General features: G+C 71.0%; 56 protein-coding genes (2 of these 56 running past the window's edge). 25 read left to right on the forward strand and 31 right to left on the reverse strand.

Features of this window, described 5'->3' with window-relative positions; translation table 11 throughout:
• The 4 genes from thiO to pknB form a co-directional block, all read left to right on the forward strand.
• Nucleotides 1-740, forward strand: partial view of a glycine oxidase ThiO gene (thiO, locus tag OHA25_RS46300; RefSeq protein ID WP_327583219.1) — the 3' portion only. It extends 649 nt beyond the left edge of the window; the window shows 740 of its 1389 coding nt (coding positions 650-1389); the start codon falls outside the window, past its left edge; the stop codon is at nt 738-740.
• Between the two features lie 5 nt (nt 741-745).
• Complete coding sequence (thiS, locus tag OHA25_RS46305; RefSeq protein WP_371825851.1) at nt 746-937, forward strand: sulfur carrier protein ThiS; 192 nt, start codon at nt 746-748, stop codon at nt 935-937.
• On the forward strand, nt 930-1685 hold the full coding sequence (locus OHA25_RS46310; protein ID WP_327583220.1) for a thiazole synthase: 756 nt from the start codon (nt 930-932) through the stop codon (nt 1683-1685). The genes thiS and OHA25_RS46310 overlap by 8 nt, the downstream gene beginning before the upstream one ends.
• Before the next feature lie 243 nt (nt 1686-1928).
• The gene (pknB, locus tag OHA25_RS46315) at nt 1929-3860 is read left to right on the forward strand and encodes a Stk1 family PASTA domain-containing Ser/Thr kinase (protein ID WP_327583221.1); all 1932 of its coding nucleotides are present in this window, start codon (nt 1929-1931) and stop codon (nt 3858-3860) included.
• A 57-nt stretch (nt 3861-3917) separates the two neighbouring features.
• On the opposite strand, the gene alc is transcribed toward pknB, so the two are convergent.
• The 4 genes from alc to OHA25_RS46335 all read right to left on the reverse strand — a co-directional run bounded on the left by alc (nt 3918) and on the right by OHA25_RS46335 (nt 8802).
• On the reverse strand, nt 3918-4874 hold the full coding sequence (gene alc, locus OHA25_RS46320; protein ID WP_327583222.1) for an allantoicase: 957 nt from the start codon (nt 4872-4874) through the stop codon (nt 3918-3920).
• Nucleotides 4875-6245 carry an allantoinase AllB gene (gene allB, locus OHA25_RS46325; protein ID WP_327583223.1) on the reverse strand — a complete coding sequence of 457 codons (1371 nt, stop codon included), beginning with the start codon at nt 6243-6245 and terminating at the stop codon, nt 4875-4877.
• Complete coding sequence (locus OHA25_RS46330; RefSeq protein WP_327583224.1) at nt 6246-7382, reverse strand: glycerate kinase; 1137 nt, start codon at nt 7380-7382, stop codon at nt 6246-6248.
• A 106-nt stretch (nt 7383-7488) separates the two neighbouring features.
• Nucleotides 7489-8802, reverse strand: coding sequence for a nucleobase:cation symporter-2 family protein (locus tag OHA25_RS46335; RefSeq protein ID WP_305919953.1), 1314 nt, complete (start codon nt 8800-8802; stop codon nt 7489-7491).
• 149 nt (nt 8803-8951) lie between these two features.
• Here OHA25_RS46335 and OHA25_RS46340 point away from each other — a divergent pair, with 149 nt between their 5' ends.
• Complete coding sequence (locus OHA25_RS46340) at nt 8952-10115, forward strand: winged helix DNA-binding domain-containing protein (protein WP_327583225.1); 1164 nt, start codon at nt 8952-8954, stop codon at nt 10113-10115.
• On the opposite strand, the gene OHA25_RS46345 is transcribed toward OHA25_RS46340, so the two are convergent.
• From OHA25_RS46345 to uraD, 7 genes are read right to left on the reverse strand one after another with little or no spacing between them, the layout of a single operon-like run.
• Entirely contained in the window at nt 10112-10357 is a 246-nt protein-coding gene (locus tag OHA25_RS46345) for an EF-hand domain-containing protein (RefSeq protein ID WP_305919951.1), read from the reverse strand. The genes OHA25_RS46340 and OHA25_RS46345 overlap by 4 nt on opposite strands.
• Nucleotides 10358-10363: 6 nt before the next feature.
• On the reverse strand, nt 10364-11773 hold the full coding sequence (locus OHA25_RS46350) for an 8-oxoguanine deaminase (protein WP_327583226.1): 1410 nt from the start codon (nt 11771-11773) through the stop codon (nt 10364-10366).
• Nucleotides 11770-12243: a (2Fe-2S)-binding protein gene (locus tag OHA25_RS46355; protein ID WP_327583227.1), complete on the reverse strand. Its 474-nt coding sequence runs from the start codon at nt 12241-12243 to the stop codon at nt 11770-11772. Before OHA25_RS46355 ends, OHA25_RS46350 begins: the two co-directional genes overlap by 4 nt.
• On the reverse strand, nt 12243-13106 hold the full coding sequence (locus tag OHA25_RS46360) for an FAD binding domain-containing protein (RefSeq protein WP_327583228.1): 864 nt from the start codon (nt 13104-13106) through the stop codon (nt 12243-12245). The genes OHA25_RS46355 and OHA25_RS46360 overlap by 1 nt, the downstream gene beginning before the upstream one ends.
• A 6-nt stretch (nt 13107-13112) precedes the next feature.
• A complete protein-coding gene (gene pucL, locus OHA25_RS46365) occupies nt 13113-13973 on the reverse strand; it encodes a factor-independent urate hydroxylase (RefSeq protein ID WP_327583229.1) in 861 nt (286 codons plus the stop codon).
• Nucleotides 13974-14273 (reverse strand): hydroxyisourate hydrolase, encoded by a 300-nt coding sequence (uraH, locus tag OHA25_RS46370; protein WP_327583230.1) that lies wholly within the window; start codon nt 14271-14273, stop codon nt 13974-13976.
• Entirely contained in the window at nt 14270-14779 is a 510-nt protein-coding gene (gene uraD / locus OHA25_RS46375) for a 2-oxo-4-hydroxy-4-carboxy-5-ureidoimidazoline decarboxylase (RefSeq protein WP_327583231.1), read from the reverse strand. Before uraD ends, uraH begins: the two co-directional genes overlap by 4 nt.
• A gap of 153 nt (nt 14780-14932) precedes the next feature.
• On the opposite strand from uraD, the gene OHA25_RS46380 reads away from it, so the two are divergent.
• Complete coding sequence (locus OHA25_RS46380) at nt 14933-15772, forward strand: deoxyribonuclease IV (protein WP_327583232.1); 840 nt, start codon at nt 14933-14935, stop codon at nt 15770-15772.
• 778 nt (nt 15773-16550) lie between these two features.
• Here OHA25_RS46380 and OHA25_RS46385 read toward each other — a convergent pair.
• The 3 genes from OHA25_RS46385 to OHA25_RS46395 form a co-directional block, all read right to left on the reverse strand.
• Complete coding sequence (locus tag OHA25_RS46385) at nt 16551-17291, reverse strand: LytR/AlgR family response regulator transcription factor (RefSeq protein ID WP_305919943.1); 741 nt, start codon at nt 17289-17291, stop codon at nt 16551-16553.
• 65 nt (nt 17292-17356) lie between these two features.
• Nucleotides 17357-18502, reverse strand: coding sequence for a sensor histidine kinase (locus tag OHA25_RS46390; RefSeq protein ID WP_327583233.1), 1146 nt, complete (start codon nt 18500-18502; stop codon nt 17357-17359).
• Nucleotides 18503-18556: 54 nt separating this feature from the next.
• Entirely contained in the window at nt 18557-19153 is a 597-nt protein-coding gene (locus OHA25_RS46395) for a molybdopterin-dependent oxidoreductase (protein WP_327583234.1), read from the reverse strand.
• A gap of 234 nt (nt 19154-19387) precedes the next feature.
• Between OHA25_RS46395 and aroF the strand changes: the two genes are divergently transcribed.
• Nucleotides 19388-20419, forward strand: coding sequence for a 3-deoxy-7-phosphoheptulonate synthase (gene aroF / locus OHA25_RS46400; protein WP_305919940.1), 1032 nt, complete (start codon nt 19388-19390; stop codon nt 20417-20419).
• Nucleotides 20420-20514: 95 nt separating this feature from the next.
• Nucleotides 20515-20802, forward strand: coding sequence for a YiaA/YiaB family inner membrane protein (locus tag OHA25_RS46405; RefSeq protein WP_327583235.1), 288 nt, complete (start codon nt 20515-20517; stop codon nt 20800-20802).
• A gap of 48 nt (nt 20803-20850) precedes the next feature.
• Here the strand turns inward: OHA25_RS46405 and OHA25_RS46410 are convergent, their stop codons facing one another.
• The gene (locus tag OHA25_RS46410) at nt 20851-21699 is read right to left on the reverse strand and encodes a bifunctional helix-turn-helix transcriptional regulator/GNAT family N-acetyltransferase (protein ID WP_327583236.1); all 849 of its coding nucleotides are present in this window, start codon (nt 21697-21699) and stop codon (nt 20851-20853) included.
• A 94-nt stretch (nt 21700-21793) separates the two neighbouring features.
• Here OHA25_RS46410 and OHA25_RS46415 point away from each other — a divergent pair, with 94 nt between their 5' ends.
• Together OHA25_RS46415 and OHA25_RS46420 are read left to right on the forward strand one after the other, a co-directional pair.
• The gene (locus tag OHA25_RS46415) at nt 21794-22708 is read left to right on the forward strand and encodes a lactonase family protein (RefSeq protein WP_327583237.1); all 915 of its coding nucleotides are present in this window, start codon (nt 21794-21796) and stop codon (nt 22706-22708) included.
• A 297-nt stretch (nt 22709-23005) separates the two neighbouring features.
• Nucleotides 23006-24031: a 6-phosphofructokinase gene (locus tag OHA25_RS46420; RefSeq protein WP_327583238.1), complete on the forward strand. Its 1026-nt coding sequence runs from the start codon at nt 23006-23008 to the stop codon at nt 24029-24031.
• Between the two features lie 138 nt (nt 24032-24169).
• Here the strand turns inward: OHA25_RS46420 and OHA25_RS46425 are convergent, their stop codons facing one another.
• Together OHA25_RS46425 and OHA25_RS46430 are read right to left on the reverse strand one after the other, a co-directional pair.
• The gene (locus OHA25_RS46425; RefSeq protein ID WP_327583239.1) at nt 24170-24910 is read right to left on the reverse strand and encodes an MHYT domain-containing protein; all 741 of its coding nucleotides are present in this window, start codon (nt 24908-24910) and stop codon (nt 24170-24172) included.
• 138 nt (nt 24911-25048) lie between these two features.
• Nucleotides 25049-25930, reverse strand: a complete 882-nt coding sequence (locus tag OHA25_RS46430) for an MHYT domain-containing protein (RefSeq protein WP_305919934.1) — start codon at nt 25928-25930, stop codon at nt 25049-25051.
• 112 nt (nt 25931-26042) lie between these two features.
• Between OHA25_RS46430 and macS the strand changes: the two genes are divergently transcribed.
• From macS to thiI, 3 genes are all read left to right on the forward strand, one after another.
• Nucleotides 26043-27173 (forward strand): MacS family sensor histidine kinase, encoded by a 1131-nt coding sequence (gene macS / locus OHA25_RS46435; protein WP_327583240.1) that lies wholly within the window; start codon nt 26043-26045, stop codon nt 27171-27173.
• A gap of 797 nt (nt 27174-27970) precedes the next feature.
• Entirely contained in the window at nt 27971-28624 is a 654-nt protein-coding gene (locus OHA25_RS46440) for a response regulator transcription factor (RefSeq protein ID WP_327583241.1), read from the forward strand.
• A 64-nt stretch (nt 28625-28688) separates the two neighbouring features.
• The gene (gene thiI, locus OHA25_RS46445; protein ID WP_327583242.1) at nt 28689-29885 is read left to right on the forward strand and encodes a tRNA uracil 4-sulfurtransferase ThiI; all 1197 of its coding nucleotides are present in this window, start codon (nt 28689-28691) and stop codon (nt 29883-29885) included.
• On the opposite strand, the gene OHA25_RS46450 is transcribed toward thiI, so the two are convergent.
• Entirely contained in the window at nt 29882-32065 is a 2184-nt protein-coding gene (locus OHA25_RS46450; RefSeq protein ID WP_327583243.1) for an MMPL family transporter, read from the reverse strand. The two genes, thiI and OHA25_RS46450, sit on opposite strands and share 4 nt — an antisense overlap.
• 93 nt (nt 32066-32158) lie before the next feature.
• On the opposite strand from OHA25_RS46450, the gene OHA25_RS46455 reads away from it, so the two are divergent.
• Nucleotides 32159-32752 carry a TetR/AcrR family transcriptional regulator gene (locus tag OHA25_RS46455; RefSeq protein WP_327583244.1) on the forward strand — a complete coding sequence of 198 codons (594 nt, stop codon included), beginning with the start codon at nt 32159-32161 and terminating at the stop codon, nt 32750-32752.
• A gap of 35 nt (nt 32753-32787) precedes the next feature.
• Here OHA25_RS46455 and OHA25_RS46460 read toward each other — a convergent pair whose 3' ends face one another.
• Together OHA25_RS46460 and OHA25_RS46465 are read right to left on the reverse strand one after the other, a co-directional pair.
• Nucleotides 32788-33810, reverse strand: coding sequence for an alkaline phosphatase PhoX (locus tag OHA25_RS46460; RefSeq protein ID WP_327583245.1), 1023 nt, complete (start codon nt 33808-33810; stop codon nt 32788-32790).
• 172 nt (nt 33811-33982) lie between these two features.
• On the reverse strand, nt 33983-34450 hold the full coding sequence (locus tag OHA25_RS46465; protein ID WP_327583246.1) for a Dps family protein: 468 nt from the start codon (nt 34448-34450) through the stop codon (nt 33983-33985).
• A 120-nt stretch (nt 34451-34570) separates the two neighbouring features.
• Between OHA25_RS46465 and OHA25_RS46470 the strand changes: the two genes are divergently transcribed.
• From OHA25_RS46470 to mmuM, 5 genes are all read left to right on the forward strand, one after another.
• Entirely contained in the window at nt 34571-35392 is an 822-nt protein-coding gene (locus OHA25_RS46470; RefSeq protein ID WP_327583247.1) for a helix-turn-helix domain-containing protein, read from the forward strand.
• Nucleotides 35389-37806, forward strand: coding sequence for a VIT domain-containing protein (locus tag OHA25_RS46475; protein WP_327583248.1), 2418 nt, complete (start codon nt 35389-35391; stop codon nt 37804-37806). The genes OHA25_RS46470 and OHA25_RS46475 overlap by 4 nt, the downstream gene beginning before the upstream one ends.
• Before the next feature lie 451 nt (nt 37807-38257).
• Nucleotides 38258-38503, forward strand: a complete 246-nt coding sequence (locus OHA25_RS46480) for a hypothetical protein (protein WP_327583249.1) — start codon at nt 38258-38260, stop codon at nt 38501-38503.
• Nucleotides 38504-38604: 101 nt separating this feature from the next.
• The gene (gene otsB, locus OHA25_RS46485; protein ID WP_327583250.1) at nt 38605-39438 is read left to right on the forward strand and encodes a trehalose-phosphatase; all 834 of its coding nucleotides are present in this window, start codon (nt 38605-38607) and stop codon (nt 39436-39438) included.
• Entirely contained in the window at nt 39435-40301 is an 867-nt protein-coding gene (gene mmuM / locus OHA25_RS46490; RefSeq protein ID WP_327583251.1) for a homocysteine S-methyltransferase, read from the forward strand. The genes otsB and mmuM overlap by 4 nt, the downstream gene beginning before the upstream one ends.
• 97 nt (nt 40302-40398) lie before the next feature.
• Here the strand turns inward: mmuM and OHA25_RS46495 are convergent, their stop codons facing one another.
• Nucleotides 40399-40827: a DoxX family protein gene (locus OHA25_RS46495; protein WP_327583252.1), complete on the reverse strand. Its 429-nt coding sequence runs from the start codon at nt 40825-40827 to the stop codon at nt 40399-40401.
• A gap of 91 nt (nt 40828-40918) precedes the next feature.
• On the opposite strand from OHA25_RS46495, the gene OHA25_RS46500 reads away from it, so the two are divergent.
• A complete protein-coding gene (locus tag OHA25_RS46500) occupies nt 40919-41386 on the forward strand; it encodes a MarR family winged helix-turn-helix transcriptional regulator (RefSeq protein WP_327583253.1) in 468 nt (155 codons plus the stop codon).
• Here the strand turns inward: OHA25_RS46500 and OHA25_RS46505 are convergent.
• Nucleotides 41383-42090: a lysophospholipid acyltransferase family protein gene (locus OHA25_RS46505; RefSeq protein WP_327583254.1), complete on the reverse strand. Its 708-nt coding sequence runs from the start codon at nt 42088-42090 to the stop codon at nt 41383-41385. The genes OHA25_RS46500 and OHA25_RS46505 overlap by 4 nt on opposite strands.
• A gap of 169 nt (nt 42091-42259) precedes the next feature.
• Between OHA25_RS46505 and OHA25_RS46510 the strand changes: the two genes are divergently transcribed.
• Together OHA25_RS46510 and OHA25_RS46515 are read left to right on the forward strand one after the other, a co-directional pair.
• Nucleotides 42260-43018 (forward strand): alpha/beta hydrolase, encoded by a 759-nt coding sequence (locus OHA25_RS46510; RefSeq protein WP_305919917.1) that lies wholly within the window; start codon nt 42260-42262, stop codon nt 43016-43018.
• Between the two features lie 46 nt (nt 43019-43064).
• Nucleotides 43065-43523, forward strand: coding sequence for a hypothetical protein (locus OHA25_RS46515; protein WP_327583255.1), 459 nt, complete (start codon nt 43065-43067; stop codon nt 43521-43523).
• A 21-nt stretch (nt 43524-43544) separates the two neighbouring features.
• Here OHA25_RS46515 and OHA25_RS46520 read toward each other — a convergent pair whose 3' ends face one another.
• From OHA25_RS46520 to OHA25_RS46550, 7 genes are read right to left on the reverse strand one after another with little or no spacing between them, the layout of a single operon-like run.
• A complete protein-coding gene (locus OHA25_RS46520) occupies nt 43545-44657 on the reverse strand; it encodes a hypothetical protein (protein ID WP_327583256.1) in 1113 nt (370 codons plus the stop codon).
• Nucleotides 44658-44695: 38 nt separating this feature from the next.
• The gene (locus OHA25_RS46525; protein ID WP_327583257.1) at nt 44696-45391 is read right to left on the reverse strand and encodes an endonuclease/exonuclease/phosphatase family protein; all 696 of its coding nucleotides are present in this window, start codon (nt 45389-45391) and stop codon (nt 44696-44698) included.
• Nucleotides 45392-45397: 6 nt separating this feature from the next.
• On the reverse strand, nt 45398-46330 hold the full coding sequence (locus OHA25_RS46530) for an ROK family glucokinase (protein WP_327583258.1): 933 nt from the start codon (nt 46328-46330) through the stop codon (nt 45398-45400).
• Between the two features lie 46 nt (nt 46331-46376).
• Complete coding sequence (locus OHA25_RS46535) at nt 46377-46775, reverse strand: DUF5304 family protein (protein WP_327583259.1); 399 nt, start codon at nt 46773-46775, stop codon at nt 46377-46379.
• Nucleotides 46776-46805: 30 nt separating this feature from the next.
• Entirely contained in the window at nt 46806-47957 is a 1152-nt protein-coding gene (locus OHA25_RS46540) for an ArsA family ATPase (RefSeq protein WP_327583260.1), read from the reverse strand.
• Nucleotide 47958: 1 nt separating this feature from the next.
• Complete coding sequence (locus OHA25_RS46545) at nt 47959-48396, reverse strand: SRPBCC family protein (RefSeq protein WP_327583261.1); 438 nt, start codon at nt 48394-48396, stop codon at nt 47959-47961.
• A gap of 60 nt (nt 48397-48456) precedes the next feature.
• Nucleotides 48457-49224, reverse strand: a complete 768-nt coding sequence (locus OHA25_RS46550) for a metallophosphoesterase family protein (protein ID WP_327583262.1) — start codon at nt 49222-49224, stop codon at nt 48457-48459.
• Nucleotides 49225-49352: 128 nt separating this feature from the next.
• Between OHA25_RS46550 and OHA25_RS46555 the strand changes: the two genes are divergently transcribed.
• Nucleotides 49353-51101 (forward strand): AMP-dependent synthetase/ligase, encoded by a 1749-nt coding sequence (locus OHA25_RS46555; protein ID WP_327583263.1) that lies wholly within the window; start codon nt 49353-49355, stop codon nt 51099-51101.
• On the opposite strand, the gene OHA25_RS46560 is transcribed toward OHA25_RS46555, so the two are convergent.
• Together OHA25_RS46560 and OHA25_RS46565 are read right to left on the reverse strand one after the other, a co-directional pair.
• On the reverse strand, nt 51098-52978 hold the full coding sequence (locus OHA25_RS46560; protein WP_327583264.1) for an ABC transporter ATP-binding protein: 1881 nt from the start codon (nt 52976-52978) through the stop codon (nt 51098-51100). The two genes, OHA25_RS46555 and OHA25_RS46560, sit on opposite strands and share 4 nt — an antisense overlap.
• Before the next feature lie 5 nt (nt 52979-52983).
• Nucleotides 52984-53754 (reverse strand): DeoR/GlpR family DNA-binding transcription regulator, encoded by a 771-nt coding sequence (locus tag OHA25_RS46565; protein ID WP_327583265.1) that lies wholly within the window; start codon nt 53752-53754, stop codon nt 52984-52986.
• A gap of 184 nt (nt 53755-53938) precedes the next feature.
• On the opposite strand from OHA25_RS46565, the gene OHA25_RS46570 reads away from it, so the two are divergent.
• Together OHA25_RS46570 and OHA25_RS46575 are read left to right on the forward strand one after the other, a co-directional pair.
• A complete protein-coding gene (locus OHA25_RS46570) occupies nt 53939-55228 on the forward strand; it encodes an ABC transporter substrate-binding protein (RefSeq protein WP_327583266.1) in 1290 nt (429 codons plus the stop codon).
• Nucleotides 55228-56006: the 5' portion of a carbohydrate ABC transporter permease gene (locus tag OHA25_RS46575; RefSeq protein ID WP_327583267.1), read on the forward strand. Its footprint extends 97 nt past the window's final position; the window shows 779 of its 876 coding nt (coding positions 1-779); the start codon lies at nt 55228-55230; its stop codon lies off the right edge, out of view. The genes OHA25_RS46570 and OHA25_RS46575 overlap by 1 nt, the downstream gene beginning before the upstream one ends.

The following is a 56006-nucleotide window of genomic DNA, read 5'->3' on the forward strand; positions in this document are numbered from 1 at the left end:
TGGACCCGCGGCGGGTGACGGCGGCCCTGCTCGTGGCTCTGGACCGGCTGGGCGTGCCGCTGGTGCGGGCACGCGCCGCGGGTCTCCTGCGGGACGCGGACGGCAAGGTCGTCGGGGTACGCCTGGAGCCGTCACGAGAGCCGTCCGAGATCAGGGCGGAGCGAGTCGTCCTGGCGGCCGGGGCCTGGAGTGCCGAGCTGGCGGACGTGCCGGTGCGGCCGGTCAAGGGGCAGATCATGCGGTTGCGTTCCCCGCAGCCGCTGCTCAGCCGGTGCGTACGCGGCACCGTGCACGGCTCCTACGTCTACCTGGTCCCCCGTGGCGATGGCGAGCTGGTGGTCGGCGCCACCCAGGAGGAGCTGGGGTTCGACACCAGGGTGACCGCGGGGGGACTCTACGAGCTGCTGCGGGACGCCAGGGAGCTGGTGCCGGGCGTGAGCGAGCTGGAGGTCGCCGACGTGGTGGCCGGGCTGCGGCCGGGCACGCCGGACAACCTGCCGATCATCGGCCCGAGCGGGACACCGGGGCTCACCCTGGCCACCGGGCATTACCGGGGCGGCGTGCTGCTCGCCCCGCTCACGGCTGCCCTCGTGCTGGCCGACTCGGGCAGCTCAGGCAGCTCGGGCGGCTCGGGAGACGTGGGCGGCTTGGGCGGCTTGGGCGGCTTGGGCGGCTTGGGCGGCGATGAGGGTGAGCTGGCGGCGTTGTGCTCGCCGGGGAGGTTTCGGGAAATCTCATGATTGTGATGATCAACGGGGCCGCGCACGAGGTCGCCGACGGCATGACCGTGGCGCAGGCCGTACGAACGTTGACTACGGCCACCACCGGGGTGGCCGTGGCTGTGAACGACGAGGTGGTCACGCGGAGCGCTTGGGAGACGACGGCGCTCAGCGACCGGGACCGCATGGAGGTTCTGACGGCGGTGCAAGGTGGATGATCTGATCATCGCCGGGGAGAAGTTCTCCTCCCGGCTCATCATGGGGACCGGCGGCGCGCCCTCCCTCGAGGTGCTGGATCAGGCGCTGGCCGCGTCCGGCACCGAGCTGACCACGGTCGCCATGCGGCGCCTCGACCCGGCCGCCCGCGGCTCTGTGCTGGACGTCCTGCGCAAACGGGACATCAAGGTGCTCCCGAACACGGCCGGCTGCTTCACGGCGGGCGAGGCCGTGCTGACGGCGCGGCTGGCCAGAGAGGCGCTCGGCACGAACTGGGTCAAGCTCGAGGTCATCGCCGACGAGCGGACGCTGCTGCCCGACCCGATCGAGACGTTCGACGCCGCCGAGCGGCTGGTGGCGGACGGATTCGTGGTCCTGCCGTACATCGGCGACGACCCGGCGCTGGCGCGGCGGCTGGAGCAGGCCGGCTGCGCGGCCGTGATGCCCCTGGGAGCGCCGATCGGCTCGGGACTGGGCATCCGCAACCCGCACAACATCGAGCTGATCGTGGAGGCCGCCTCGGTGCCGGTAATCCTCGACGCCGGCATCGGCACGGCCAGCGACTCCGCGCTGGCGATGGAGCTGGGCTGTGACGCCGTCCTGCTCGCCACGGCGGTCACCCGGGCGCAGCGGCCCGATCTCATGGCCGCGGCCATGAAGTCGGCGGTGGTGGCGGGGCGGCTGGCGCGGCAGGCGGGCCGCATCCCGCGCCGCCGCTACGCCGAGGCGTCCTCCCCCATGCCCCCCTGACACGCCCAACGCCCAACGCCCAACGCCCAACGCCCAACCCAGGCGACACCGCCCACGCCGGGCTCGGCCGACGGCCCGCTTCCGCCGTCCGTCCCCGCCGGGGCGTGAACGGCGGTGGGGTGGTGGCGCGGGTGAGCCTGTGTCCGGTTCGGGAAGCTTGGGCACGTTCCATCGGGCACGGCTCCGCATCAGTTTCGGGCGGTCGGGCCCTGCGAGTTGCAAAACGCCCGTAAACTCAGCGGGGTGGACACGACGACTGCGGACCCCCTGGTCGGGCGGCTCCTCGATGGGCGTTATCGCATCGAAAGCCGGATCGCCCGGGGCGGTATGGCGACCGTCTACCTCGCGCTGGACGTCCGGCTCGACCGGACGGTGGCGTTGAAGGTCATGCACAGCTCGCTCGCCGAGGACCCTGCGTTCGTCAGGAGGTTCATCGGCGAGGCGAAGTCGGTGGCGAGTCTTTCCCACCCCAACGTGGTGCACGTCTTCGACCAGGGCACCGACAACGACGTCGTCTATCTGTCGATGGAATACGTGCCCGGCCGGACGCTGCGTGACATCCTGCGCGAGCGCGGCCGGCTGCCGGCCCGCGAGGCGCTGGAGATCATGATTCCGGTGCTCGCCGCCCTCGGCGCGGCCCACCAGGCCGGGTTGGTGCACCGTGACGTGAAGCCGGAAAACGTCCTGCTGACCGACGACGGCCGGGTCAAGGTCGTCGACTTCGGCCTGGCCAGGGCCATCGAGGCGACGAACCAGACCCGTACCGGCGTGATGATCGGCACGATCGGTTACATGGCGCCCGAGCAGGTCACGACCGGCGCCGCCGACGTGCGCAGCGACGTCTACGCCGCGGGCATCATGCTGTTCGAGCTGGTGACGGGGCAGCAGCCGTACGACGGCGAGACGCCTATGTCCGTGGCCTACCGGCACGTCCACGACACCGTGCCGGCGCCGTCGTCGGTGGTCCCCGAGGTGCCGCCGCTGCTCGACACGCTCGTGGCGCACGCGACGGCACGCGAGCCGGGGGACCGCCCCGCCGATGCGACGGCCATGCTCGTCGCGGCCGTGGACGCGCACCGGATGTTGCCCAGGACGACCACTCCGCCGCTGTCGCATTCCCAGCCTCATGGGTCGTTCCGCCAGCCCGCGCCGTCCCAGCCGCACGCCAGGACGAGTGTGCACGGCGCCCCGTCGGCGCCGCAGGCGGCGCCCGCGCACACGCTGATCCAGCCGCGGGCCGAGATACCGCAGCGGCGCGGGTTCCGGCCCAACTGGTTCCTGGTGACGCTGGCGGGCGTGATGGTCGTCGCGGTCGCGCTGACCGGGTGGTTCTTCGCCCAGCCCGATTACGTCCCCGTGCCCGATCTGGTGGGCAAGAGCCTGGACGTGGCCGAGAAGACCGCCGCCAGGGACGGCTTCAAGATCAAGACGGTGGACGGCATACACGACGAGAACGTGGCCGAAGGGCTCGTCCTCAGGACCGACCCGGTGGCCAAGACCGAGGTGGAGCAGGGCGCCATGATCACCTTGGTGCCCTCGCTCGGGCCCAAGCGCGTGATCGTGCCCGACGTCGAGGGCATGACCGACAACGAAGCCCGCGCCGCGATCGCCAGTGCCGGGCTGACCGTGGGCTCGGTCACGCGCGTGGCCAACACTGAGGTCGAGCGCGACAAGGTCATCCGCAGTTCTCCGCAGAACGGCGAGAAGGTGAAGGAAGGCGCGAAGATCGCCATCTTCGTGAGCGCCGGGCTGGTCATGCCGGACGTCTCGGGCATGCCGAAGGACGAAGCCGCCGCCTACCTCGGCCAGCAGGGCTTCCAGGTGCAGGTCCAGGAGGTGGACGACGACGCCGAGCCGTGCACGGTGATCGCCCAGACGCCCAAGGCCAAGTCCGAGGTGGATCCTGGCGCGCAGGTCACGGTCACGGTGGCGCGCTGCCAGGACTTCCTCAACTGGTTCGGGCGCGGAGGCGACGACGAGGCACGTGACGATCAGGAGTTCCGCCTGGTGCCCGGCGTGATCGGCAAGGACGTCAAGGACGCGAAGTCGGAGTTGGAGACGCTCGGGTTCAAGGTGCGGGTGCAGCGGCTCGGGAACAGGGGCGTGGTGCAGTTCCAGCGCCCCCTCCCCAACAGCGAGCGCCCGCCCGGCACCACGGTCCTCCTCTGGCACTGACGCCCCCGTCAGCCGGATGCGCGGTGGACGCGACGGCGGCCCCGAGCCGGCGGGGCGTCAGGTCAGGTGACCGTGGAGGCGGACTCGGGCCAGGCCGCCGTCGGGGTAGACATCGACACGTACATGGGTGATCGGGTCCGTGTGGTCGAGTCTGAAGCGGTGGGCGGTGTCGGGCTGGAGGCGGGTCCGGGGCAGGAGGTCCACCTGGCGCGTGGCCGGGCCTTCGCCGTCGAGGCCCGTCAGGGAGGTCCAACCGGGGGCGTTGAAGAGCAGGTTCGTGGTGTCGATCTCGGCGAGCCGGATCAGGCCGCGGCCGGCCAGGCGGATCACCAGCCAGTCGTTGCCCTCGTCCCTGCGCCGCGCGGTCTCCCAGCCCTCCGCCTGGTGGCGGGCCAGCCCGGGGAAGATGACGTTGTTGGGCGCCGAGTAGAACTCGTTGGAGCAGGCGATGACCAGCGCGCCGTTCTGGAGGGCGGCCAGGTCGAGGCTGAGGCCCTCGTACACGGACAGGTCGGGGCGGGGCTCGCCGTGGACGCGGAGGCGGGCGACGCCCCCGTCGGGGAAGATGTTCAGCCGTACGTGGGTGTAACGGGCCTCGTCGGCCACGTCGAAGTGGTGCTCGGCGTCACCCTTGAGGTCGACTCTCGGGACGATCTCCACCCAGTCGGCGGCCGCCAGCTCGGCGGGTGAGGGGTAGCCGTCGACGGCGGCGGCCTCGACGGAGGCGTGCGGCGGGTAGTTGCCCTTGAACCAGGCCGTGTCGATCACCACTCCGCGGATCACGCCGGGGATCCCGAGACGCACCAGCGCCCAGTCGTGGCCGGGTTCGCGGCGGCGCCGGGTCTCCCAGCCGTCGTAGACCTGGCCCTTGTTACCGAACGTCTCCGCCTGGAAGCCGGGCCGGCCCGGCCTGACCAGGCTCTCCTTCTCGGCGAACGACTCGTCGCTGGCGGCCACGACCGAGCCGCCCAGCGTGCGCAGGGCGAGGTCCGGCAGGGTGGTGAAGCGGGGCATCTACTTTTCTCCCAAGATCAGGTGCTGCTCGGCCGGCTCTCCCACCATCATGCGCTCCCCGGCCGGCAGGAACCGTCCGTGCGGCTCGCCGTCCACCGGACGACCTCGCAGCCAGGTGGTCAGGACGGCGCCCTTCAGTACGCGGCCGTGGTAAGGCGTGACCGCGTTCTTGTGGTGGAGGCGGGCGGCGTCCACGGGGTTGTCGGCGGCGGGGTCGAAGGCGACCAGGTCGGCATCGTTGCCCGGTTTAATGCCACCCTTTCCAGAAATATCGGCCAGTGCTGCCGGGTTGGCGGACATCCAGCGCACCACATCCCCCAGGCCGTGCCCCCGGCGGGACGCCTCCGTCCATACGGCGGGCAACCCGAGCTGCAGTGAGGCGATCCCGCCCCAGGCCGCGGCGAAGTCGGGGACCTTCAGATCGGCGGGCGACGGCGAGTGGTCGGACACGACGCAACTCAGCACGCCCCTCGCCAGCCCCTCCCACAGCCGGTCCCGGTTGGCCTCGGAGCGGATGGGCGGGCAGCACTTGTACGCCGTGGCCCCCTCCGGCACCTGCTCGGCCGTCAGCGTCAGGTAGTGGGGGCACGTCTCGGCCGTCACCGCCACGCCGTCGGCCTGGGCGGCCTCCAGCACGTCGAGGCAGTCGGCGCTGGAGACGTGGAGGATGTGGACGCGGGCGCCGGTCTCCCTGGCCAGCTCGACGACTCGCTGGACGGCGCTCCGCTCCGACGTTCCCGGCCGCGATTCCAGGAATTCCGGATATGTGGGGCCTGCGGGATCCCGTAGCAGGGCCGGGTCCTCGGCGTGCACCACCATCAGCCCGCCGGAGCCCGCAAAGCCGGCGATCTCCTCCAGCGCCCGTCGCAGGTCGGCGTGCTCCAGGGGCGGGAACTCGTCGACGCCCGACGGCGACATGAAGCACTTGAACCCGTACACGCCGCGCTCGTGCAGCGGCGCGAGGTCCTTGACGTTGCCCGGCACGGCCCCGCCCCAGAACCCCACGTCCACGTGGCACTGCCCGCGCGCGGCCGCCAGCTTGGCCTCCAGAGCCGCCACGCTGATCGTGGGCGGGAGGGAGTTGAGCGGCATGTCGACGATCGTGGTGACGCCGCCCGCGGCCGCCGCCCTGGTCGCCGAGTCGAACCCCTCCCAGTGCGTACGCCCGGGCTCGTTGACGTGGACGTGCGTGTCGACCAGCCCGGGAAGCAGTGCCAGGTCGTGCAGGTCGACGTCCTCGGCGGCGTCGAGCGGCGCGGCGTAGTCGTACAGGGCCGTGATCTTCTCTCCCCGTACGGCCACCGCGGCCGCCCGCTCCCCTTCCGGCGTGACGGTCCGGCGGGACCGGACCACGAGGTCCAGCTGCGTCATCTACTCCCCTTCGAGGTGGTCGGCGGCGATCCTGGCGGCGAGGCGCTCCAGCAGCGGCCCCGCCTCGGCCATGCAGCGGTCGAGGTCGGGCTCCAGGTCCGTGAGGGCGTACGCGGCCTGGATGCCCGCGGCCTTCAGCTCCTCATCGCTGAGCGTACGCCGCCCGCAGACGGCCACCACCGGCACACCTGCCTTGGCCGCCGCCTGCGCCACGCCGATCGGCGCCTTGCCGCGCAGCGACTGCTCGTCCAGCGACCCCTCGCCGGTGACGACCAGCCGCGCGCCCTCGACGTGGGTGCCGAACCCGAGCAGCCCCAGCAGGTAGTCGATGCCGGGCCGGATGTCGGCGTGCAGGAACGCCAGCGCCGCGAACCCGACCCCGCCGGCCGCCCCCGCCCCCGGCGCCCCGGCGACGCCCATGGGCCGGGGCATATCGTCGTGCTCGACCGCGCCCAGCAGGCCATGCGTCTGTGTGGCCACGGCCGCCAGCCGGGACAGCGCCGCCTCCAGCGACTTGACGTCTTCGGGGGTGGCGCCCTTCTGGGGCCCGTACACGGCGGCCGCCCCATGCGGGCCGAGCAGCGGGTTGTCCACGTCGCTCGCCACCACGAACTCAACCCCAGAAATATCCATAAATTCGGACATGTCGATGCGGTCCAGGCTCGTCAGCGCCGCCCCGCCCCGCGGCAGCTCGTTGCCGCCGACGTCCAGCAGCCGAGCGCCGAGCGCCTGCGCCATCCCCGCTCCCCCATCCGTGCACGCGCTGCCGCCCAGCCCCAGCACCACCCGCTTGGCCCCGCGCCGCACGGCGTCCGCGACGAGCTCGCCCGTGCCGTAGCTGGTGGCGGTCAGCGGCTCGCGCTCCCCCGGCAGGCGGCGCAACCCGGACGCCTCGGCCAGCTCGACCACGGCCGTGTCGTCAGCGGTGTGCCAGGCGTACGAGGCGGGGACGCGCTCGCCCGTCGGCCCGGTCACCTCGATCGTGATCCGGTCGAAGCCACAGGCCACGGCGGCGTCGACGGTCCCGTCGCCGCCGTCGGCCACCGGCAGCTCCACTGTGGGAACGCCGAGCCCCGCCGACACCCTCCGGGCCACCTCGGCCGCCGTCAGCGACCCCTTGAACTTGTCGGGGGCCACCAGAACATGCTGAACCACTACGAACTCCCACACGATGATGAACAATGGCCGGACACGCCTTCCTGCCCGGTGCGAGCGGGCAGGAAGGCGTGACGCTCATCATCCCTCAGCCCGTCCGCTGGCCGGTGCGCAGGTGGTTGAAGACGAGGTTCAGCACGATCACCAGGAGACTGCCGGTGCTGATGCCGCTGTTGAGCACGGTCTGGGCCCAGTCGGGGAACTCGGCGTAGAACTCGGGCGCACCCACCGGGATGGCGGCCACGCCGATGGACACGGCCACGATGACGAGGTTGTGGTTGCCCTCGAAGCTCACCTTGGTCAGCGTGCGGATGCCGGAGGCGGCCACGGTGCCGAACATCGCGATCCCGGCCCCGCCGAGCACCGGCTGCGGGATGGCCGCGACCACCGCGCCGAGCACGGGGATGAGGCCGAGCACCACGAGGATGCCGCCGGCCGCCGCCACGACCCAGCGGCTGCGTACGCCGGTCAGCCCGACGAGGCCGACGTTCTGGGCGTAGGCGGTGTAGGGGAAGGTGTTGAACACGCCGCCGAGCGCGGTGGAGAACCCGTCGGCCCGCAGCCCGTCGGCCAGCCGGCGCGGCGTGAGGTCCGACCCCGTCATCTCCGCCACGGCCACGAAGTCGCCGGTGGTCTCGGTCATGGACACGAGCATGACCACACACATCGAGATGATCGCGGTGACGTGGAAGGTCGGCAGCCCGAACGCGAACGGCGTGCTGATGCCGAACAACCCGGCCGACCCGACGTGCGAGAAGTCGGTGAAGCCCAGCGGGATCGCGGCCACCGTGCCGGCCACGATGCCCACCAGCACCGCCACCCGGCCGAGGAAGCCCTTCGACAGCCGGTAGACGGCCAGGATGAGCAGCAGCACGGCCGCGGCCATGGCGATGTTGCGCGGCTCCCCGTACGCCGGGCTGCCGACGCCTCCGGCGGCCCAGTTCGCGGCGACGGGCAGCAGTGACATCCCGATGATCGTGATGATGGTGCCGGTGACGAGCGGCGGGAAGAACCGCACGATCCTCGCGAAGTAGGGCGCGACCGCCACCACCAGCAGCCCCGAGACGATGACCGCGCCGTAGACGGCGGGCAGCCCGCCCTGCGTGGTGCCGATCAGCACCATCGGCGTGACGGCCGCGAACGTGCACCCTTGCATGATCGGCAGCCGCACGCCGAACCGCCACACGCCCACGCACTGGATGAGCGTGGCGATGCCGCTGATGAGGAGGTCGGCGTTGATCAGGTACGCGAGCTGGTCGGGAGGCAGCTTCAGCGCGCCGCCCACGATGAGCGGCACCGCCACCGCTCCCGCGTACATCGCCAGCACGTGCTGCAGTCCCAGCGTGCCCAGTTGCGCCGCCGGCAGCCGCGCGTCGACCGGATGCACCTCGTTCGTCACCATCGGCCACTCCAGGGGGTTCGGGGGTGGTCTCCAGTGAAACAATGCGCAGACCCGCGAGCCTATGCACATGCTCATCAACCGCCGGCCGCTCCACCCGTCGCCAGGTGTGTGATCCTCCAACTACGCTCACACCGGAGAGAGGGGCGATTGTGCGGATTTCAGCGCGGCAGAGGCAGGCGAGGCTCGCCACGAGGCATCGGCTCGCGGTCAAGGCGGCCACTCCGGAGGAGGCCGCGGCATCCGTGGTGGCGCTGCACGGCACCGACCCGGCCACGGTGTTCCTGTCCGCGGGCGCGCGGCTGGCCGCGCCTGGTCCCGAGCCGGTCGAGCGGGCCCTGTACGCCGACCGCACGCTGGTGCGGATGCACGGGATGCGGCGGACGGTCTTCGTGGTGCCGGCCGAGCTCGTGCCGGTCGTCCACTACTCCTCCAACCTGGTCATCGCCCGCAGGGAGCGCGCCTCGACGCTGAAGGCGTTCGGCGCGGGCGGCTGGGACGAGGCATGGCTCAAGGACGTCGAGGAGTCCGTGCTGCGGATCCTGGCGGAGGTGGGCGAGGCGACGACGCAGGAGCTGAGCGCGCTGGAGCCGCGGCTGCGCGAGCAGGTCAGGGTATCGGTGGGCAAGCCCTACGAAGGAGTGATCAGCCTCGGGTCGCGGCTGCTGGGGCTCATGGCGATGGAGGGCCTGCTGGTCCGGTGCGGCCGCGCGTCGGCCACCTGGATCAGCTCCATCCACCGCTGGGGGCTGGCGCCGGAGATGCGCGAGCTGGCGGCGGCCGAAGCGCAGGCGGAGCTGGTACGCCGATGGCTGGCGGGGTTCGGGCCGGGCACCGAGGCGGATCTGAAGTGGTGGACCGGCTGGACGCTGACGGAGGTGCGCCGGGCCCTGGCCGCGGTCGGCGCGGCCGAGGTCGAGCTGGACGAGGGCGTCGGCTACGTGCTGCCGGGCGACCTCGATGAGGTCCCCGAGCCGGAGCCGTGGGCGGCGCTGCTGCCCGCGCTCGACCCGACGCCGATGGGCTGGCAGGCCCGCGACTGGTACCTGCCGCCCGCGCACCGGGCCGAGTTGTTCGACCGCAGCGGCAACGTCGGGCCGACCGTGTGGTGGGACGGCCGGGTGGTGGGCGGCTGGGCGCAGCGGGCGAACGGCGAGGTGGTGTGGCGCCTGCTGGCCGACGTGGGCGCCGAGGCCGCGGCCGCCGTCGAGGCCGCCGTCCATGAGCAGGCGGCCGGGCTGGCCGCCTGGCTCGGCGGCGTCAAGGTGACCCCGCGCTTCCGAACCCCGCTGGAGCGCGGACTGTCCGCGCTCTAGGACACCGCGCGGATGAACTCCTCCAGCGAGTAGCGGCCGTCCTGGTCGGAGTCGGCGGACTCGCTCATCGCCCCCAGCGCCTCGGCCGGGAGGTCGGGGAAGTGCCGCTTCAGCTCGGTCTCGCTGATGTAGCCGTCGCCGTCGGTGTCGATCGACGCGAAGGTGCTCTTGAGCTGCACCAGCCGCTCGTCGGAGAGTTCCGCCGCCACGGGACCGCCTTTCGGATGCTCGTTTTCGGACATCTCACCTTATCCGCGATGGACCTCCCTGACGGCGCGGAAGCCCCGCTCCTCCGCCAGCCGCAGCAGCCTCCGGCGGGCCTCGGCGCCCGCGCGCCCGGCGGCGTCCTGGGAGACGGTCTTCAGCTCGCCGTCCTCGACCACGGTCCGCCCGCCGACCAGCACCCTGGCCAGGGGCGGCGGCGGCCCGAAGACCAGCGCGCAGACGGGGTCGGCGACCGCGGCCGTGAACGGCCCGTCGACCCGCCACAGGGCGATGTCGGCGAGCTTGCCCGGCTCCAGCGACCCGATCTCGTTCTCCCTGCCGAGGTTGCGTGCCCCGCCGAGGGTGGCGAGCTCCAGTGCCTGCCTGGCGCTGAGCGCGTCCGGCCCGTACCGGGCCCGCTGGAACAGCAGGGTCTGCCGCATCTCCCCGGCCAGCGGCGTCAGCTCGGAGGAGGCGCTGCCGTCCACGCCGAGCCCGACGTTCGCGCCGCGGCGCAGCATCTCGGACACGCGGGCGATGCCCGCGCCGAGCCGCCCGTTCGAGGAGGGGCAGTGCGCGGAGCCGGTGCCGGTGGCGGCGAGCTTGCCGATGTCGGCGTCGCTCAGGTGCACGGCGTGCGCGAACCACACGTCAGGACCCAGCCAGCCGAGCTTCTCCATGTAGTCGACGGGCCGCAGCCCGAACTGCGCCAGGCAGTGCTCGTCCTCGTCGAGGGTCTCGGCCAGGTGCGTGTGCAGGCGCACGCCCTTGGCCCTGGCCAGGGCGGCGGACTCGGTCATGAGGTCGGCGCTGGCCGAGAACGGCGAGCACGGCGCGACCACGACCCGCAGCATCGAGGAGAACGACGGGTCGTGATAGGCCTCGACGGCCTCGGCCGTGGCGGCCAGGATGTCGTCGAGCTCCTCGATCACGGCGTCCGGCGGCAGCCCGCCGTGCGACTCGCCCCTGTCCATGGAGCCGCGCGCGGGATGGAACCGGATGCCGATCTCGCGGGCCGCCTCGATGCCGGCCGCGAACAGGTCTCCCCTGCCCTTGGGGAAGATGTAGTGGTGGTCGCTGGAGGTGGTGCAGCCGGACAACGCCAGCCAGCCGAGCCCCGCCGTAGCGGCGCCTTGGACCACGTCGGCGTCCATGGCGGCCCACACCTGGTAGAGCGCCACCAGCCACTCGAACAGCGTCGCGTCCTGCGCGAGCCCCTGCGAGGCCCACTGGTAGAGGTGGTGATGGGTGTTGACGAGTCCTGGGGTGGCCAGGCACCCGGTGCCGTCGACGCGGACGACCTCCGGCTCCCCGGACCCGCCGGTCGCGTCTGGGGCCGGGCCGGAGCCCAGGGCGATGATCCGATCTCCCTCGATCCAGATATATCCGGACTCGATCTCCGGCCCGGCAACCGGCGCGATGGCCACGTTCTCGATCAGCAGGCGTGGGCTCACGCGGCCCCCGCCTTCCGCGCCGCCGCCAGCCGTACCGCGTCGAGGATCTTCTCGTACCCCGTGCACCGGCACAGGTTGCCCGCCAGGGCCTCCCTGATCTCGGCGTCGGCGGGTCGTTCGACGCGCTCCAGCAGGTCGTGGGCCTGCACGATGAGTCCGGGAGTGCAGAAGCCGCATTGCACGGCCCCGCACTCCACGAACGCCTCCTGCACCGGGTCGAGCCTGTCCCCCTCGGCCAGGCCCTCGACGGTGCGCACCTGACGTCCCTCCGCCTGCCCGGCGGCGACCAGGCAGGAGCAGACGGGGACGCCGTCGAGGTAGACGGTGCAGGAGCCGCATTCGCCCTGCTCACAGGCGTTCTTGGAGCCGGGCAGGCCGAGGCGCTCGCGCAGCACGTACAGGAGGCTCTCGCCCTCCCACACGCCGTCGGCGCTCTCCTCGCGGCCGTTGACGGTGAAGGTGACGCGCATCAGGCGGCCCTCCTTCCGAGGTAGTCGTTCCAGGCCCAGGTGAGCGTGCGGCGGGCCATCACGTCGATGGCGTGCACGCGGTACTCGGCGGTGCCGCGCACGTCGTCGATCGGCGCGGCGGCGCTCGCGCAGAGCCGTCCGAACCGCCTGAGCAGCGCCGGGTCGAGTGCCGGCGCGTCCCAGTCGAGCTCCGTGGCCAGCAGCTCCTCCGCCTCCAGCGCCCGGCGGGGGGTGGGCGCCGCGGAGCCGATCCCGGTGCCGACCCGCCGCTCCTCCGGGTGCAGCGCGACGGCGAACGAGCACACCGCGATCACCATGGCGTTCCGGGTGCCGACCTTGGAGAAGTATTGGGGACCGGACGCGGGCTTGACGTGCACGGCCTTGATCAGCTCGTCCGGCTCCAGCGCGCTGCGCTTGACCCCGAGGTAGAAGGCGGCCGCGGGGATCATCCTGACGCCCCGCTCGCGCGACTCCACCTCGATCACCGCGTCCGCGGCCAGCAGCGGCGGATGGCTGTCACCGGCGGGCGAGGCCGCGCCGAGGTTCCCGCCCACGGTGCCGCGGTTGCGGATCTGCGGCGAGCCGACCGTGCGCGAGGCCTGCGCCAGCCCGGGCAGCGTGCCGCCGAGCTCCTCGATGACGGCCGTGTACGGCACGCCGGCCCCGACCCGGCACACGCCGTCCACCACGTCCCATTCCCGCAACTCGGCCACCCCGTTGAGGTCGAGCAGCGCCACCGGCCTGCGCACGTCGAAGTTGATCTCGACCATCACGTCGGTGCCGCCCTGGATGGGCACGGCCTCCGGCTGGTCCGCCTTGGCGGCCAGCGCCTCCGCCCACGTCGTGGGCCGCAAGAAGTCCATCTCTGCCTACTCCCAGGCGAATTCGGCGTCGGGCGCGTCCTCGCGCAGCACACTGCCCTCGATCAGGCCGTACGGGCGGTCGGCCGCGTAGTAGACCTCGTTGTCGTTGTCCAGGCCGAACGGGGACAGGTCCACGAGGAAGTGGTGTTTGTTCGGCATCGCGAGCCTGACCTCGCAGATCTCGCCGCAGGTGGTCAGGGCGCGCTCGCCCATGGCGTACAGGGTCTGCTGCAGTGACAGGCTGTGGGTGTCCGCGAACGCCTCCAGCAGGCAGCCGCGCACCTGCTCGTACGACTTGCCGTACGCATCGGTGTCCCCGGTGTGCCGCCACCGGGCGGCGACGGCGGTGGCCAGGACGCGGTCGGTGGTGGGCCGCAGTGTCGTGTACGGGTCGACGATGTAGCCGTGGAACTCCGACCCGGTGGTGTTGAGCAGCACCAGGTCCTTCAGCCCGGACACGACGGTGGTGCGGCCGTCCCTGTCGTGGTGGACGACGCACGTGCGCACCTCACCGCCGGCGCGGACGAACGAGTGCGGGCCGCCCCGGTTCCACGCGTACTCGTCGATCTCCACCCTGGCGTGGTGGATCGTGGGCTGCGTTTCGACGAAGTGCCTGGCCAGTAGGAGCGCGAACTCCTCGATCTGGCCGACGCCGTGCTCGGCGGCGAACGCGTACACGGTGTTCTTCTGCGAGTCGGTCGGCAGGACGGCGGCGTTGTCGCCGGTCAGGTGCACGGCCTCCATGTCGCCGGAGAGCGAGGTGCTGACGTTGAGGTCCTTGATGTGGTGGACGGGACCGTCCCTGACGACGCGGACGAGCCTGGTCTCCGCCTTGCCGTAGCGGTTGGGTCCGAGCTTGACGGACATCTAGCTCCCTCGGTAGGTGGAGTAGGCGTACGGGCTGAGCAGCAGCGGCACGTGGTAGTGCTGCGCGGGATCGGTCACGGTGAAGGTGATGACGACCTCGGGATAGAAGGTCTCCGGCAGGTACGCCCCGGTGTCGAAGACGACACGGTGGACGCCTTCTCCCGGGTCCCACCCCTTGATCCGGCCGTCGTCGTCGGTGATCCCTTCGGCGACGATCTCGCCCTCGTGCTCCAGCCGCACGTGGACCCCGGCGGCCGGGCGGCCGGTGACCGCGTCGAGCACGTGTGTGGAGAAACTCATCGCTCCCCCTCCATGAGCTTGACCAGCCGCAGCCGGGTGATCTTCGCCAGTTCCTCCCGCACGACCGCCTGCTCGCTCTCCTCGTCGTTGCCCAGCCGTTCGCGCAGCTTGGCGAGCATGCGCGCCCCGCTCAGCCCGGTGGCGCAGACCAGGTAGACGTGCCCGAACCGGGCCTCGTAGTCCCGGTTCCCCGCGGCGAGTGCCGCACGCAGGTCGTCCTCGACCCCGGACTGCTCCTGCCGCGACCACGCCGCCTCCCGTCCTGCGCCACCCGCCCGTTCCCCGATCCTCGGATGCGCGGCGAGGGCTTGCAGGACGTCCGGCCACTCCAGCCCCCTGACGGTCTCCTCGGCGGCCGTGAGCAGCGCCGCGAGGTCGCCATAGGGCCTGCGGGAGGCCACCTCCGCCGCGAAGGCGCGAGAGGCGCAGCAGGCGAGCAGCTCCTCCTCGGCCCCGGCGGGCGAGCGGGCGTTGAAGGCGTCGAGCGCGGTCAGCGTGTCGGGCATGTCAGAAGTACACACATGCGCTTCGTGCCCGGTCCATCCGCGAGAACTCCGAACCGGCGGGCACCTTGACCGCCGGTTTTCGTGTCATGCTCCAAGTCGCGGCGCGCGTGGCCGGTCGGGATGTCGGAGGGTGAGCCTAAACTTGGGCTCATCATGAGCCCAACATCCCTGATCGGCGGACACGTGTCCGTGGCGGGCGGCCTGGCGACGGGCGGCCTGAAATACATGACCGAGATCGGCGCCGAGATGATCCAGGTGTTCGTCACCAACCCCCGCGGCTGGGCGCTCACCGAGGGCAGGCCCGACGAGGACGCCAAGCTGGCCGAGTCGGGTGTCGAGACCTTCATCCACGTGCCCTATCTGGTCAACTTCGGCTCGCCGAGCCCGGAGACGCTGGCCAACTCGATCGCGATCGTCCGCCACACGTTGCGGCGCGGCGTGGACACCGGCGCCAAGGGCGTCGTGGTGCACACCGGCTCGGCGGTGACGCAGTCGCGCGACGACGCGCTGCGCCAGCTGCGCGACAACCTGCTTCCCTTGCTGGAGGAGATCCCCGACGGCGGGCCGGACCTGCTGCTGGAGCCGATGGCGGGGCAGGGCGCCATGTTGTGCGCCACCGTCCAGGATCTGGAGCCCTACCTGGCGACGCTGGACTGGCATCCGCGGGCCGGCATCTGCCTCGACACCTGCCACGCTTTCACCGCCGGCCACGACCTCAGCGCCGAAGGCGGGGTGGCGGAGACGTTCGACGCGCTGCACAAGATCGCGCCCGGGCGGCTCAGGCTGATCCACGCCAACGACTCGAAGGACCCGTGCGGGTCCAAGAGAGACCGCCACGAGAACATCGGGGCCGGGCACATCGGCGCCCAGCCGTTCGCCGACCTGATGCGGCATCCGGCGGTGGCGGGCGTCCCGATCTGCATCGAGACGCCGGGCAAGGCTCCCAAACACGCCGAGGACATCGCCCTGCTGAAGAAGCTGCGTGACGGCTGAGCCGTCCCCGAGTGCCGTCCCCGAGGACGATGATCCGGAAACCGTGATAGGGACGTCCGCTCTCGCGATCCGGCCGCCCCCGAAGGCCGGATCGCGGGCCGGTGTGACGGCCCAGCGGACGCCCCTTCACGAACCGGCTTGGCGGGCCCTACCCCCCGGTCAAGGGCCCGACAGCCGCGGCGACCTGCGCGGTCACCGGTGAGTCCGGCGCATCAGAAACTGCGGTGAGCCTCTCGGCTCGTCCCCCCGATGCGCCGAGGTGGCTTTCCGATGCCGAAACACTACGGTCGCGATCTTGTGGGCGAAACCCCGTTTATAGGCAGCTCGTTGAACGGTCCGTAGCCAGCGATATACGGAGAGTGCTGTTGCGACGAGCGGTCACCGCCGATCGACGAACGGTCGATTCGGGGGCTCGCAACGCGCTCCGGCGGATTCAACCCGGCCCCCGTCCACTCGCCCCACGCCGCAGCCGACCGGTTTGACCAGGGGAATCATGACCATCGCGGCGAAGGCGAGCGGCACGGCGACCGGGCGCGGGGCGCGAACCGCGCACGCCCATTCACGCCCACCTTGCGCCGCGGAACGCACCTCCCGGCTGACCGCGGCACCCGCGTCAGGCACGGCGGCCAAGCGCCTGCGACGCCACCAGGACGCCTCCAGAGGCGGCCATGACGGCCCTAAGGCCCCAGGCCGCGTAGACGGTTCCCCGCCGCCATCCCTACGGCTCCAGGAAGCTTCCTGACGGACGACGGCGGCTACAGGGCGGCGGCCGGGAGCGTCACGACATCACACCCCTGTGCTGGCGCACGAGCTGCTCGCGCACCTGCCGGCTGTGCCGCCTGCTGACTTGGAGCGTCTCCGTGCCGACGGTGAGCGTCACCCGCCCGCCTTCGAACCTGAGCTCGCTGACGTGCCTGGCCGACACCAGCGTGCTGCGGTGGATGCGCAGGAATCCGTCCTCCGACCAGCGTCGCTCCAGCGCGGCCAGTGACATGCGCACCAGATAGCTGCCGTCGACCGTGTGCAGGCGCACGTAGTCGCCTTTGGCCTCGGCGAACCAGACGGCCTGCTGCGGCACGAACCTGGTCCGCCCGCCCAGCTCGACCGGGATCACGTCGTCCTGGCCGGGCTCGGGCGCGGGGGCGGTGGCGGCCTCCAGCCGGCGCACGGCCTCGGCCAGCCGCTCGGCCCGCACCGGCTTGAGCAGATAGTCCACGGCCTCCAGCTCGAACGCCTGCACCGCGCACTCTTCGTGCGCCGTGACGAACACCAGCCGGGGCGGGCTCGGGAAGCCGCCGACCAGCCTGGCCAGGTCCAGCCCGTCGAGCCCGGGCATCCGGATGTCGAGGAACACCCCGTCGAGCCGCTCGCCGCCGCCGATCATCTGGACCATGTCCTGCAATGCCGTGACGCCGTCGGCCGCGGTCATCACGTGCTCGATCCGGTCGTCCTGGCGCAGCAGATAGGCGAGCTCTTCCAGGGCGGGCACCTCATCATCCACGGCCAGAACTCTCAGCATGTCCCCACGCTGCCGCATGCGAGCAAAGGCCACAAGGGACACGCCAACATTACGTAAGGATATGACTACAATGAGCTAAGTTGCGTCTTGGGCACCCGCAGCCGCACCTTGGTGCCGGCGCCCAGCGCCGTCTCGACGACGAGCCCGTAGCCGTCACCGTAGATCTGGCGCATCCGCAGATCCACGTTGGCCAGCCCGATGCCGCTGCCCTCGCGGGCGGGGTCGGCGTCCAGGATGCGCCTGGCGCATTCCGGGTCCATCCCGGCGCCGTCGTCCTCGACCGTGATGTGCGCCTCGGGGCCGGCGTCGCGCACCACGACGCGGACCTCGCCGGCGCCGCGGCGGCCTCGCATGCCGTGCTTGATGGCGTTCTCGACCAGTGGTTGCAGGCACAGGAACGGCACGGGCACGGGCAGCACCTCCGGCGCCACCTGCATGCTGAAGCGCAGCCTGTCGCCGAACCGGGCACGCTCCAGCAGCAGGTAGCGGTCGACGCAGGTCAGCTCGTCGGCCAGGGTGGTGAAGTCTTGGGCCCGGCCCAGCGCGTACCGGGCGAAGTCGGCGAAGTCGAGCAGCAGCTCGCGGGCGCGCTTGGGGTCCGTGCGGACGAACGAGGCGATCGTCGTCAGCGCGTTGTAGACGAAGTGCGGCGAGATCTGGGCACGCAGCGCGCGCATCTCCGCCTCGAGCGCGTGCCGCCGCGAGGCGTCGAGCTCGGCCAGCTCCAGCTGGCCGGAGACCCAGCGGCCGACCTCGGACACGGTACGGACCAGCGCGGCGCTGATCTCGTCGTCGAAGGCCGCCAGCGCCCCGACGACCGTGCCGTCCACGGTCAGCGGCACCACGACGGCTCCGTGCGGCTCTCCCGCGAAGACCTCCGGCCGCCCGGCGGCCAGCGCGGCGCGAGCGTAGGTGACGACGTCGTCCGTGCACGGCCCGTCCCAGGCCAGCGCGGCCTCGGTCGAGGTGATCGCGACGGCGCGGGTGCCGAGCAACGCGCGCAGATGGCGTACGGCCTTGCTAGCGGAGTCGCGGTTGAGCCCCGTGCGCAGGGCCGGGGCGGCCATCGCGGCGATGTGCAGCGTGGCGAACGTCGCCTCTTCCTTACACCGGCCGGCCGGCGGCGCGGGGCGGCGCGAGCGCGCCCGGGCGAGGACGTGGCCGGCGACGAAGGCCAGGCTTGACAGCGCCACGCACGCGGTGGTCAGCATGCCAGTAACCGTAGCCAAGAACGCACCGTGTCCGGGTGAAAACGGAGAGTGAAATCAGGGTGGTCCCTCGCCGGGTTCTTCCTGGTAGGAGTAGCGCTGCTCGCGCCAGGGATCGGCGATGTTGTGGTATCCGCGCTCCTCCCAGAAGCCTCGGCGATCTTCGAGGAGGTATTCGATGCCGCGCACCCATTTGACGCTCTTCCACGCGTAAAGGTGGGGGACCACGATCCGCAGCGGATAGCCGCGGTCGGGGCTGAGCGGTTTTTCGTCAAGCTCCATGGCGAACAGCGTGTCGGCCGCGGTGAAATCGGACATGCGCAGGTTGGCGCTGTAGCCGTATTCGGCCCAGATCATCACGTGCCGGACGCCGGGGTCGGGCGGGGCGGCCGCCATGATCGTGGCCGGGGCGACCCCGCGCCACTCGTTGGCCATGAGCGAGAACTTGGTGACGCAGTGGAAGTCGGCGAGGCGGGTGGTGCGGGGCAGCGCCTCGAACTCGCCCCAGGTGAAGCGGTGCTCCGCTCCTGAGGCGGTGGCGCCGAAGACGCGGAAGTCCCAGCTCTCCGGCTTGAACAGCGGCACTCTGCCGTAGTGGATCACGGGTCGGCCGCGCGGGACGTACTGGCCTGGAGGCAGGCGCGACTCCTCCACGATCACTCCCCTCACCGGTCTCGCGTCTTGGGCCATCCTGCCATCGGACCGCTTGTGGCTCGCGCGCGGGTCTCGTGCGCTACCATTACGGGCTATGCGCACCGCGTACGTGTTTTGGTATGGCGACGGACCCGAGTCCGTTCGCCACCTGACGCTGCGCTAGCAGACAGGCGAACGAAGGCCCCGGGTCCAACAGGACCCGGGGCCTTCTGTGTTTTCACAGGAGGATTTCAGATGGTGATCGTGATGGGGCCCGAGGCCACACCCGCGGATCTGGCGTCGATCGTCGAGGTCGTCCAGGCGGCCGGGGTGGAGGCGTTCGTCAGCAAGGGGGTGCGGCGCACGATCGTCGGCCTGGTCGGCGACGTGACACAGCTCGACGAGGCGAGCCTGCGCGGCATGGGGGGCGTGCGCGAGGTCATGCGCGTGTCCACGCCGTACAAGCTGGTCAGCAGGGAGAATCATCCGGAACGCTCCACGATCCACGTGGGCGGCGTGCCGATCGGTCCCGACACTGTGACGTTGATCGCGGGGCCGTGTGCCGTGGAGACGCATCAGCAGACCCTCGACGCGGCGAGGATGGCGCAGGCGGCCGGGGCGACGCTGCTGCGCGGCGGCGCGTTCAAGCCGCGCACCTCGCCGTACGCCTTCCAGGGTCTGGGCGAGAAGGGCCTGCGCATCCTGGCCGACGTGCGCGAGGAGACCGGGCTGCCGATCGTCACCGAGGTGGTGGACGCCCAGGACGTGGCGCTGGTGGCCTCCTACGCGGACATGCTGCAGGTCGGCACCCGCAACATGCAGAACTTCGCGCTGCTGCAGGCGGTCGGCGCGGCGGGGAAGCCGGTGATGCTCAAGCGCGGCATGAGCTCCACGATCGAGGAGTGGCTCATGGCCGCCGAGTACATCGCCCAGCGCGGCAACCTCGACATCGTGCTGTGCGAGCGGGGCATCAGGACGTTCGAGAAGGCGACCCGCAACACGCTCGACGTGTCGGCCGTGCCGGTGGCGCAGCGCCTGTCCCACCTGCCGGTCATCGTCGATCCTTCGCACTCGGGCGGGCGGCGCGACCTGGTGCTGCCGCTGACCCGGGCGGCCATCGCGGTCGGCGCGGACGGTGTGATCATCGACGTGCACCCGCAGCCCGAGCAGGCGCTCTGCGACGGCCCGCAGGCTCTGATCGACTCCGACCTGGGCGAGCTGGCCCAGGTCATGACCGACTTCCCGGCTATGCTCGGCAAGTCGGCCGCGACCGTGGTCACCGTCTGACCTGCCGGCACGGCCGGGCCGGCTGGGTGTACTCAGCGGTAACTTGAGTATTTCGCCCGATGCGCCGCGCCGACCCGGGAACACACCATGGGCGCATGACGAAGCCCATCCAACCGACGCAGACCACCGCGTTCTACGTCCAGGCGATCCTGTCGTTCGCCGTCTCGCTGACCTCCGTGGTGATCGCCCTGGTCTACCTGCCCGTCGAAGGGTGGATCAGGGCGTTCCTCGGGCTCGGGCTGCTGTACGTGGTCACCTCCACGGTCACGCTCTGCAAGATCGTACGCGACCGGCAGGAGCTGGCCGAGGTGAGCAAGCGCGTCGACCAGGCCAGGCTCGACAAGCTGCTGACCGAGCACGACCCGTTCAAGGTTGACGCCTGACCTGACGACGGCGATCGCCGGCGGGCGGATCCGGGACAGGGACGGCCCTCAGAGGTCGCGTGTCCACCACTGCTCGGTGAGCTCGATCCCGTTCTCCCTCCCCTTCTCCTCCTTCTCCAGCTGGAACCCGGCTGCCTGGTAGATGCGCCGCGCGCTCACCAGGCAGTCGCGCGTCCACAGCGTGATGCGCTTGCAGCCCTCCGCCTTGGCGTGGCGCAGGCACTCCTCCACCAGCCGCCGGCCGAGGCCCATCCCGCGCGCGGACGGCTCGACCAGCAACATCCGCAGCTTGGCCGTCGTGTCGTCCTGACGCACGTAGAACACGCACCCGGCGCGTTCCCCGCCGGCCTCGGCGATCCACCCGGCGTCCTTGGAGAAGTCGAGATCGCCCACGATCTTCGCGACGGTCTGCTCGAACGCGGTGCCCCAGCCGTACTCGCGGCTGTAGAGCTCGCCGTGCCGGTAGACGACCCAGCCCAGATCGCCGGTGCGCGGCGGCCTGATCACGTACGGCTCCCGGCCGGGCTCCGGCGCCAGCAGGCCCCTGATCGTCGCCATGCTCGCCACGAGCCGCTCCTGGTCCCCCTCCGGCAGCCCGGACAGCAGCCGCTCGATCTCCTCGGCCGAGCGCTTGTCGAGCCCCGCGAAGGTGGCCGCGCCCGCGGGCGTGAGGCGCAGGAGCTGCTTGCGCGCGTCGGCGGCGGACCGCTCGCGCTCGACCAGCCCGTCGCTCTCGAACCGGGTCAGGATCCTGCTGAGGTAGCCCGCGTCCAGGCCGAGCAGGGCACGCAGCTCGCCGGTCTCCATCCGCTCGGCGTGCGCGAGCTCGAACAGCACCCGCACTTCGGTCAACGAGTACGGCGAGTCGAGCAGCCCTGACTGCAGGACGCCGATCACCTTCGTATAGAACCGATTGAAGGCTCTTACTTCAGAAACCCTTGCTTCTGTCAATGAACTCACTGTCATAGTCAACCATGGAAGGATCGCCGCTGTGAAGCAGCTGCGCATAGGCGGATACGGCCCAGGCATCGTCACCATCGCCGCGGGTATCAGCCCGGGTCTCACCGAAGTCGCGGCGCCGTCGTTCCTGGCCGCCCACCCCTCGCTGCCGGTGCTGTACGCGGCGAGTGAGCTCGACAGCGGCGTGCTCACCGCCTTCGACGCCCGCGACGGGCTGACACCGCTGGACGAGCGGCCGAGCGAGGGCTCGCTGCCCTGTCACGTGGCCGTCGATCCCACGGGGAGCCTGCTCGCGGCGGCCAACTACGGCGACGGCACGGCGATCATCCAGCGGCTGGACGGGCGGGGCGCGTTCGACGGCGACCCGATCGTGCTGCGCCACAAGGGCTCGGGCCCGGTCGCCGGCCGCCAGGAAGGTCCACACGCCCACCAGGCCGTCTTCCACGACGGCCTGCTGCACGTCTCCGACCTCGGCACGGACGAGATCCGCCGCTACCGCTACGACGGCACGCCGGTGGAGCCGATCGTCCTGCACCCGGGCACCGGCCCGCGGCACTTCGCCTTCGCGGGCTCCCGCCTGTACGTGGCGGGCGAGCTCGACGGCGCCGTCACCCTCATCGACGGCGAGTGGCGCACGGTCGCGCCCGCCTCCCGTCACGAGGGCGAGAACTCCCTGTCCCACCTGCAGCTCGAGGGCGACCTGGTCTATGTGGGCAACCGGGGGCCCAACACGATCTCGGTGCTGCGGGCCGCCGACCTGTCCCTGGTGGCCGAGCTGCCCTCCGGAGGCGACTGGCCCCGGCACTTCGCCATCGACGGCGACCGTCTGTACGTGGCCAATCAGCGCTCGAACGCCGTGACCGTCTTCGCGCTGCGCGACGGCGTCCCGGAGCCGACCGGCGAGGCGTACGAGGTCGAGAGCCCGGCCTGCGTGCTGAGCACGTAGGGGGACACCGCCCTGGCGATCAGGTACGAATCCACCGTCCCCACCGCCACACAACCCAGCCGGACTCGGGGAAATGCTGGGCGAATTCCCTTGGACGCAATATGCCCGTTTTCGGGGACAACGAGCGCGGTGATCCCTATTGTCCCAGCGATGGCCGACACACCCGCGAAATTTCCTCCGTGCGATGTTTGCGTTACGGACCTGGCGTTTGGTCTAGACCACTGGGCGCGCGGACGGGCAGAATGCGAGTCTGAATACTGAGGTTTGGTCCGTGAACCCCATCGGGAGGAACCCGCCATGCGTATTGGAGTGCTCACAGGGGGCGGCGACTGCCCCGGGCTCAACGCCGTGATCAGGGCAGTGGTGCGTAAGGGGGTGAGCGTCTACGGCCACGAGTTCGTCGGCTTCCGCGACGGCTGGCGCGGCCCCCTCGAAGGCGACACGATGCCGCTGGACATCCAGTCCGTGCGCGGCATCCTGCCCCGCGGCGGGACCATCCTGGGCTCCTCCCGGACCAACCCCATCAAGATCGAGGGCGGAGTCGACCGGATCAAGGACAACCTGGCCACCACCGGCGTGGACGCGCTGATCGCCATCGGCGGCGAGGACACCCTCGGCGTCGCCAAGCAGCTCTACGACCGCGGCGTCCACGTCGTGGGCGTGCCCAAGACCATCGACAACGACCTGTCGGGCACCGACTACACCTTCGGCTTCGACACCGCCGTCAACATCGCGACGGAGGCCATCGACCGCCTCCACACCACCGCGGAGTCCCACCACCGCGCCCTCATCTGCGAGGTCATGGGCCGGCACGCGGGCTGGATCGCGCTGCACGCGGGCATGGCGGGCGGCGCCAATGTCATCCTCATCCCGGAGAAGCCGTTCGACATCGACCAGGTCTGCGAATACGTCGAGTCCCGCTTCCGCACCCGCTACTCGCCGATCATCGTGGTCGCCGAGGGCGCGCATCCGATCGAGGGCCAGATGGAGCTGCAGGCCGGCGAGCTCGACGCCTTCGGCCACGTCCGGCTGGGCGGCATCGGCGAGATGCTGGCCAAGGAGATCGAGAAGCGCACCGGCAAGGAGGCGCGCACCACGGTGCTCGGCCACATCCAGCGCGGCGGCACCCCGTCGGCCTACGACCGGGTGCTGGCCACCCGCTTCGGGCTGCAGGCCATCGACGCGGCCCACGAGGGCGACTTCGGCACGATGGTCGCCCTGCGCGGCACCGACATCGTCCGCGTCGGCCTCGACGAGGCCACGGCCGAGCTGAAGACCGTGCCGGTGGAGCGTTATTCCGAGGCCGAGGTCTTCTTCGGTTAGTTGAAAGCGGCTTGCAAGTGGCGCCCGTACCTTTGAGTCAGCGGGGTTTCCGCTACAACCCGCTCAAGGGTACGGCTTGCGCCGCAGCGAGTCGGCGGCCCACCACGCGTCGCAAGCCGTACCCTCTCACCCGGCCGGTCACCGCCGGGGCGTGCCGAAGAGATCGACTTCCGGCGCGCCCTCGTCGCGGTCGCGCAGCCGCTCCCTGAACTCCGCCTCGCTGCGCAGCTCCTTCTCCGAGGGCGACAGGATGACGGTGAGCAGCAGCCCCACGGTGATCACACTGATGCCGACGATCAGCGGCAGCAGGAAGTCGAGGGCTTTCGCGCCGGACAACGGCCCAGCCTCGCCGTGCATCTGCACTGTCATGGAGTACATGCCCGTGTAATGCATGCCGCAGACCGCCACGCCCATGACCAGCGCCGCCGCGCCGATCTTGAGAGCGCCGCTGACCCGCAGCGTGAACCACAGCGCCACCGTCGCCGCCGCGATCGCGATCAGGACCGAGAGCGACACGATGACGGGGTCATAGGTGACGTGGCCGGACATGTTCATGGCGGCCATGCCGAGATAGTGCATGCCGGCCACGCCGCACCCGGTCAGGGTGCCGCCGGCGAGCAGGAACACCAGACGCTCGCCGCCGTACGAGGCGAGAAACAGGCCCATGCCGACGACCACGACCGCGATGAGCGCGGAGGCGGCGGTGAGCAGGACGTCGTAGCGAATGACCGAGCCGCTCACCGAAAAGCCGAGCATCGCGATGAAATGCATGGTCCAGATGCCGGTGCCACCGATCGCGAACGCGGCGCCCACCAGCCAGAACTTGCCCTCGCGCCCGCCCACGAGACGGGCCCGCGAGGTCAGCAGAAGGCCCAGCATCGAACCGATGCTGGACATGATGTACGCGAGCACGGGCGTTAACAGCCCAAAAGTGAAATGGTCGATCGGCGACATACCCCCACCCATCCCCTTACGCACCGATAAGGGAGTATGAGCAGGGTGTCGCCGTCCGCGCAACTACCTTCTGCGTGCCCGCATCGGCGACATTTGCGGCATTTGCTGTATTGGCTGCTGACGGGGTACAGGCGGCGCCGGATAAGTCAGATGTTGCTGCTGGGCGGTGCGTCTGCGCAATTCGAGTTTGGCGACGAGTTCGGCGTCCTCGTGCAGTTCCTCTTCCGACGGGGACAGGATCACCATGAGCAGCATGGTCAGCGTGATCAGGCTGATCACGGTCATGAGCGGGACGAGGAAGTCCAGCGCGTCGGCTCCGGCGACCACACCGGGCGCGGCGTCGACCGTGACGCGCATCGCGTACATGCCGGTGTAGTGCATGCCCGCGACGGCCACGCCCATGACGAGCGCGGCGGCGGTGATCCAGACGGGCTTCTTGACACGCAGCGTGAACCAGAGCGCCACCGTCGCGGCGACCACCGCGATGCCCACGGAGAGCGCCACGACGAGGCGGTCGTAGGAGACGTGGGCGGACATGTTCATCGCGTACATGCCCAGGTAGTGCATGGAGGCCACCCCGAGGCCGGTGAGCAGGCCGCCGCCGAGGAGCGCCAGGATCCGGCCGCGGCCGTACGAGACGAGGAACAGGCCGGTGCCCACGACCACGATCGCCACCACCGCCGAGGCGACGGTGAGCGGCACGTCGTACTTGATCTGGGTGCCCTCCACATCGAAGCCCATCATGGCGATGAAGTGCATGACCCAAATGCCGGTGCCGCCGATGGACACTGCCGCGCCGAGCAGCCAGCGCGCCCGGGTGCCACCCCGGGAGGCATGGGCCTGGGCGGTGAGCCGCAGGCCAAGCATCGACCCCATGCAGGACATCACGTAGGCGAGCACCGGCGTGAGCAGGCCATGGGTGAAATGATTTACAGCGGAGGTCATAGACGGGGTTCCTTGAGTTAGGGGTCCCCGGATTGTGCCATCCGGGATGTCCCTTTCGCATGGATATCAGAACTATCTGTCAAGGTCCCTGTCGGAAACATGAGAGGGTCTCATGGCTATCGAGGTCCCGTTCTGGCGGGCGATCGCGGTCTATCGTGTGGCGTCGCTGGTCTACGCGGCCGTGCTCATGGCGCAGCAGCGCGGCTACGGACAGCCGGTCGCGGGCTGGCTGGTCATCGGCGTGATGGCGCTGTGGACGGCGGGCGCGACGTACGCCTATTCGGTCCCGGTGCTGCGGCGCCGGCCGCTGCTGGTCATGGACCTGCTGGTGACGTTGGCGTGCCTGCTGTCCTCGCCGTACGTGCAGGGCTCCTTACCGGGCGCCGCCGGCACGACGCCGCTCCCCGCGAGCTGGGTGGCGGGGATGATGCCGGTCCCCGCGACCTGGGTGGCCGCCCCCGTGCTCGCCTGGGCCGTCTACGGCGGGCGGCGCGCGGGGGCGGTGGCGGCCGCCGTGGTGGCGGCCGGCGACCTGTGGTTCGTCCGCACGCCCGACGAGTCTGTTGTGATCAACGGGGCGGTCCTGCTGTTCCTCGCGGGCGTCGTGGTCGGCCACGTGGCCCGGCTGGCCAAGCAGGCCGAGGAGCGCATGCAGCGGGCCATCGAGATGGAGGCCGCCCAGCGCGAGCGTGACCGCCTGGCGCGCGACATCCACGACTCGGTCCTGCAGGTCCTGGCGCTGGTTCAGCGGCGCGGGCGGCAGATCGGCGGGGAGGCCGCCGAGTTGGGGCGCCTGGCCGGCGAGCAGGAGGCCGCACTGCGCGAGCTCATCGCCACCCGGCCCGCAGCCCCCGAGGGCACGACCGACCTGCGCTCCCTGCTGCTGCGGTACGTCTCGCCCGAGGTGACGGTCTCCACCCCGGCGACCCCGTTGATCCTGCCGGCCGAGACGGCCAGAGGAGCGGCCGCGGCTGTCAAGGCCGCCCTTGACAACGTGCGCGCGCACTGCGGGCCGCAGGCACGCGCATGGGTGCTGGCCGAGTCGGGCGAGGAGACGGTGACGGTCAGCATTCGAGACGACGGGCCCGGCATCCCGGACGGCCGCCTCGACCAGGCCCGCGCCGACGGCCGCCTGGGGGTGGCGGAATCCATCCGGGGGCGGGTGGCGGAGGTGGGGGGCCAGGTCTCGATCGTCAGCGTCCCCGGGCAGGGCACCGAGGTCGAAATTACCCTCCCGTCCTGACATTCGCCGTCACGGCGCCCCGCCAGCGCCCACCACCGTCGGCGCCCAACACCGTCGGCGCCCAACACCGTCGGGGCCCAACACCGTCGGCGCCCAACACCGTCGAGGCCCCGACGCCGCCGCCTGTACCGGACACCACCTTCGCCCGACACCACCTTCGCCCGACACCGCCGCGCCCACGGCCGCCCGGCCAACGGTGAACTGCGACCGAGCGCACCACCGGCCCGCCATGCCAGCCGGGCGGCCAGCAGGGCCCGCTGCCACGGAGTGTGTGCCGTCACCAGACGCGCTGCCATCAGCCGGCCCCGCCATCGTGCCGGTGCGGGTCGGGCGGCGCAGCCATCACGCGACGCAGCCGGGTAGCATCCCGGCGACCGGGCTCGGCGGCGTCAGCCTGCGATGTCTGCACGTCCGCATCGCGGCCGTCCGGGCGCTTGCCGTCAGGTGGCTGCCACCGAGCGCCACCAGCCCGCCGGGTCGGCCTAGCAGCCAGCAGGGCCCGCTGCCATGGGGTGTGTGCTGTCACCAGACGCGCTGCCCTCAGCTGGCCCCACCATAGGGCCGGTGCGGGTCGGGCGGCGCTCCCATCGGGCGGCGCTCCCATCGGGCGGCGCTCCCATCGGGCGGCGCAGCCATCGGGCGGCGCAGCCATCGGGCGGCGCAGCCATCGGGCGGCGCAGCCATCGGGCGGCGCAGCCATCGGGCGGCGCAGCCATCGGGCAGCGCAGCCATCACGCGGCGCAGCCATCGGGCCGGTGCGGGTCGGTCGGCGGGCGGTGGCGGTTTAGAGTTGCGGCATGGTGCGGGTCATGGTGGTGGACGACCATCCCATGTGGCGCGACGGGGTCGCCAGAGACCTCGCCGAGGCGGGCTACGAGGTCGTGGCCGCCGTCGGGGAAGGCCGGCAGGCGATACGCGCGGCCGCGGCGGTGCGGCCCGACGTCGTCGTGCTTGATCTGCGACTGCCCGACATGCCGGGTGCGGTGGTGGCCGCCGGGCTGGCCGAGGTGGAGCCGCCGCCTCGCGTGCTGGTGTTGTCGGCCAGCGCCGAGCAGGACGACGTGCTGGAGGCGGTCAAGGCGGGCGCGTCCGGATATCTGGTGAAGTCGGCCAGCAGGGAGGAGTTCCTTGACGCGGTCCGCCGTACCGCCGAGGGCGACGCCGTCTTCACCCCCGGCCTCGCCGGACTCGTGCTCGGCGAATACCGGCGGCTGGCCGCGCAGGACGTGCCGAATGACGGGTCGGCCGAGAGGCCGCGCCTGACCGACCGGGAGACCGAGGTCCTGAGGCTGGTCGCCAAGGGGTTGTCGTACAGGCAGATCGCCGACCGCCTGGTGCTCTCCCACCGCACCGTGCAGAACCACGTGCAGAACACCCTCCGCAAGCTCCAGCTCCACAACCGTGTGGAGCTGGTGCGATATGCGATCGAGCAAGGACTGGACGCGGACTAAACTCAAGAGGGCTCGGCGTTGCCTTCAACACGTGCCCGTTCCCCGTCTTCCCGGAGGTTCCACCATGACGATGTCCGCCCTGGGCGAGCCGTGCGTTCTGCTCAAGCTGGGCGAGATCGTCCTCAAGGGCAAGAACCGCGAGGTGTTCGAGCGGCGCTTGATCGCCAACATCCGCGACGCGCTGCAGAGCCTCGACATCAAGGTCGACGTGCGCAAGCGGCACGGCGTCTTCGCGATCTTCCTGCCCCAGGGCGCCACCGCCGAGCAGGCCGAGGCCGTGGCCCAGCGGGTCGCCGACGTGCCCGGGCTGGTCTGGATCCACCGCGCCTGGCGGGTCGCCAAGGACCCCGACGCCGTGCTCAAGGCCGGCCTGGAGCTGGTGGGCGAGAGCGAGGAGGTCAAGCGGGGCGCCCGTTTCGCGGTCCGCTCCCGCCGCCGCGACAAGCGCTTCCCCCTGCGCTCCAACGAGCTCGACCGGCTCGTCGGCGGCGCGATCAACGACGAATACGGCCTGCCGGTCGATCTGAAGAACCCTGAGCTGACCGTCTTCATCGAGGTCGACAGGGACGAGGTGTTCGTCTTCACCGGCGGCATCCCCGGCCAGGGCGGCCTGCCGGTCGGCAGCAGCGGCAGGGCTCTGGTGCTCATGTCGGGCGGCATCGACTCGCCGGTGGCGGCCTACCGGATGATGCGGCGCGGCCTGCACGTCGACTTCCTGCACTTCTCCGGCATCCCGTTCACCACGTCCGAGTCGATCTACAAGGCGTACGCGCTGGTCAGGAAGCTCGACAGGTTCCAGGGCAAGTCGCGGCTGTGGGTGGTGCCGTTCGGCAAGGCGCAGCAGTCGATCCGCACCTCGGGCCAGGACCGGCTGGCCGTGATCGCGCAGCGGCGGCTCATGCTCAAGACGGCCGAGGAGGTCGCCCACCGCATCCACGCCGCCGCGCTGATCACCGGCGACGCGCTCGGCCAGGTCTCCTCGCAGACCCTGACCAACATCACCGCCCAGGACAACGCGGTGGACCTGCCGATCCTGCGGCCGCTGGTGGGCTGGGACAAGACCGAGATCATGGCCGAGGCCCGGCGCATCGGCACGCTGGAGATCTCCGAGCTGCCCGATGAGGACTGCTGCTCGTTGCTGGCTCCCAAGCGCGCCGAGACGCGGGCCAGGATCGAGGACCTCAAGCAGATCGAGAAACGGCTCGACGCCGAAGAGCTCTGCGTGCAGCTCGCCGACTCGATCCAGGAATACACGCTCTAGCCGGCCACACTGCTTTCGTCACGTCGGGACCTTTCGGGCCACCAGTTGAGGGGCCCTGCCAGGCGCATGAGAGCCGGCACGAGCACCGCCCTGATCACGGTCGCGTCCACCAGCACGGCCACGGCCATGCCGACGCCCAGCATCTGCACGAACGTCACCCGCGCGGTGGCGTACGCGGCGAAGGTGAGCGCCAGGATGCCGCCGGCCGCCGTGATCAGGGGCGCGCCCCGCTGCAGGCCGGTGGCCACGGCCTCCTCGGTGTCGCCGGTCCTGTCGTACTCCTCCTTGATGCGCGACAGCAGGAACACCTCGTAGTCCATGGACAGGCCGTAGGCCACGCAGAGCATGAGGATGGGGATGCTCGGGTCGAGCGTGCCCGTCGGGGTGAAGCCGAGCAGGCCTGACAGGTTGCCGTCCTGGAAGATCCAGACGATGGCGCCGAACATGACGCCGAGGCTGAGGACGTTGAGCAGGGTCGCCTTGATCGGAAGGATCAGGCTGCGCGTCATCAGGAGCAGGACGACGAACGTCACGCCCAGCATGAGCGCGAGCACCAGCGGCAGCCGGTCCACGACCGAGGCCCGGTAGTCGGACAGCTCGGCGGGGTAGCCGCCGACCAGCACGCCGAAGGGCGCTTCCACCGCGCGGACGGCCTCGACGAGCCGTACGGGGTCGTCGGCCAGGGCGGCGGCGGACGGGACCACCGACAGCCACGTGCCCTCCCCCTGGAACCTGGACGGGTCCCCGTCGCCCACCCGCTGCCCGTTCGCGAACGACCCGGCGGCGGAGTCGACCTGAGCCACACCGGGCAACCTGGACAGGCTCGTCGCGTACGCGGTGACCTCGCCCGCCGCGGCCTCGCGCGAGACCAGCTGGATGGCGTCGGTCTCCTCAGCGGGGAACTCCTTGCGGATGACCTCTTGGGTCTGCCGGGAGGGCGCCTCCAGCGGCAGGATGCGGTCGTCGGCCACGCCGAAGCGCAGGCCCAGGAACGGCGAGGCGAGCACCAGCAGCAGCACGGTCGCCACTCCCCCGAACACCAGCGGCCGGCGCATCACGCGGGTGGCCAGCGCATGCCAGAACCCCGCCGCCCGCTCCGGCCTCTCCCGCTTGGGCAGCATCGTGCCGCCGATGGAGGCGAGCACGGCAGGCAGCACCAGCACCGCCGCGACCAGGCCGCCGATGACGACGGCGATGCCGGAGTAGGCGAAGGAGCGCAGGAAGTCGAACGGCAGCGCGAACAGCACCGCGAGCGACGCGGCCACGGTCACGCCGCTGAACAGCACGGTCCGGCCCGCGTGCTCGACCGCCCCGGCGACGGCCGCCGCCCGGTCCTTGCCGTTTCGTGTCTCCTCGCGGAAGCGCTGGATCACGAACAGGCAGTAGTCGATGCCGAGGCCGAGCCCCATGGCCAGCGTCAGGTTCAGGGCGAACGTCGAAATCTCGGTGAATGTCAGGACGGCACTCAGGAGGGCCAGCCCGATCACCATCGCGAACAGCCCGGCCAGGATCGGCACCAGGGCCGACATCGCGCGCCGCTGGTAGAGCCAGAGCAGCACGAACGCCAGCGGGAAGATGACCAGCTCGGCCCGGACGAAGTCCTGCCTGGCCAGCGGCACGGTCTCGCGGAAGACCTCCTCCCCTCCCCCGGCCCGCACCTGTAGCAGGTCCGTGCCCCGGGTGATCTCGGGGACCAGCGTGGGCAGCACCCGCGCCCGCACGTGGTCGGCGTCCCCCGGAATGCGGACGACGATCAGCGCGTGCCTGCCGTCCTCACTGCGCATCGTGGCCGGCTTGCCGCGGGTCCAGTACGAGGCCGCCTCGGCGACGTCGCTCTCGCGCCCGACCCGGGCGGTCAGCTCCCTGCCCGCGGTCTCGACGGCCGGATCGTCCACCGTGCCGCTCTTCGCGGTTACCAGGAAGATCATATCGGGGCTTCCCGTGCCGAACCGCTCGGCCAGCTCGGCCTGCGCCCGGTCGGATTCCGAGCCCGGGGCCTCGAATCTGGCCAGCGACAGCCGGGGCACCACGCCCGCGGCGAGGACTCCGGCGGCGATCAGTCCGAGCAGGGCCAGCGTGAGGACGAGCCTGCGGCGGCGTACCAGGAGGAAGCCGAGCCTGCGCAGCGGCGGCCCCGTGGTCGCCGCGGCGGCGGGCCGCAGGCGCGTGTCCACCGTCATGGGAACTCCGATCAAAACTCGGTAAACTACTCGTGTTTGCTGTTCCCCATCAGAAATACAAGTAAATGCTCGCATTTGTCAACGAGGTGCCGCATGGCTGAACGCACGGTGCGCCGGCAGGCGCGCGGCCTGAAGCGCATGGAGGAGATCCTCGACGCCGCCGAGCTGGTGATCGCCGAGGTCGGCTTCCCGGACCTGACGACGAACCAGGTCGCCGCGCGGGCGGGGATGTCTCCGGGGTCGCTGTATCAGTTCTTCCGCAACAAGGAGGAGATCCTGGACGGGCTGGTGTCCCGCTACACCGACGACCGCCAGGAGTTCTGGGCCGCCCGCCTGGCCGGGGTCACGCCGGACGTCCCGCTGGAGGTGCTGGTCGGGCAGCTCGTGGACGAGAGCGTGCGGTTCAAGAGCCGCTCACCGGCCTACTGGTCGCTGCTGTACGGATCCGCCACCGGCGACCGGTTCGCCGCGGCCTCACAGCGGCTGCACGAGGACATCTCCGGGCAGCTCGCGGCCATGCTGCGCCGTCTCAGGCCCGAACTCGCAGAGGACCGGGCCCGGCTCATGGGCACGATGATGTTGTCCATGGTGAAGACGGTGATGCCAATGATCACCACGGCCACACCCGAGCACAGCGCCGAGCTGGTGGACGAGCTCAAGTTCATGCTCGTCCGCTATTTGACCTAGCCGCGGGAGGCGCCGGTTGCGTGTGGCCCTCCGAGCTAGCCGCGGAAGGGGCCCGTCACCTCGAACGTGTGGCCCTCCGCGCGGCCGCGCCTCGCCGAGAAGTAGAGCCGGTCACCGCGCGGCGAGAACGCCAGCCCGGTCAGCTCGGCCCCCTCGTGCCCCTCCAGCCGGAGGAACGGCGTGACCGCGCGGTCCGGCGCGATGACGTCGATCTGCATCGTCTCCCTGGCGACGTAGAGGTCGCCGGACGGCGCGGCGGTGATGGCGCGCACGCCCTCGCAGAGCCGGTCGAGTGTGGAGGTCTGCGCGTCATAGGCCCACAGGCCCGTGTCGCCCTTGGTGGTGAAGTAGCAGACCTCACCCGCGTAGTGGCAGGCCTCGCCGCCGTCGAAGTGGCGGGCGTCCTCGACCTGGTGGCGGGTCTCCTGGAGCAGCGCCGCCGGCGACGGCACCACCCGCCAGCGGCCGGAGGAGCACAGCACCTCCAGCGTGCCCTCGGTCAGATCGCCCCAGTCGCCCGGCCTGAACCGATAGAAGCAGCCGTCGGGCTCGTCCTCGGTCATGTAGACCACGCCGCGCTCGGGGTCGCAGGCCGCGGCCTCGTGTTTGAAGCGGCCCATGGCCAGGCGTGGGCGGCCGGCGCGGGCGCCGTAGGGGTCGCACTCGAAGACGCGGCCGCGGTGGCCGAGCTCGCACGACAACCAGCTGTGCCAGGGCGTGGCGCCGCCCGCGCAGTTGAGGTCGGTGCCCGACAGGATGCGGTAGGCGTCGCCGACGCTGCCGTCCGCGCGGAACCGCAGCGCGGAGGCGCCGCCGAGCAGGGGCAGCTCGGAGTTGGAGACGTAGATCCAGCCGTCGCCGTCGGGGAAGCAGGCGCCGCCGTCGGGCGCCATGTGCCAGGTGAGGCCGGCGATCTTGTGACCCGAGCGGGCCACGACCCGGCCGGTGAACCCCGAGGGCAGCGCGAGTCCGCCGGCGCCCGGCAGGCCGAGCGACCCGTAGGGGCTGGCGCCGCCCGGCAAGAGCGGGCCCGTGCGGAGGAGAGTCTTGTGGGACATCGTGGGGCCTCCCTCTAGGTGCCACGCTAGTCGACCGCACCGACATGAATGGGAGGGACTCGCGACACCAAACTCTGCGCAAACCCCATGGGCCCGTCCCGCGATCATCAGATTGCGGTGACGTACGAAAGCCCGGGGCCGATGCGGCTCCCGGACTCCCGTCGTGCCTTGGTCACCTCATGGCCTGGAACATCCAGTGCTGCTTGTCGATGTCCTGTGCCACGGAGATGAGCAGATCCTGGCTGACCGGGTCGGGCTGGTCGGTGGCCCGGACGCGCTCGTGCATGCGCCTGCTGATGCCGTCCAGGACGTCGATGATCGTCGCGAGGACCTTTCCGTCCTCCACCCAGCCGCTCTCCAGCTGCGCGAGCTTGGTCGACTTGGCGACCGTGGCGGCCCGGCCGTCCGGGTTGGCCCCGAGGGCGACCGCACGCTCGGCGATGGTGTCCATGTGCGTCCGCGCCAAGTCCGTGACCTTGTCGAGCTGAAGGTGGATGGAGCGGAAGTGCGAGCCGATCAGGTTCCAGTGTGCCTGCTTGGCGACCAGTGACAGGTCTATGAGATCGACCAGGGCGCCCTGCAGGGCGTCCGTGACCGTGTTCTTGGCGTCTCCCGATAGCGGACCAGTGATCTTCGCCATGTCGCAATTCCTCCCCGTTCGATGAGCTTTGTCCGCTTATTTCCGTACACGCATCCACATGCCCAAACTTCCGAGCCCTTAACGTTGACACTGTAATAATGACAGTGTCATTGTGGAGGTATGAGCGACACCTGGACCATCGGCGAGCTGGCCGAGCACGCGGCCCTGGCGCTGCGCGCCGGCGCCGCGCCGGCCAACGGCCGGGTCCGCGACGTGCCCGGAGAGCGGCTGATCAGGTGGTATACGACCATCGGCCTCGTCGACCCGCCCCTGACCCGGCGCGGCCGGATCGCCCAGTACGGACGGCGGCACCTGCTGCAACTGCTGGCCATCAAGCGACTGCAGGCGGCAGGCCACTCGATCGCCGAGATCCAGGCGGCCCTGGCGGGCGCCACGGATCGGATGCTCGAGGACACGGCGAGTGCTGCGCGTGCCATGGCTCTGGAGGATGCGGACGGCTCAGTTCGTGACGAAGCGGGGCGCGAGCGGTTCTGGACCGAGCGGCCCGACGGGGACGGCGTGCATCGTGCCGCCGAGACGCCGCCCTATGCTGCGGCGCCCGACCAGGGGAGCGCCGACGCCCCCATGCCCGGCAGCGGTGCAGATCTCGTCATGCCCAGCAGCGGTGCAGATCTCGCCCTGCCCCACGGCCGCGTGGGCGTCGAGGCGGCAGGTAATCCCGATGTCGATAGGCAATCCTCGAGGCGAACGCGTCCCGGGATGTCCGGGTGGCGGCCGGGAGGGCGCGCCGACGTGGCCGGGCGACAGACGGGAACGGAGGGGCGCGGCGGCGCCGGGGCGGTGGTCGCCGGAGTCAGGTTGAGTGATGGGGTGAGGCTGGTGCTGGACGGCGGGCGCGCCCTGTCCGAGGAGGACGTTCAGGCGGTGCTGGCGGCGGCGGGACCGCTGCTCGCGGTGCTCGAAGAAAGGGAGCTGATATGAAGATCACTTCGCTGGAGCCCGCCCGGTGCCTGCCGGTGCCGGACGCCGGGTTCGGCGCGCTGCTGACCGAGCGCGGCAACCTGCCGCTGGAGAGCGTGGACGTGAGCGCGGACATCTCGGGCCTCATCGCCGGGGTCGAGGTCACGCAGGGGTTCAGGAACCCGTTCGACGTCACGCTGGAGGCCACGTACGTCTTTCCGCTGCCCGACCGGGCGGCCGTGACCGCGTTCCGGATGGAGGCCGACGACCGGGTGGTCGAGGGCGTGCTGAAGGAGCGCGGCCAGGCCAGGGCGGACTACGACCGCGCCCTGCGGGAGGGCAGGCGGGCCGCCATCGCCGAGGAGGACCGGCCGGACGTGTTCACGATCCGGGTGGGCAACATCCTGCCCGGCGAGCATGTCTCGGTCAGGCTGACGATGAGCCAGCCGTTGCCGTACGAGGACGGGGCGGCCACGTTCCGTTTCCCGCTGGTGGTGGCGCCGCGTTACATCCCGGGCACGCCAATCGACGGCCGGCCCGCGGGTGACGGCGTCGTGCCCGACACCGACGCCGTGCCGGACGCGTCCAGGATCAGCCCGCCCGTGCTGCTGCCCGGCTTCCCCAACCCGGTGCGCCTGTCGCTCGCCGCGACCGTGGACGCCGCCGGTCTGGAGCTGCGTGAGCTGGCCTCCAGCCTGCACGTGGTCGAGGAGGAGGGCCACACGGTGCGGCTGCGTCCGGGTGAGCGGCTGGACCGGGACCTCATCCTGCGGATGTCGTTCGACGCCTCCACATCGTTGCAGCTCGACAGCCCGGCCGGGCAAGGGGGGACGTTCGCGCTCACCGTCGTGCCGCCGCCGCTGCAGGCCACGCGCACGCCGCGGGATCTGGTGCTGCTGCTCGACCGCTCGGGCAGCATGGGCGGCTGGAAGATGGTGGCCGCGCGCCGGGCCGCCGCCCGCATCGTCGACACGCTGACGCCGCAGGACCGCTTCGCGGTGCTGACGTTCGACTCAGTAGTGGAGCGGGCGTTCGAGGGGCTCGTGGAGGCGTCGGACCGCAACCGGTACCGCGCCGTGGAGCACCTCGCCCGGGTCGACGCCCGCGGCGGCACGGAGTTGCTCGAGCCGCTGCGCCAGGCCATCGCCCTGCTGGGCGCCCCGGCCGAGCGGGAGCGGGTCGTGGTGCTGGTCACCGACGGCCAGGTGGGCAACGAGGACCAGATCCTGGAGCAGGCGGGCGGCGCGCTGTCGGCCATGCGCGTGCACACGGTCGGCATCGACCGGGCCGTGAACGCCGGCTTCCTCGGCAGGCTCGCCGGGCTCGGCGCGGGCCGGTGTGAGCTGGTCGAGTCGGAGGACCGGCTCGACGCGGCCATGGACCACATCCACCGCAGGATCGGCGCTCCCCTGGTGACCGACCTCTCGCTCAAGGGGCTGGAGGTCGAGCCCGGTACGGTCACGCATCTCGGGTCGATCTTCCCTGGTGTCCCGCTGCGCGTGTACGGGCGCTACCGCGAAGGGTCCTCGGTGACCGTACGCGGAATGGCCGCCGGCGGCCCGTGGGAGGAGCAGGTCGCGGGTGTCACAGTCGACAATCCGGCCGTCCGCGCCGTGTGGGCCCGCGCGCACCTGCGGGAGCTCGAGGACCGTTACGCCATGGGCGAGCACGAGCTGGAGTCGCGCATCGTCCGCACGTCGCTCGAGCACGGCGTGCTCTGCCGCTTCACCGCGTACGTGGCGGTCGACACCAGGCAGGTCGCCGACGGCGGGCCCGAGCACCGCGTCATCCAGCCGGTCGAGCCGCCGAGCGGCTGGGAGCCGCCGCAGGCCGCGCCGATGATGGGCGGCGGCTTCACGGCGCACACCGCGATGATGGCCATGCCCGCGGCCGCGCCGCGGATGCAGCGGCCTGAGCCCGGGTTCGGCGCCGCCGAGATGGCCCGTGACGACGAGGGGTTCCTGGCCCGTGGCGGCGGGCTCAAGCCCGGTCCCCGGCCCAGTCAGCCTGGGCGGCTCGGGGGCGGGCCGAGGTTCGCTCCGGGGCCGCGTCCCGCGGGCCGGCTGGAGTCGGTCCGGCCGCAACTGGTGGCCGAGCTGGATCGGCTCACGGCGCTGCCCGCGCCCGATCTGCTGTACCTGGCCGACCTGGGCTCGCGGCTGGCGGCGCTCGCGGAATACCTGGGCGGCGACGAGCAGCTGGTGAGGCTGGCTCGCGAGCTGGAAGCGGCCGAGCGGCCGGGCGCGGACGCCCAGGCGCTGCACGACCACGCCATCGCGGTCCTCAGGGCCCTGATCGGCGGCTCCACACCGCCGCCCCGACCCACGCCGGGCCGCGGGCACCTCGGCGACGAGGGCGGGCAACCCGGTGGTGGGCATCCCGGTGGCCCACTGCCCGGCGGCGACCGTCGTACGCCCTTCTGGAAGCGTCACTGACCGCCCGCTCCGGCCCTGCCCAGGCATCGGGCGGGGCCGGGGCTGCAGCGCCCCGCTGTCGTCCGCCCACGGCCCGGCGCTCACCAGCCGCCCCTCCTCCTTGAGCCGCCGCAGGGGCTCCCGGTGCGCGGGGCGGGCCGTGAGCCGTCGTGGATCGCCGTCGAAGGCCAGTTGCAACACGTATCTCGCCATGTCCCCGCACGCTAGGGGACGATCGGGTCCTCGCTCCGCATCGCGAGGCACCGGCAGGGTGTATACGGGGATACATGACGTACACGCTGGCCGACCTGCCGATGTTGGGCGGGCTTGGCGAGGAGCGGCTGCGGGCGCTGGCGGCCCTGACCCGGCGCAGGCGCTATCCGGCCGGGCAGGTGCTGTGCACCGAGGGCGACCCGGCCGATCAGCTGATCGTGCTGCTCGGCGGCCGGGTGAAGGCGGGCCACGTACGGCGGTGCTCGAGCTCGTCGCCACCGAGCCGTCCGTCGCGGCGCGGCTGCTGCGCACGCTGGCCGCGACCGTCCGCGACCTCGACGACCGGCTCACCGACCCGACGGTGCGTGACGTGCCGGCACGCGTGGCCACCTGGCTGGTACGCCGCGCCCTTCGCTCGTTCGAACGCCGCGGGATGATCGAGATCGGCCCCGGCGAGGTGACCGTCCCGGATCACCATGCTCTGGCCCGCGTGGCCGCCGGCTGAATGACGACCCCGCCCTCGCCCGCGTAGCCGCCGTCTGAACCCCGGCCGAATATCGGACGAGCGTCTATCCGAGCCGGTCAGGCTGTTCTATCGTCACGACCATGGCGACTCCTCGCGCCCCGCTCCGCTTCGCCGAAGCAGTCTCGGCCACCGTTTCCGAGAGCAGGAAATCCGGCTTCTTCTTCGACTTCGACGGCACGATCGCCCCGATCATGCGAGATCCCGGCGCCGTGCTCCCCGTTCCGGGGGCGGTGGAGCGCTTGCAGGCGCTGACGAGCCTGGTCGGCAGGGTCGCCGTGGTCTCGGCCCGCCCGGCCGCGTTCCTGTGCGAGCGGTTCTCGCGCGCGCCGCAGGTCGCCCTGTTCGGCCTCTACGGGATGCAGACCGTCGTCGATGGCCGGGTACGCACCGATGCGGCGGCCGAGCCGTGGGCCCCGATCATGCGCCGGTTGGCCGCGGACGCCGCCCGCGATCTGCCGGGCGAGGTCCTGATCGAGGACAAGGCGCTGGTGGTGTCGCTGCACTACCGCGCGGTCCCGGCGCTGCGCGGCGCGGTGGAGCGGTGGGCCTCGGGCAAGGCGGTCGAGCTGGGCCTGCGCGAGCAGCACGGCCGCATGGTGGTGGAGCTCCGGCCGCCGGTGGAGTGCGACAAGGGCACGGTCATCGCCCAGGAGGCGGAGACGCTGACCCGCGCCTGGTATTTCGGCGACGACATCTCCGACGGCCGCGCGTTCGACGCGTTGCGCTGCAGGGAGGAGCGGGATCCCGGGTTCATGGGCGTCCGGGTCGCGGTGGCCAACCGGGAGACGGGCGACGAGCTGGCGCGCCGGGCCGACTTCACGGTGGACTCCCCCGAAGACACGCCGGTCCTGCTCGAGCAGGTGATCAGCTCCTTTCCCGGCCATCCTCCGCCTGCTCTTACCCTGGATGGGTGACCACACTTGTCCTGGACGGGGGCCTGTCCACCCACCTCGAACGGCTCGGTGCCGACCTCAGCGACGACCTCTGGTCGGCGCGGTTGCTGCTGGAGCAGCCGGAGCTGATCCGGCAGGCGCACGCCGACTACTTCACGGCGGGGGCCGACGTGGCCATCACCGCGAGCTACCAGGCCACGATCCCGGGCTTCATGCGGCGCGGCCTGGGAGCGGCACAGGCGGAGGCGCTGATCAGGCTGTCGGTGGTGCTGGCCGGGCAGGCGCGCGACCAGGCCGGCCGCGGGCTGGTGGCGGCCTCGGTCGGCCCGTACGGCGCGTTCCTGGCCAACGGCGCCGAATACACCGGCGACTACGACCTCGACGAGGACGGCCTCTACTCCTGGCACCTGCCGCGCTGGGAGATCCTGGCCACGGCCGGTGCCGACCTGCTGGCCTGCGAGACGATTCCGTCCTATCTGGAGGCGCGGGCTCTGGCCAGGCTGCTGGAGCGCACGCCGGGGGTCAAGGCGTGGGTGAGCTTCTCCTGCCGGGACGGCGAGCGGCTCAACGACGGCACGCCGATCCGCGAGGCGGCCGCCCTGTTCAGCGGGAATCCGCAGGTGGTGGCCGTCGGCGCGAACTGCACGGCGCCCCGCCACATCCCCGGGCTCATCGCGTGCCTGTCCGGCGGGCTGCCCGTCGTGGTCTACCCCAACTCGGGCGAGAGCTGGGACGCCGGGCATCGGCGCTGGCTGGGCCTGGCCGATCCGGTGGAGTTCGGGCAGGCCGCCAAGGAGTGGCAGCTGGCGGGCGCGTCGCTGATCGGCGGCTGCTGCCGGACGACTCCCGATCACATCACGCAGATCCGCGCCCATCTGTCGTAGGACGCAGCCCGGACCGGTCCGAGGGACCGGCCTACGACGCCGACCCCGCGCACGCCTGGCTGAGGGAGCGGGTGCGCGGGGTCCTCGGGGGCCGAAGTCAGGCGGAGACCGACTCGGCGGTGCGGCGGCGGCCGAAGACGCGGTCGAGCGCCAGCGCGCCGCCGCCGGTGAAGCCGATGGCCAGGCTCGCCGCGGCCAGCGCCAGGACGAGCTCATAGCCACCCTCGGCGGCGCCGAAGCCGTTGGCGGCGTGGACGAAGACGATCGCGCCGATCATGTCGAGGGCCAGCAGCGTGCCGACGATCGGCAGCGCGGCGCCGAGGATCAGCGCCAGGCCGCCGGCCACCTCCAGCACCGCGACGGCCGGAGCGGCCACGCCGGCCAGCGGGATGCCGACGGACTCGAAGAACTTGGTCGTGCCCGCGATGCCCATGGTCGCGAACTTCTGGTAGCCGTGCACGAGGAAGATCACCCCGAGGGCGATTCTCGCGAGCAGCAGGACGACGGGACGGGCCTGGTCGACCATGCGACCTCCTAGTGAGATAGTTGTTCAGTTTTGAACAAGAGCACTGTAGCAGGGAAAGTTAAAATCTGAACAAACGCGGTAGACTGGGCAGGTGACGCAACCCCGATGGCTCGACTCGACGGAGATGGCGGCCTGGCGCGCCTTCCTGTCGACTTCCCACTTGCTCGACAGGCGGATCGAAGAGCAGCTCAAGGCCGCGGCGGGGCTGACGCACCCGCAGTTCGAGATCCTGGTGCGGCTCGCCGAGGCCCCCGGCCGCCAGGAGCGGATGACGGAGCTGGCCAAGGGTGTCGTGGTGTCGAAGAGCGCGCTGACGTACCAGATCACTCAGCTGGAGAAGGCGGGGCTGGTGGAGCGTGCCACCTGTCCGTCGGACGAGCGCGGTGTGCTGGCGGTGATCACCGAGGCGGGCCTGCGGTGCCTGGAGCGAGTGGCGCCGGGGCACGTGGAGGTCGTCAGGAGATATCTGATCGATCGGCTCAGCCGGGAGGAGCTGCACACGATGACGGCCGCCCTGCGGAAGACGGAGGAGGCACTACGCTCCTCGGACGTCCGCTAGTCCCTGGCGGCGGCGGCGCGGGCGGCGCGCTCCATCTCGACGCGGGCGCTGGCGGCGTATTTGTCGACGTATTCCTGCTCGGACAGCTCCATCAGCGCATACATGATCTCGTCGGTCACCGCGCGCAGCACCAGGCGGTCGTCCTCCATCCCGTAGTAGCGGGAGAAGTCGAGCGGCTTGCCGAACCGGACGCCCGGCCGGATCCCGAACTTGGGGAGCACCCGCCCCGGCGGCATCATCTCGTACGTGTTGATCATCGCCCAGGGGATGACCGGGGCCCGCGACTCCAGGGCCAGCCGGGCCACACCGGTCTTGCCCTTGTAGAGCCGGCCGTCGGGCGAGCGGGTGCCCTCCGGGTAGATGCCCAGGACGTTGCCCTCGCGCAGGATGCGCAGGCCGGTGCGGAGCGCCGCCTCGCTGGCCTTGCCCCCGGAGCGGTCGATCGGCACGGTGCCGACGCCGCTGAAGAACAGCCGGGTGAAGAAGCCCTTCACGCCGCGGCCGGTGAAGTAGTCGGACTTGCCCAGCGAGATGACCTTGCGGCGCAGCTGGAGCGGGCCGAAGAAATGATCGGCGAACGACAGGTGGTTGCCGGCCAGGATCGCCGGCCCTTCCTTCGGCACGTTTTCCGTGCCCTCCGTCCACGGCCTGAACACAAGGTGGAGGATCGGCCCCAAGATGGCCTTGACCACCCAGTAGAACACCGCGGCACCTCTTCTCCAGCACGTCGTCGGCAGGCAGAGTCATCTTCCCATCTCGACGGCCATGCTCCTACACCAGCGCTCGCACAATCACCCCTGAACGTGCGACGATCGGGCCGTTCCTGGATGAACGCCCCGGTCCCCCGGAATGAAATCGCATGGAGGAGCTGTTATGCCGCTCATGCCAGGCGCGGAGCCCTACAACCATGACGCAGGCGAGGTCGGCGTGCTGCTCTGCCATGGGTTCACGGGCACCCCGCAATCGTTACGACCCTGGGGCCAGTTCCTGGCCGGGCACGGGGTCAGCGTTTCGCTGCCCCGCCAGCCGGGGCACGGCACCCGATGGCAGGAGATGAACCGCACGCGCTGGGAGGACTGGTACGCCGAGGTGGAGAAGGCGTTCGCAGACCTGCAGGGCCGTTGTGCGGACGTGTTCGTGGCGGGGTTGTCGCTGGGCGGCTGCCTGGCGCTGCGGCTGGCCGAGGTGCACGGCCCAGCGATCAGGGGCGTGGTGCTGGTCAACCCGTCCATCGCCAACGACGTGCCGCTGCTGAAGCTGGCGCCGCTGCTGAAGTGGTTCGTGCCGTCCGTGCCCGGCGTCGCCAATGACGTCAAGAAGCCCGGCGTGACCGAGCTGGCCTACTCCCGCACCCCGGTGAAGGCGGCCGCGTCGCTGCCGGGACTGTGGTCGCTGGTGCAGGCCGACCTGGTGAAGGTGACGCAGCCGCTGCTGGTCTTCCACAGCGTGGACGACCATGTGGTGAAGCCGACGAGTGTGGCGATCATTCGCCAAAGGGTCCCGCAGGCCACGATCGAGGAGCTTACCGATAGCTACCATGTTGCGACGCTCGACAATGATGCCGACAGGATCTTTGCCGGTAGCCTCGACTTCATCCGGACACATGCCTCGGTACCCTTGCAGAGGGACTGATCGCACCCAGGGGGAAGTCGCGATCGCTGCGGAGAGGCCCATCTAGGTGACGCCCCAGAGTGACGAGGACGAGGTCTGGCGGCAGATCGTCGCGTCCTTCAACGACACAGCCGAGCGCGACTCGGCCGACCAGCCATGGCCGGACAGCGAAAACGTCCCTGCTGAGCCCACCCGGCGGGTGGTCAAGCCCTCGGAGGAGCTCGAGGAGGATCTCGACGAGCCTGAGGACAAGCAGGACGACGACGAGGAAGAAGGGGAGGGGCACTTCGTGCCGCCTCCGCCCCCGCCGTTGCCGAAGCTCGATCTGCCGGCCAAGCTGGCGTGGGTGGCGCTGTTCGGCGGCCCGGCCTACCTCCTGGTCGCGGCGATGGCGAGCTGGCAGATGGACGGGTGGGCGCTGTTCACGGCGGTGGCGGCGTTCATCGGCGGGTTCGTGGCCCTGGTGGTGCGCATGGGCGACGGCCCGCCGAACGACTCCGGCTGGGACGACGGTGCGGTCCTTTAGGACCCGCTCTCCATCGCCCTTTTAGGACTTGCCCTCCATCGCCTTGGGTGCGAACGACTCCACGACGTCGGTGTAGCGGTCGCGGGTGTCGACCGCGTGCCCGACCGCCCACACCGTGCTCTTGCCCGCGAGATAGGCCACGGCCTGCAGACGCACGGTGCTCCTGCCCCGCTCGGCCTCGCCGCGGATGATCTCGCACGCGGCCTTCTCGCAGCGCATCATGAACGGCTCGGCCGCCCGCGCCGGGTCATAGCCGGCCATCCAGTAGCGTCCCTTGCCGTCGCCGGTCACGCCGTAGAGGCGGGCGTCTGACTCGGGCAGTGCCAGCTGCTTCCACCGCTTGCCGTTCCAGGTGAGCACGAGCGGGGAGATGTCGCCCGGGCCCCGGTAGACGCCGCCGACGGCCACCGCCCGCTTGGCGCTGTCGGCCTGGACGTCGCGCAGGTAGCCGCCGGGGATGGAGGGCAGCGGCATCGACTTCCACGAGCCACCCGAGTAGTGCACGACCAGCGGCTCGGTGCCGGTGTCGCCGACGGCGAACCCGCCCGCCACCGCGTAGAGAGCGCCTTCTTCCTTGGTCTGCTCGGCGCTCCAGGTGTTGCCCTGCCCGGTGAGGATGAGCCCCTGCTTGTCGCGGCTGCCGACCGCCACCACCTTGCCCTGCTTGGCGTCGACGCCGGCGAGCCAGTCGCCGGCCCGCAGCCCCGGCGGCCTGACCCGGTCGAATCCGGCCAGGTTGCCGTGCGCGAGGTAGGGCAGCCCGTCGTGCCCGTCGCCGACCGCCCACACGTCGGACGACCCCGCGGCGGCCAGGCTGCGCAGGTTGCCCGCGGCCGTGGCGTCGCGGATGGCCACCTCGGTCCACCGGGCGCCGTTCCAGTGGCGGATGGTGCCGCGGTTCTTCCACACGTCCCAGATCTCCTGCTGCCCGACCGCCCAGACGTCGCTGGAGGACAGCGCCAGCACGTCGGAGAGCGAGCCGTCGGCCTGCAGGCGCACGCTGGTCGACTGCTGCCACGCCTCGATCGTGGTGGGGCGGCGAGGATCGGCATGCGCGGCGGGCGTGACCTGCGGCAAGGCCACGGACGTCGCCAAGATCAAGGAGAGCGCACGCCGCTGAGAGCGACGAGTCATGGTGCAAATGCTACGGGCTGACCGGCCCCTCTTGCCCTTTAGTGCCCAAGTCGCAACTCTGCGATAACAGGAAGATGGTCACTGGCCCCGGCCAGATCGGCGATCTCGGCGTCCACTCCCCCGCACGACACCACACGCGCCTCGCGCGCGGCGAACACCCCGTCGATGCGTACGGCGGGCCGCGCCGCCGGGAACGTCAGCCCGTCGCCCTTGGGCGCCACCGCGTAGCAGTCGGCCAGCCGCCCGGCCAGATACCGCCAGGCCGGCTGGTGCGGCTGCTCGTTGACGTCGCCGCCGAGCACGATCGCCGCGCCGAACGGGGCGGCCGCCCGCTCCATCAGCGCCACCGCCTCGGCCGCGTGGTGCACCCTGGCCGGGTCGTTGAGGTCGAGGTGGAGCGAGCCGACGGCCAGCCGCGCCCCGTCGGCCTCGACGACGGCCACGGCCAGCCCGCGTAGCTCCAGCCCGAGGAAGGCCCGCAGCGCGTGGCTCTCGGCCCGCAGCACCCGGACGCGCCGGCCGGCGAGCACCGCCACGCCGCCGAGCCTGCCGGGGGTGGCCAGGCGCAGCCCCGCGGCGGCGGCCAGCGCCCGGCGTCTGGCCCGCCAGCGGTAGAACCTGGGGGCCTCCTGCACGCACAGCACGTCGGCGCGCATGGCGGTGATGACCCGGGTCAGCGCGGTCGCGCTGTCGCGCAGCCCGCGCACGTTGTAGGTGCCGACCCTGATCGTCACGCGGCCCTAGCGCAGCCTGGCCAGGTCGGCGGCGCCCACCACCCCGGCCGAGGCGCCGAGCTCGGCCAGCCTGATCTCGGCGAGCGGCCGGTGCCCGTGCCCGGTGAGCCGCTCGGCGTAGGTCGCGCGGGCCTGGTCGATGAACAGGTCGGCGGCCCTGGACACACCGCCGCCGACGATGAAACAGCCGGGGTCGAGCACGGCCGCCAGGTCGGCCATCCCCTGGCCGAGCCATTCGGCGAAGGAGGCGAACGCGGCCAGCGAGACCTGGTCGCCCAGCCGCGCCGCCTCGGTGACCTCCTCGCCCTCGATCTTGCCGCCGGCCAGCCCGAGCAGGATCTCCGCCTGCTCCGGCCGGGCCGCGGCCAATTCCCTGGCCTCCTTGACGAGGCCCTGGCCGCTGGCATATTGCTCCCAGCAGCCGACGTTGCCGCAGCCGCACGGCCGCCCGCCGGGCTGGACCTGCATGTGGCCGAACTCGGCGCCCGCTCCCCAGCGGCCGCGGTAGAGCGCGCCGTCGAAGACGAGACCGCCGCCGATGCCGGTGCCGAGCGTGATGCAGACCACGTGGGACTGGCCGCGCCCGGCGCCGAACCTGGTCTCGCCCCAGGCCATGGCGTTGGCGTCGTTCTCGATCACGACCGGCAGGCCGACCAGGCCGCTGATCTTCTTCTGCAGCGGCTCATCGCGCCAGGCGAGGTTGGGCGCGAAGCGCACCATCGACCGGGTCTCGTCGACGAACCCGGCCGCGCCCACCCCGACGGCCTCGATCTCCCGGTCCGCGGACAGCTCGCGAACGACGTCGGCCACCGTCTCGGCCACCACGTCAGGGCGGTCGGCGGCGGTGGGCCGCAACGTATGGGCGACGATCTTCCCTTGGTCGTCGACCACACCCGCGGCGACCTTGGTCCCGCCGATGTCGACACCGATCGTGAGCATGCCCCTGTGTCACTCCTCTTATCGCCCGGGAGCTCCGCTCCCGTTGTCATCCCAGATCTATGTGTTCCACGTCCTCGCGGCGATCACGATTATCGCGCTCCCGCTGCTGTGTGCTAGGGGCGGGCCTGCTCAGCGCGTCCAGCGCCCCGCGGAACGCGGCGAACAGCTCCCCGCCCGCGGCCATGAGGTGCCCGGTCACGTCGGCGCCCGACTCGCGACGTGCCGCGATCGCCCGGCAGAGCGGGCAGGCGCGGCAGATGTATTCGTCGTGGGGCTCGGACACCGCTTCTTCCCACACGTCCCGGTCCCTGCGCCCGCCGCCGGTGAACGAGTTGAGCACCGTCTTGCCGACCTGGCGCGTGGCGCGTCCCTGGATCGACTCGAACAGCTTGCGTGCCTCGTCGGCGACGGTCCCGATCGGGTCTCTGTCGTTGCTCTCCGTCATCTGGCCCTCCCTGCGTGCCGGGTCCCCGCGTTATGGGGTCCCCGAGATGAACCGTACTCGGAGCACGCCGTCGCGGAGCGCGGCTGCGCTGATCTTCCTGCGGGCCAGCGCCGCGGGCAGCGCCAGGATCCTCCGGTACGGCCCCGCGGTGATGATCAGCTCGTCCCCCTTGCGCGCCAGGTCCACGTCGCCGCGGTCCGCGCCGGGCAGGGCCAGGGTCAGCTCGTCGGCGCTCATCCGCAGCGGCGGGTCGACGGTGGGGGCGGCGAACGGGTCGTGCTCGCCGTAGAGCTTGGCTCCCACCGCGGCCAGCGCGTCCTTGCCGACGGGCTCGGCGGGCAGGTAGGGGACGATGTGGATGGGCAGCGGCGCGAACGACTGCTCCGCCTCGGCCAGCAGTCGCGACTGCGCCGCCACCCACTGGGCGCGCCACGCGTCGGCGTCGTCCGAGGGGAAGACCCGGTTGGCGATCACCGCGTCGACGCGGTAGCCGTAAAGGTTGAGCGAGGTGAGGGTGCGCCTGGCCTCGGCCAGCACCACCGACTCCGGGGTGAGCACGAGCCGCACGGAGGCGCGGTCGCCGGTGAGCAGCTCGCGCACCTCCATGAGGCCGCGGTGGAAACGCTCGGCGGCGTTCATGACGCCTTCGCCGGGCGCGCTGACGTGGGCGACGCTGCGCACGAATGGCGAGACCAGCCGCACGAGCTTGCGGCCGACCGGCATGAGCCTGCCGACGTGCCAGTCGAGCGCCTCGGGCAGGGCCAGCAGGCGCAGCGTCTCGGCGGTCGGCGCGCAGTCGACGACGATCACGTCCCAGCGGCCCTCGCGGGCGTGCTCGCGCAGCTCCAGCAGGGCGATGACCTCCTCGGCGCCCGGCAGCACCGTGATCTCCTCGGAGGTGATCTCGTCCAGGCCCAGCTCGCCCAGCAGGCCGCGGGCGTAGTCCTGCAGCTCGCCCCAGTGACGCTCCAGCGTCTTCTGCGTGTCGACCTGGTGCAGGTGCAGGCCGGGCGCGACCTCGCCCGGCTCGACGGCGAGCGCGTCGGCCAGCGAGTGTGCCGTGTCGGTGGAGACGATGAGCGTCTTGAGGCCGCGCCGCGCGGCGAGCGTGGCCGTGGCGGCGGCGGCCGTGGTCTTGCCGACGCCGCCCTTGCCGGTGAAGAGCAGGACCCGCGGGGTCACCTCAGCGGCCTTCTACGCGCTTCTTGAGACCCTTGAGTGCGGTGTCCACGATCACCTTCTCCGCCTTGCGCTTGATCATGCCGATCATGGGCACGCTCAGATCGACCGTCAGCTCATATGTCACATCGGTGCCACTGCCCTTGTCGGTGAGCTGGTAACTCCCTCTGAGGTCGGAGACCATCTTCCCCGGCTCGACCACCTGCCAGCTCACGCTCTGGTCGTCCTGCCAGGTGTAGCCGAGGGTGTAGGTGTCGCTGATCATCCCGGCGTCGAGGACGAACCGCACCGTCCGCGGCCTGCCGTCGTCACCGGTGCTGAGGACCTCCGCGTTCTTGATCGACCCGGCCCATTCGGGGTAGGACGGGAAGTCCGCGATGACCGCCATGACATCGGCGCGCCCGGCGTCGATGGTGGTGCTGGAAGTGGTGCGATCAGCCATGCGACCACGGTAGTGCACAATCCGCTCCTGGCGGTGGAGCGGCCTTACGCGACCTGCTGGTCACCATTCGAGGACGAAGGGGACGCCCCTTCCGCGGAAGTGCCCGACGTTCAGGCACTCGGTGCGGCCGACGCGGATCCGGTCGTGGAGGGGGTTGTGCACGTGGCCGAACAGGGCGTAGCGCGGCTGGGTGCGCCTGATCGCCTCCAGCGTGGCCTCGCTGCCGCGCTCGAACCTCCTGGCGACCACGTCGTAGAGCAGCTCGGGCACGGCGGGCGGAATGTGGCAGCACAGCACGTCCACCTCGCCGATGGCCTCGACCTTGGCGGCGTACTCCTCGTCGCTGATCTCGTAGGGAGTGCGGTAGGGGGTCCTGAGCCCGCCGCCCACGAAGCCGAACCGTAGCCCGCCGATCTCCGCCACCTGCCCGTCGAGCACGTGGTGGCCGGGCTGCGCGAACTCCGGCCACAGGCGCGGGATGTCCACGTTGCCGTAGGTGAGGTAGGCGGGCGCCGGCATGGCCGCGAAGAGGGCGGCGTACTGGGCGCGGACATTGCGCTCGATGTGCTCGCGCGGGTCGCCGTCGAGCGTGGCCCACAGCGCCGCGGACATTTCCCTGGCCTCGTCGAACCGCTTGGCCGTGCGCAGCGCGACGTACTCGGCGGCCTTCTGTGCGCCGAACAGGGCGGGGAAGATGCCCTGCGCGTGGTCGGCGTAGTCGATGAAGAGGATCAGGTCGCCCAGGCAGATCAGTGCGTCCGCGCCGTCACCCGCTCTGGCCAGCGCGTCGGCTCTGCCGTGGACGTCGCTCACCACATGGATCCTCATGGTGGGAAATCCTATGAGCGACGGCTGCTAGCGTGATGAATGCCCTTCATAACGCCTCAATGACAGGGCTACCGACGCGTAACTTAACGCGGTAGCGTCACGGCGTCACCCGAAGAGGAGTTGAGTTCGTGCGCGAGTACAGCGTCCCGGTCCTGGTCGACGTGCCCGCCTCGGCGAGCCTGGCCGACACCGTCTTCCGACGGGCCGAGCAGGAGCCCGGCGCCGTCATCATGCGCCGCAAGAGCGACGCGGGGTGGCCGGTGGTCACCGCGTCGGAGTTCCGCGACCAGGTGGTCGCGGTGGCCAAAGGACTGATCGCGGCAGGCATCGAACACGGCGACAGGGTGGCGCTGATGTCGCGCACCCGCTACGAGTGGACGCTCGTCGACTACGCGATCTGGTCCATCGGGGCGGTCACCGTGCCGATCTACGAGACCTCGTCGGCCGATCAGGTCGGCTGGATCCTGTCCGACAGCGAGGCCAAGGCGGCCTTCGTCGAGCTGGAGGGGCACGAGGAGACCGTGCGCGCGGCGGTGCCCGGCCTGAAGGCGCTCTGGCGGATCGACGCCACACCGGAGGCCGGCGCCGTCACGGACGCCGACGTGGACGAGCGGCGCGCCCGGGTGACGGGCGGCGACCTGGCCACGATCGTCTACACCTCCGGCACCACGGGCCGGCCCAAGGGCTGCCGCATCACCCACGACAACCTGCTGTTCACCGCGCTCAACGTGCTGCGGGGGCCGCTGGAGCCGCTGTTCGCCCGCAAGGACCCGGCCGCGTTGCTGTTCCTGCCGCTGGCGCACATCTTCGCGCGGATGATCCAGGTGGTCCTGCTCGAGGCGGGCGCGGTCATCGCGCACACGCCGAACATGAAGAACGTCGCCCCGGACCTGCAGGACTTCCAGCCCACGTTCCTGCTGGGCGTGCCGCGGGTGTTCGAGAAGGTCTACAACGCGGCCGAGCAGAAGGCCATCGCGGGCGGCAAGGGCAAGATCTTCGCCCGCGCCGTGGACGTGGCGGTGGCCTGGAGCCGCGCGGAGAGCTCGGGCGGCGCGTCGCTGGGGCTGCGGCTGCAGCGGGCGGTGTTCGACAAGCTGGTCTACGCCAAGCTGCGGGCCGCCACCGGCGGGCGGCTGTCTGCCGCCGTGTCCGGCGGCTCGGCGCTGGGCGAGCGGCTCGGCCACTTCTTCAGGGGCGTCGGCATCGAGGTCTTTGAGGGCTACGGCCTGACCGAGACCTCCGCCCCGTGCTCGGTCAACATGCCGGGCGCCAACAAGATCGGCACCGTGGGCAAGCCGCTGCCCGGCGTCACGCTGCGCATCGCCGACGACGGCGAGGTCCTGGCCAGGGGCAGAAACGTCTTCGCCGGCTACTGGAAGAACGACGAGGCCACGGCCGAGGTGATCGACGACGGCGGCTGGTTCCACACGGGTGACGTGGGCGAGCTGGACGCCGACGGCTACCTGCGCATCACGGGACGCAAGAAGGAGATCCTGGTGACCGCGGCGGGCAAGAACGTCGCGCCGGGTCCGCTGGAGGACGCGCTGCGCGCCCACCCGCTGGTCTCGCAAGCCATGATCATCGGCGATGGCCGGCCGTTCGTGGCGGCCCTCGTCACGCTGGATCCCGAGGCCTTGCCCGCCGGGTCGTCGGTGTCGGAGCTGCGGGCGGACCCGAAGGTGCAGGCGGAGATCCAGGAGGCGGTGGACCGGGCGAACCAGTCGGTGTCGAAGGCCGAGCAGATCAAGAAGTTCTTGATCCTGGACCGGGACATCACCGAGGACAGCGGGCATCTGACGCCGACGCTGAAGGTCAAGCGCGGCCTCGTCATGCGCGACTTCGCCAAGGAGATCGACGAGCTCTACAGCAGCCGTTAGGGCAGGTCGGGCGGCCTCGGGAGCGGCAGCACGCCGGGGAAGCCGTCCGGGAGGGCGCCGGGACCGGGCACGGCTTCGTCCTGATAGCCGCTGGCCTGGATTCTGAACATCCGCGCGTACAACCCGTCCGCGGCCATCAGCTCGTCGTGGCAGCCCTGCTCGGCGATCTCCCCGTCCTGCAGCACCGCGATCACGTCCGCCTCGCGTACCGCGTTGAGCCGGTGCGAGATCAGCAGGCTCGTCCGGTCGGCCCGGTAGCGGCGCATCCGCTGGTGCACGTCATGCTCCGCCTCCGGGTCCAGCCCCGAGCTGGGCTCGTCCAGGATCATGAAGTCGGCGTGGTCCCGCAGGAACGCCCTGGCCAGCGCCACCCGCTGCCACTGGCCACCGGACAGCATGACGCCGGTCGACGGCTGCTTTCCCCGCTTGAGGGTGAAGATGAACATCCTGGTCAGCGCCGTGTCGTAGCCGTCGGGCAGCGCGCTGATCGCCTCGTCCACGCCGGCGTGGACGGCCGCCCGCTTGATGCGGTCGAGGTCGTCGAGCACCCTCAGGTCGCCGACCGCGATGTTGTCGCGGGCGCTGAAGTCGTACGTCATGTGGTCCTGGAACACCGCGCCGAGCCGGGCCCGCAGCTCGGCCGGATCCAGGTCGCGCAGGTCCACGCCGTCCCAGTGGATGGACCCGCGCGTCGGGTCGTACAGGCGGCACAGCAGCTTGGCGAGGGTGCTCTTGCCGGCGCCGTTGAACCCGACGACGGCGACCGCCTTGCCGTACGGGATGGTGAGCGTGACGCCCCGCAGGGTCCACGGCAGGTCGTCGGCGTAGCGGAACCACACGTCGCGCAGCTCGATGCCCTGCCGCAGCGGCGGCGTGGGGCGGGGGTCGGCGGCGACGGGCAGGTCGGGCTCGATGTGCACGACGTCGGCGTAGTGGCCGAACAGCAGCAGCTGGTGGTGCGTGGAGGCGATGCCGCGCACCAGCGACGACAGCCCACCCTGCAGCCCGGCCACGGCGGCGATGAACATCGACACGTCGCCGACCGTCAGCGTGCCGCTGCCGGCGGCGAGCACCGCCCAGACCAGGCCGCCGCCGGCGATCAGTGCGCCCAGCAGCTCGAGGCCGCTCTCGATGAGCAGGTCCCTGCGCTCCAGGGCACGGTTGGCCACGTCGGCGGTGTGGCGCTCGGCCAGCATCCGGGCGCGCATGAACGCGCCGAGCCCGAACAGCCGCACCTCCTTGGCCGCCTCGACGCTGCTGAGCAGGTGGGAGTAGAAGAACTCGCGGCGCTGCACGGGCGCGAGCTCCAGCATCAGCTTGGCCCGCCTCCTGGCCAGTGCGATCTGCGCGATCAGTGCCGGGATGCCCGCGACCATGACGACGCCGGCCATTACCGGGGAGAGCAGCACGACGGAGCCGATGAACCCGCCGATGGTGAGCACGGTGCTGCCCAGTCCGAAGGCGCCGTCGACGAAGACGGGCGCCATCATGCCGCCCTGCGAGGCCAGCCGGAGCCGGTCCAGGAACGCGGGCGTCTCGAACGGGCCGAGGCCGATGATGCGCTCCAGGGCGACGTACAGCCGGTCGAGGGCGTAGGTCGACACGCGCCTGCCCAGCTCCGTCCCGACGTAAGCGCCGAGCTGGGGCAACGCGGCGATGGCCACGCCGACGGCCACCAGTGGCACGAGGAGGGCGGCCAGCTCCGCGACCGTGGCGCCGCGGACCAGCGCGTCCAGCACCAGCTTGGTCAGCCAGGCGACCGCCACGGGCAGCGCGGCCTGGACAAAAGTGATGATCGCGTGGCACACCGCCCGGATGGGGCCGGCGTGCCAGACTAAACCCGCAGCCTCCGCGACGCTGCGGCGCGTGGAGCTCATGACCGTCAGGCTACGTCCGCGATGACGAGTTCGCCGACCTGCTCCGACAGCGCCTCCCGCGCCGAGCGGGGCAGCCCGGCGTCGGAGACGAGCACGTCGGCCTCGCCGAGCTTGGCGATGGTGCTGATGCCGACCGTTCCCCACTTGGTGTGGTCGGCGAGCACGACCAGCCGGCCGGCGGCCTCCACGAGCGCGCGGTCGGTCTCCGCCTCCATCATGTTCGGGGTGGTGAAGCCGGCCCGGACGGTCATGCCGTGCACGCCGAGGAAGAGCAGGTCCACGTTGAGCTGGCGGATCGCCGTCACGGCGACCGGTCCGACCAGGGCGTCGGAGGGGGTGCGCACGCCACCGGTGAGCACGACCGTCTGGTCGGTCCGTCCCGTGCGCTGGAAGACGTCGGCGACGCGCACCGAGTTCGTCACGATAGTGAGGGCGGGGACGGCGGCCAGGCGGTGGGCGAGCGCCCACGTGGTGGTGCCCGCCGACAGCGCGACCGCGGTGCCCGCGTCCACCAGGGCGGCGGCGTGCCGGGCGATGGCCCGTTTCTCCTCCTCCTGGCGTACGGACTTGGCGGCGAAGCCGGGCTCGTCGGTGGAGCCGACAGCGGTGGCGCCGCCGTGCACCTTGGCCAGCAGGCCGCGCTCGGCCAGCATCTCCAGGTCGCGGCGGATGGTGATGTCGGAGACGCCGAACGCCCGCACCAGCTCGATCACGCGGACGCCGCCGTGCTGCCTGACGAGCTCGACAATCGCCTGCTGTCGCTGCGGGGCGAGCATCGCACCACCAGATCCCAACAGATTCCGTCATCGTTCTCGATCGCATGATGACACGATCGTGACGCCGGGACTGTGGCTGATTCGTCATGAAACCGGGCGTTGACAGTATGAAATATGCGCTTTTCGATGAATGAAGGTGAGCGAACTCGGGGGAATCTGAAGGGTCCGGCTAGGAGGAACCCCCATGGCCCAACGACTGCCGATATCCCGCCGCAATCTGCTGCTCGGAGCCGCCGCGCTCGGCGTCCCCGCTGCCCTCGTCGGATGCGGATCCGACACCCCCTCCCCCGCCCCCGGCGGCGGTACGGCCGCAGGCAACCTCGGCACGGTCACACTCGGCTCGAACGCCTCCGACGAGATCCCGAAGAAGTCCCTCGACACCCAGGTCAAGGCCTTCACCCAGGCCACGGTCAAGATCAATACCGTGGACCACAACACGTTCCAGGAGAACATCAACCGTTACCTCAGAGGCACGCCCGACGACGTGTTCACCTGGTTCGCGGGCTACCGCATGCAGTTCTTCGCCGAGCAGGGGCTGGCCATCGACATCTCGGACGTGTGGCGGGAGATCGGCGGCGACTACACGCAGGCGTTCAAGGACCAGTCGACGGGCGTCGACGGCAAGCAGTACTTCATCCCGTCCACGTACTATCCGTGGGCGGTCTTCTACCGCAAGAGCGTCTGGCAGGAGAAGGGGTACGAGCCGCCCGCGACGCTGGACGAGTTCACCACGCTGGCCAAGAAGATGAAGGCCGACGGGATCATCCCCATCGCGTTCGCCGACAAGGACGGCTGGCCGGCGATGGGCACGTTCGACATCCTCAACATGCGCACGAACGGCTACGACTTCCACATCTCGCTCATGGGCGGCAAGGAGTCGTGGACGGACCCCCGGGTCAAGCAGGTGTTCGACACCTGGCGAGGGCTGATGGAGTATCACCAGCCCGCGGCGCTGGGGCGTACATGGCAGGAGGCCGGGCAGTCGCTGGCGCAGAAGAAGACCGGGATGTATGTGCTCGGCATGTTCGTCGCCCAGCAGTTCCCCGAGGCCGACCGCGACGACCTCGACTTCTTCACCTTCCCGGAGATCAACCCGCAGTACGGCACCGACTCGATCGACGCCCCCATCGACGGCTACATGATCTCCGCCAAGGCCAAGAACGTGGACGGCGCCAAGGCGCTGCTCAAGCACCTGGCCCAGGCCTCTTCGCAGAACATCGCCACCAAGCTGGACCCGGGCACGCTCGCGGCCAGTTCCAAGGCCGACACCTCCGGCTACAGCGCCCTGCAGAAGCGCGGCGCCGAGCTGGTGTCGAAGGCCACGCACATCGCGCAGTTCCTCGACCGCGACACGCGGCCGGACTTCGCCTCCACCGTGATGATCCCATCGCTGCAGTCGTTCGTGAGCAAGCCCAACGAGATCGACTCCCTGCTGGCGAGCATCGAGAAGCAGAAGGCCAACATCTTCCGCTGATGGCTGTCAAGACCCGTCGCTACTCCGCCCGCGACGTGACCGTTCTGGTCATCGGGCTGGGGATGGCCGTCATCGTCAACGTGGGCTTCATCTGGGGGCCCACGCTGGCCTCCGCCGGGCTGTCCGCCACCGACTGGGGCGGCATCGGGCCCATCGAGTGGATCGGCGGACAGAACTACCACGACCTGGCCGCCGAGTATCCGCCGTTCTGGTCGGCCATCCGCAACAACGTGTTGTGGCTGGCCTTCCTCGGGCTGGTCGCGACGCCGTTCGGCCTGTTCTGCGCGGTGCTGCTGGATCGGCGGCTGCGCCTGTCGCGGGTCTACCAGAGCGCGCTCTACATGCCGGTCGTGTTGTCCCTGGCCGTCGTCGGCTTCATCGCGCAGCTGGTCTACTCCTCCGACTACGGCGTGCTGAACGCGGTGACCGGGCTGAGCGTGGACTGGCTCGGCGACAGCTCGATCAACATCTGGGTCGTCGTGGTCGCGGCCGCCTGGCGGCACGTCGGCTACGTCATGATCATCTATCTGGCGGGGCTGAAGGCGGTCGATCCGGCACTGAAGGAGGCGGCGGCCATCGACGGGGCCAACGAGCGGCAGGCGTTCTTCCGTGTGGTGTTCCCGACGCTGCGGCCGATCAACGTGATCGTGCTGGTGATCACGGTGATCGAGGCACTGCGGGCGTTCGACATCGTCTACGCCATCAACAAGGGCAGGAACGGGCTCGAGCTGCTGTCCGTGCTGGTCACCGAGAACATCGTGGGCGAGGCCAGCAGGAT

Origin of the sequence: Nonomuraea sp. NBC_00507 (assembly GCF_036013525.1) — a bacterium.
GTDB lineage: Bacteria > Actinomycetota > Actinomycetes > Streptosporangiales > Streptosporangiaceae > Nonomuraea.

Coding starts and splice junctions, on each gene's coding strand:
- uraD (WP_327583231.1), bottom strand. CDS start 14,779: ATGCCCGACACGCTGACCGCGCTCGACGCCTTCAACGCCCGCTCGCCC.
- thiS (WP_371825851.1), top strand. CDS start 746: ATGATCAACGGGGCCGCGCACGAGGTCGCCGACGGCATGACCGTGGCG.
- OHA25_RS46460 (WP_327583245.1), bottom strand. CDS start 33,810: ATGTCCCACAAGACTCTCCTCCGCACGGGCCCGCTCTTGCCGGGCGGC.
- OHA25_RS46420 (WP_327583238.1), top strand. CDS start 23,006: ATGCGTATTGGAGTGCTCACAGGGGGCGGCGACTGCCCCGGGCTCAAC.
- OHA25_RS46495 (WP_327583252.1), bottom strand. CDS start 40,827: ATGGTCGACCAGGCCCGTCCCGTCGTCCTGCTGCTCGCGAGAATCGCC.
- OHA25_RS46475 (WP_327583248.1), top strand. CDS start 35,389: ATGAAGATCACTTCGCTGGAGCCCGCCCGGTGCCTGCCGGTGCCGGAC.
- allB (WP_327583223.1), bottom strand. CDS start 6,245: ATGACGCAGCTGGACCTCGTGGTCCGGTCCCGCCGGACCGTCACGCCG.
- OHA25_RS46355 (WP_327583227.1), bottom strand. CDS start 12,243: ATGCGCGTCACCTTCACCGTCAACGGCCGCGAGGAGAGCGCCGACGGC.
- aroF (WP_305919940.1), top strand. CDS start 19,388: ATGGTGATCGTGATGGGGCCCGAGGCCACACCCGCGGATCTGGCGTCG.
- pucL (WP_327583229.1), bottom strand. CDS start 13,973: ATGTCCGTCAAGCTCGGACCCAACCGCTACGGCAAGGCGGAGACCAGG.
- otsB (WP_327583250.1), top strand. CDS start 38,605: ATGGCGACTCCTCGCGCCCCGCTCCGCTTCGCCGAAGCAGTCTCGGCC.
- OHA25_RS46565 (WP_327583265.1), bottom strand. CDS start 53,754: ATGCTCGCCCCGCAGCGACAGCAGGCGATTGTCGAGCTCGTCAGGCAG.
- OHA25_RS46465 (WP_327583246.1), bottom strand. CDS start 34,450: ATGGCGAAGATCACTGGTCCGCTATCGGGAGACGCCAAGAACACGGTC.
- OHA25_RS46560 (WP_327583264.1), bottom strand. CDS start 52,978: ATGAGCTCCACGCGCCGCAGCGTCGCGGAGGCTGCGGGTTTAGTCTGG.
- OHA25_RS46380 (WP_327583232.1), top strand. CDS start 14,933: ATGAGCCCAACATCCCTGATCGGCGGACACGTGTCCGTGGCGGGCGGC.
- OHA25_RS46405 (WP_327583235.1), top strand. CDS start 20,515: ATGACGAAGCCCATCCAACCGACGCAGACCACCGCGTTCTACGTCCAG.
- OHA25_RS46430 (WP_305919934.1), bottom strand. CDS start 25,930: ATGACCTCCGCTGTAAATCATTTCACCCATGGCCTGCTCACGCCGGTG.
- OHA25_RS46345 (WP_305919951.1), bottom strand. CDS start 10,357: ATGTCCGAAAACGAGCATCCGAAAGGCGGTCCCGTGGCGGCGGAACTC.
- OHA25_RS46390 (WP_327583233.1), bottom strand. CDS start 18,502: ATGCTGACCACCGCGTGCGTGGCGCTGTCAAGCCTGGCCTTCGTCGCC.
- OHA25_RS46440 (WP_327583241.1), top strand. CDS start 27,971: ATGGTGCGGGTCATGGTGGTGGACGACCATCCCATGTGGCGCGACGGG.
- OHA25_RS46385 (WP_305919943.1), bottom strand. CDS start 17,291: ATGCTGAGAGTTCTGGCCGTGGATGATGAGGTGCCCGCCCTGGAAGAG.
- OHA25_RS46450 (WP_327583243.1), bottom strand. CDS start 32,065: ATGACGGTGGACACGCGCCTGCGGCCCGCCGCCGCGGCGACCACGGGG.
- OHA25_RS46360 (WP_327583228.1), bottom strand. CDS start 13,106: ATGGACTTCTTGCGGCCCACGACGTGGGCGGAGGCGCTGGCCGCCAAG.
- OHA25_RS46520 (WP_327583256.1), bottom strand. CDS start 44,657: ATGACTCGTCGCTCTCAGCGGCGTGCGCTCTCCTTGATCTTGGCGACG.
- alc (WP_327583222.1), bottom strand. CDS start 4,874: ATGCCCCGCTTCACCACCCTGCCGGACCTCGCCCTGCGCACGCTGGGC.
- OHA25_RS46335 (WP_305919953.1), bottom strand. CDS start 8,802: ATGGTGACGAACGAGGTGCATCCGGTCGACGCGCGGCTGCCGGCGGCG.
- OHA25_RS46570 (WP_327583266.1), top strand. CDS start 53,939: ATGGCCCAACGACTGCCGATATCCCGCCGCAATCTGCTGCTCGGAGCC.
- OHA25_RS46535 (WP_327583259.1), bottom strand. CDS start 46,775: ATGACGGAGAGCAACGACAGAGACCCGATCGGGACCGTCGCCGACGAG.
- OHA25_RS46530 (WP_327583258.1), bottom strand. CDS start 46,330: ATGCTCACGATCGGTGTCGACATCGGCGGGACCAAGGTCGCCGCGGGT.
- OHA25_RS46425 (WP_327583239.1), bottom strand. CDS start 24,910: ATGCTGGGCCTTCTGCTGACCTCGCGGGCCCGTCTCGTGGGCGGGCGC.
- OHA25_RS46550 (WP_327583262.1), bottom strand. CDS start 49,224: ATGAGGATCCATGTGGTGAGCGACGTCCACGGCAGAGCCGACGCGCTG.
- macS (WP_327583240.1), top strand. CDS start 26,043: ATGGCTATCGAGGTCCCGTTCTGGCGGGCGATCGCGGTCTATCGTGTG.
- OHA25_RS46455 (WP_327583244.1), top strand. CDS start 32,159: ATGGCTGAACGCACGGTGCGCCGGCAGGCGCGCGGCCTGAAGCGCATG.
- uraH (WP_327583230.1), bottom strand. CDS start 14,273: ATGAGTTTCTCCACACACGTGCTCGACGCGGTCACCGGCCGCCCGGCC.
- OHA25_RS46545 (WP_327583261.1), bottom strand. CDS start 48,396: ATGGCTGATCGCACCACTTCCAGCACCACCATCGACGCCGGGCGCGCC.
- OHA25_RS46470 (WP_327583247.1), top strand. CDS start 34,571: ATGAGCGACACCTGGACCATCGGCGAGCTGGCCGAGCACGCGGCCCTG.
- OHA25_RS46510 (WP_305919917.1), top strand. CDS start 42,260: ATGCCGCTCATGCCAGGCGCGGAGCCCTACAACCATGACGCAGGCGAG.
- thiI (WP_327583242.1), top strand. CDS start 28,689: ATGACGATGTCCGCCCTGGGCGAGCCGTGCGTTCTGCTCAAGCTGGGC.